Source organism: Agathobacter ruminis, from assembly GCF_002735305.1.
GTDB lineage: Bacteria > Bacillota > Clostridia > Lachnospirales > Lachnospiraceae > Roseburia > Roseburia ruminis.
The window spans coordinates 1-57,671 of sequence record NZ_PDYG01000064.1 but is presented as its reverse complement, the minus strand read 5'-3'; the positions used below and the strand labels follow the sequence as shown (position 1 = coordinate 57,671).

Genomic DNA, 57,671 nt, shown 5'->3' with positions numbered 1-57,671 from the left:
GAATGTCCGCAAATCCGGATGCACAGTGAGCCTGCCACTTATCTGATGTGGCTGGATTGCTCCGCGTTTACGAAAGATACAAAATCTTTTTGCAAATTTTTGCGAAGTGAATACAAATTGCGTCTCGCGGCAGGTGAGGCATACGGACTCGGAGGAGCCGGATTTATTCGCTGGAACCTTGCAGCTCCGCGAGAGAGACTGGAAGAAGCGGCAGAGCGGTTTATCCGCGCTGTGCGCAATTATTCTGAATAAGCAGCAATATAAAATAAAAGCCACTGCATCAGCAGTGGCTTTTGATATTACACGCGACGATTATTCTGTGAAAAGTGGTGTGGACAGATAGCGGTCTCCGGAATCCGGGAGCAGAGCAACAATATTCTTGCCGGCGTTCTCCGGACGGGAAGCCAGAATGGTAGCTGCTTTTAATGCAGCACCGGAAGAGATGCCCACGAGCAGACCTTCTGCGGTTGCAAAACGCTTTCCTTCGGTAAATGCATCTTCGTTCTCGATGGCGATAATCTCGTCATAAATCTCGGTATTTAAAACAGATGGCACGAAGCCTGCGCCGATTCCCTGAATCTTGTGTGCGCCTGCCTGACCGGTTGAAAGTACGGCTGAGCTGGCCGGCTCAACTGCGACAATCTTGACATCCGGATTCTTGGACTTGAGATATTCACCGACACCTGTGACGGTACCGCCTGTGCCGACACCGGCTACAAAGATATCAATCTTGCCGTCGAGCTGTTCCCAAAGCTCCGGACCTGTGGTTTCGCGATGTGCGATTGGATTGGATGGGTTGTCGAACTGTCCGAGGATGATTGCGCCGTCAATTTCAGCTGCAAGTTCCTCTGCCTTGGCAATTGCACCTTTCATACCTTTGGTGCCGTCGGTCAATACGAGCTCTGCACCATATGCTTTGAGCAGGTTGCGTCTCTCGACAGACATGGTCTCAGGAAGGGTCAGAATTGCACGATATCCTTTTACGATTGCGACTGCGGCAAGACCGATTCCTGTATTTCCGGAAGTCGGCTCGATGATGGTGCCACCCGGCTGCAAGCGTCCGTCCTTTTCTGCGTCTTCAATCATGCGAAGTGCAATACGGTCCTTTACAGAACCGGCTGGGTTGAACAGCTCGAGCTTTGCAAAGAGATTTGCATTTGTCACATTGCTCTTTGCCGCATAGCGGTTCAATTTTAACAGTGGAGTACCACCAATTAAGTCGTAAGAATTTTCTACATAACTTGCCATAAGTTTGATCCTCTCTTTCTACGAAATCACTTTGATTCGTTGTGTTTTGAATTAGGTTGGAGAAAGAATATCATAGTATTCCTACCAAGTCAATAGGAAAAGAATTATTTTTGAAAAAAATGGCGATTTTGATATAATACTTTCATGAAAATTTATCTTGCCCCTATGGAGGGAATTACCAATCATATATATCGCAGTGCACTGGATGCACATTTTCCGGGTGTGGACAGGTATTTCACCCCGTTTATTTCCGCTACCGCAAATCTGAATAAAAAGCAGGATCGTGATGTGAATCCGCAAAATAATATCGGGATGGATTTGATTCCGCAATTGATGGCGCATACAGTGGATGCGGTATTGCATCTGCAGGCGCTGCTGCAGGAACGCTATGGTTATTCGGAAATTAATCTGAATCAGGGCTGTCCGTCGGCAACGGTTATATCCAAAGATCATGGATCCGGATTCTTGCGGGATGTAGAGAGGATGGACCGTTATTTTGAGGAATTGTTCGACCGCGCGGATTTTCCGGTTTCCGTCAAGACACGGATCGGTGTGGAGTCGGAGGAGGAATGGGATGCGATTCTGGAAGTGTATCGCCGCTATCCGTTTTCTGAGATTATCATTCATCCGCGGACTACCCGCGACCAGTATCAGGGAAAACCGCGACTGGAGCAGTTTGCACGGGCGCTCGAAGTCCTGGATGCCTCGCGTATCTGCTATAACGGAGATGTCTATACCATCGAGGATTATCAGGCAATCAAAGCGCAATTCCCGCAAGTTGATAAGGTGATGATCGGGCGCGGAATCCTCAAAAATCCTATGCTTGTATCAGAAATCAAAGCATTTGAGGCAGGGGAAAAATATGCCTTAAATCATGAGGATTGGATGGCGCTTGCGGCGATGATGCAGCAGATTCGTGATGTGATGCAGCATACTTTTTCGGGGGATGCACATGTTCTGGCACATCTGAAAGAATTGTGGGGATATCTCGCGGGACTGTTTCCGGATGCCAAAAAAGAGATCAAATCTTTGAAAAAAAGCCGTAAACTTGCGGAATATGATGCAGTTGTAAGGTTGCTTTTTAGCGACAAATAAGGTAAAATATTAGATTATATTTTAGAGGAAAGGAGGAGTCTGTATGGCTGATATAACACCGGAAGAATTAGAACAGATTGAGCGCGAATTCCATTCGGGTCCGGGCACAATGAACGAGACAAAAGAATTTGCAGATCCGGACGAATTATATCAGGATCTGGTGGATGCCATTCATCGTTACCACCCTTCAGCAGACTTGTCCTTAATTGATAAAGCCTATCGGGTGGCTTACAAAGCACACGAAGGACAGATGCGCAAATCGGGTGAGGCATATATCATCCATCCGCTTTGCGTGGCAACCATTCTCGCAGGGCTGGAATTGGACAAAGAAACCATCGCAGCCGGATTGCTTCATGATGTACTTGAAGATACCGTCATGAACGATCAGGAGATGATTGACGAATTCGGAGAGGAAGTATTCCTGCTGGTAGATGGTGTGACAAAGTTGCAGCATCTGCATCTGACCGATCATAACCTTGACCAGAGCCAGAAGAATGCAGAGCGTCTCGAGATGCAGGCCGAGAATCTGCGCAAGATGTTTTTGGCAATGGCAAAGGATATCCGTGTCATCATGATTAAGCTGGCCGACAGACTGCATAATATGCGTACGCTGAAATACCAGTCAGCGGAGGCACAGCTTCGTATCGCCAGAGAGACGCAGGAGATTTATTGTCCGATTGCACAGCGACTCGGTATCAGCAAGATCAAGATAGAGCTCGAAGATCTCTCGCTGAAATATATCAATCCGGAAGCATATTACGATCTGGTAGAAAAGATTGCATTGCGCAAGAGCATTCGCGAGACCTATGTACAGGGTCTGGTGGATTCGGTGCGCGAGCAGGTGGATGGTGCCGGCATCAAGGCCGAGATTTCCGGACGCGCAAAACATTTCTTCTCTATCTATAAGAAGATGGTCAACCAGAACAAGACCATCGATCAGATTTATGATTTGTTTGCAATCCGTGTGATTGTGGAGAATATCAGGGACTGTTATGCAGTTTTGGGTTTGATGCATGAAAAATACAAACCGATTCCGGGGCGTTTCAAAGATTATATTGCAATGCCGAAACCGAATATGTATCAGTCTTTGCATACGACTTTGATTGGACCGAGCGGACAGCCGTTCGAGATTCAAATTCGTACCTTTGAAATGCACCGTACCGCGGAATACGGTATCGCGGCGCATTGGAAATACAAAGAACAAAATAATAATAATGTTACCAATACTACAGTATCTGAGGAGGAGAAGCTCAGCTGGCTGCGCCAGATTCTTGAATGGCAGCAGGACATGTCGGACAACAAAGAGTTCATGAATGTCTTAAAGAGCGATCTGGATTTGTTCTCCGATACGGTATTCTGTTTTACCCCTTCGGGCGATGTCATGAATTTGCCGCACGGTTCCACACCGATTGATTTTGCTTACAGCATTCATTCGGCAGTCGGCAATAAAATGATTGGTGCAAAGGTCAACAACAAGCTTGTCCCGATTGATTATGTGATTCAAAACGGAGACCAGCTTGAGATTATCACTTCACAGAATTCGCGCGGACCGAGCCGTGACTGGCTCAAGATTGTCAAGAGTACGCAGGCCAAGAACAAGATCAACCAATGGTTCAAGAGCGAACTCAAAGAAGAGAACATTCAGCGCGGAAAAGAATTGATTCTGTCCTATGCCAAGTCTAAGGGCATCAATTTCGGCGAGATCAACAAGCCGGATTATCAGGAAAAAATCATTCGCAAATATGGATTCCACGATTGGAATTCATGTCTTGCGACGGTTGGACATGGCGGATTAAAAGAAAGCCAGATTGTCAACCGCATGTACGAAGAATATCAAAAAGACCATGTGGTTCCGACTACGGATGCAGACATACTCGCATCGGTCGGAGAGGATGGTCAGAAGCCGTTGAGCGCGCATCACCATTCCAAGAGTGGAATCGTAGTCAAAGGACTTTATGATGTGGCAGTGCATTTTTCAAAATGCTGCAATCCGGTTCCGGGTGATGAAATCGTAGGATTTGTCACCAGAGGCCGCGGTGTTTCGATTCATCGTACCGACTGTATCAATATTATGAACCTCAGCGTGGTCGAAAAGGCCAGACTGATTGAAGCAGAATGGCAGGCCGGCGCTGCACAGTCATTGGGCAGCTATCTTGCGGAAATCAAGATTTATTGCAATGACAGACCGGGATTGCTGGTTGATATCAGTAAGATTTTTACCGAAAAGGATGTCAATATTAATTCTATTCATTCCCGCACGAGCAAGCAGGGCATCGCAACCATCGAGGTCATGTTTGAAACGAAGGGACGCGAAGAATTGAATGCACTCATCGAAAAATTACGACAAATCGACAATGTTCTCGAGATTGAGAGAACAACCGGCTAGATGATACAGATGCGTAGCATGAAATTGTTTTTGTGCTACGCTTCTTTTGTAAAAACGGACGGAGTCGACTGAGAACAGAGTCGAGTGAGGATAGAGAAATGAGATTGGAATTGTATGTGGTTGGTCCGGTTCAGACCAACTGTTATTTTGTAATCAATGAGAAGACAAAGGAGATGATTGTGGTGGATCCGGGTGCAAGCGGAGAAGCGCTTGCAAAAAAAGCACAGGAATCCGGATACATCCCAAAGGCGATTCTGCTGACGCATGGACATTTCGACCATTGCGGCGGGATTGACGCATTTCGCAAAATCTATGAAGTCCCGGTATACACTTACGAGGGAGAGCGCCCGACCATTGAACAGGGACGCTATAATCTGAGTGGCGATATGGGACCGGAAACGGCTTATCATGTGGATGAATATCTGCAGGACGAAAAAGAGCTGGATCTGGCGGGATTTCATTTGCGCCTTCTGGCGACACCGGGGCATACGCTCGGTGGATGCTGTTTTTATTTCCCATATGAAAAAGTATTATTTGCGGGTGATACATTGTTTGCAGGCTCTGTCGGAAGAACGGATTTTCCGGGAGGCAGCATGTCGACGCTGGTGCGCTCCATCAAGGACAAACTGATGGGACTTCCGCCGGAAACCGTTGTCTATCCGGGACATGGAGAGGCAACCACAATAGATGATGAGAGGATGAACAATCCATACCTATGATATTGATTTTATTTTCAAAACCGGAATTTGAATATGACATTCATTCGCTGGTCAAGGCCTTTTATGCAGATGAGGAGATTCGGATGTTTTATACCTGCGATCCGTCTGAGGTGCAGGAACAAAATGTCGCCTGTACGCATCATGAGGCAGGCCCTGAATTGGATGGATTAAAGAAAGAGGCACAGGCAATCCTGTCCGTTGATTACGGACAGAAGACCACCCTGAGCTGGAATGAACACACAGTCACCTGCGAGGCGCCAAGCGACCGCAGCGCACACAAGAATCATGTGAAGCAGGCACTGTATGAGTTGCTTTCAAAGGCCACGGGTCGCACACTTCCGTGGGGAACACTGACGGGAATCCGACCGACCAAGATTCCGATGAAATTACTCGAAGAAGGACATAATGAGGAGGAGATTCGCACATATATGAGAGAAACCTATTGTGCGACCCCGGAGAAAATCGACTTATCCATTGAGATTGCAAAGCGTGAGCGCAACCTGCTTGCCACCATCGATTATGACAGGGGATACAGCCTTTATATCGGGATCCCGTTTTGCCCGAGCACCTGTCTGTATTGCTCCTTTACCTCATATCCGTTAAAAGCATGGCGCAATGAGGTGGATCACTATCTCGATGCACTTGAAAAAGAAATTGATTTTACAGCGGAGCACTTTGCCAATCGTCCGCTGAATTCGATTTACATCGGAGGCGGGACACCGACGACACTCGAACCGCATCAGCTGCATCGACTGATTGCCAAAATCAAGCAATCGTTTGATCTGTCACACTGTGTGGAATTCACTGTAGAGGCAGGACGACCGGATTCGATTACCTTCGAAAAGCTGCAGACACTGCACGAACTTGGAATCGATCGCATTTCGGTAAACCCGCAGACCATGAAGCAGGCAACGCTGGATTTGATTGGACGACATCATACGGTTGAGCAGACCATCGAAAGCTTTCATCTGGCCAGAAAGGCCGGGATTGGCAATATCAATATGGATTTGATCATCGGTCTGCCGTCTGAGACACTCGACGATGTGCGCCATACGATGGAAGTGGTGACGGATTTACATCCGGACAATATCACCGTGCATTCGCTTGCGGTTAAGCGTGCTGCGCGATTGACCATTTATAAGGATTACTATAAGGATATGGAGATGGTCAATACGGAGGAACATATGGATTTGTGCGAATCATATTGTCGCAAAATCGGCTTGGATCCGTATTATCTGTATCGTCAAAAAGGCATGGCCGGCAATATGGAAAATGTCGGATATGCTTCACATGGCAAAGCAGGCGTCTATAATATCTTGATAATGGAAGAAAAACAGACTATAATTGCCCTTGGCGCCGGAGCAACGACCAAATTTGTGCTTCCGGAGAAAAACCCAAACGGCACACAACGCATCGAGCGTGTGGAAAATGTCAAAGATGTCAGAAACTACCTTGATCGCATCGATGAGATGATTGCCCGCAAGGCAAACAGAATGCGAGACCTGGGAATAGAAATGTAAATAGAATACAAAGATGTAATGAAGAAAGGAATTATTATGGCACTGAGTAAGAAACCGGTTAACGGCATGAAAGATATTTTACCGGCTGAGATGGAAATCCGCGATTACGTGACACGCGTCATCAAGGATACCTATCGCAGCTTTGGCTTTACCCCGATTGAAACTCCTTGTATGGAAAATATTGCAAATCTTTCCAACAAGCAAGGCGGCGAAAATGAAAAATTGATTTTTAAGGTATTAAAGCGCGGTGAGAAATTAAACCTCGAAACTGCCAAAGAAGAAGCGGATGTGGTTGACTTTGGAATGCGTTACGATCTGACAGTTCCGCTTGCGCGATTCTATTCCAACAATGCGAATAATCTGCCAAGCCCGTTTAAAGCGCTTCAAATGGGAAGCGTATGGCGCGCAGACAGACCGCAGCGTGGCAGATATCGCCAGTTTACCCAGTGCGATATCGACATCCTTGGAGAGCCGAGCAATCTGGCTGAAATTGAATTGATTACAGCAACGACCACGACAATCGGCCGTCTTGGATTCAAAAATTTCGAAATCCGCATCAATGAGCGCCGCATATTAAAGGCAATGGCTGCTTATTCCGGATTCTCGGAAGCTGAATACGACAGTGTCTTTATCACTTTGGATAAGATGGACAAAATCGGTGTGGAAGGCGTTGCGGCCGAACTCGCGGAAAACGGATATGCGCAGGAATCAATCGATAAATATCTGAATCTTTTTGAATTGCTGAATGACAAAAAGGATGTACGCGCCGGCGTGGAATTCCTCAAAGACACTTTGGGCGAGTATCTGGATGAAGAAGTGGTTACCAATATGACGGAGATTGCGGATGCCGTGAATGCGACAAAGGGTGCAGAATTTACGCTGGTATTCGATCCGACACTTGTACGCGGTATGAGTTATTACACAGGTACAATTTTTGAAATCGCAATGCCGGAACTCGGCGCAGCCTGCGGCGGTGGCGGCAGATATGACAAGATGATCGGCAAGTTTACCGGACAGGATGTGCCGGCTTGTGGTTTCTCCATTGGCTTTGAGCGCATTATTTTGCTTTTGATGGAGAGTGGATTCCAAATTCCGGAATCGCCGAAGAAGGTGGCATATCTGGTCGAAAAGAAATATCCGGCAGAAAAGCTGGTTGATGTCATGAAGCAGGCAAGCGATGCCCGCGCAAACGGTCAGCAGGTATTGGTTGTCCGTATGAACAAGAATAAGAAATTCCAAAAAGAACAATTGAATGAGCAGGGTTATGAGGAGTTTGTAGAATTCTTCAACCGATAATATGCGATTTTGGGACAAATTATGGATAAGAGAAAAAAAGATATTATCAAAAAAATATTGATTTTCGGATTCTTCGTGCTGGTAATGGGATTGACGGTGTATGCTGTCTTTTCCGGTACCGATCCGAGGGAAGTCTTTGCAGAAATTGCCAGAATTTCGCCGGTTTATATCGCCTTGATGGTGGCTTCCGTGCTGGGGTATATCGGTACGGAAGGGTTTAAAATTTGGCTTTTAATGGACCGCAGAAAAGGGATTCGCAGATATTTGAAATGTTGTGGATATGCCTTGATTGAATTCTTTTACGGTGGGATTACTCCTTCAGCGTCCGGAGGTCAGCCGATTCAGTTGCTGTATATGAAAAAAGACGGATACAGTTTCACAAAGGGATGTGCGGCAATGAGTTTTAATGCTGTCACCAACAAATTTGTGCTGGCATTTTCGGGACTTGTCATTTTTGGACTTTGGCATGACGGACTGCTACGACTCTTTGGCAGTTATATCATCTGGTATTATATCGGCTGGGGTCTTTTGATTGGATGGACAATCATTCTGACTGCATTTGTTTTTAATCCGGATATTTGCCAAAAGGTTGCCTTAAAACTGGTTGGGATTCCGGTAAAATTACATTTGCTTAAAAACAGGGCGAAGGCTGATCGGGTTGTGATTCATTTTTTCGATGCATATCGCGGCATAGTTACAATGATCAAAGAAAACAAACCTGCGGTGATTGCAGTATTTATGCTTAGCTTTTTGCAGCGGTTCTTCCTGCTTTTGGTCACCTATTGGGTATATATCGGATTGGGTCTGCAGGGCAGAAGTTTTGCATATATTATGGTTGTGCAGTTGGTGGTCGTAATATCTTCCGATATGATTCCGCTTCCGGGAGCGCAGGGAATTTCGGAATATATTTATCACAAAGTATTTTTAGGCGTGTTTGGGGAAGCGTATCTAACGACATCCATGTGCGCATCCCGCGGTGTGAATTTTTATTTTGTTTTATTCATGGGGCTTGTAGTGGTAATAGCCAGAAACTTCCAGTTTAAAAAGCATCATACAACACTCCGGGAAGAAGATTGTGCGATTGACTAGAAAATGACCGGAATTGTTTTTTGACGAAATTAAGATTATGTGATAAAATGCTTTAGTTGCGAAGGTTTCGTGACTAGATCATTTTTTGAACAATAAATATAATGATGATATAAGGAGAATGACATGACACAGTACAGAACACATAACTGTGGCGAGCTTCGCTTAAGTGATGCAGGCAAAAATGTCACTATCTGCGGATGGTTTGAGAATATCCGTAAGGTGAGTAAAAATCTTGGGTTTGTAATTCTTCGTGATTTTTACGGAACGACACAGGTTGTGATTGAAACCGAAGAAATGATGGCAGTCGTTGATGAACTGAATAAGGAGACTACCATTCAGGTTGTAGGAAATGTGCGCGAGCGCTCAAGCAAGAATACTGAGCTTGCAACCGGTGAAATCGAAGTGGTTCCGGAGAAAATCAACGTTTTGGGCAAGTGCCGCTATAATGCACTTCCGTTTGAAATTAACCAGTCTAAGGATGCAGATGAGAACATGCGTCTGAAATACCGTTATTTAGACCTTAGAAATCCGGAAGTAAAGAGCAAAATCGTACTTCGTTCTCAGATTGTTGCAGAGCTTCGTCAGAGAATGACAGAGCATGGATTTATGGAGATTACCACTCCGATTTTGACTGCTTCTTCGCCGGAGGGCGCAAGAGACTATCTTGTACCGGCGCGTAATCATCCTGGAAAGTTCTATGCACTTCCTCAGGCTCCGCAGCAGTTTAAGCAGATTTTGATGGCATCCGGATTTGATAAATATTTCCAGATTGCACCTTGTTTCAGAGACGAGGATGCAAGAGCAGACCGCTCTCCGGGAGAATTTTATCAGCTTGATATGGAGATGGCTTTTGCTTCTCAGGAAGATGTCTTTGCTGTGATTGAGGATGTGATTCCTCCTGTATTTGCAAAATATGGTGTATATAATACAGCATCAAAAGCTCCGTTTGTACGTATTCCTTATCTTGAGGCAATGGATAAGTACGGTTCCGATAAGCCTGATCTTCGAATTGATCTGGTACTTCAGGATGCGACAGAATTGCTTGCAGATTGTGGATTCGGACCATTTGAAGGCAATGTGGTAAAGGCGATTGTCTGTGATGGATTTACAGGTACCCGTAAGCAGATTGATGCTATGTGCGCGGAAGTGGAAATGACCACTGCACAGAAAGCATATTGGTTCAGATTAGATGACAACGGCGACATCGTAGGCGGTATCGCAAAGTTTGTTCAGGATAAAAAAGAAGAAGTCATTGCAAAACTTGGCTTAAAGCCGGGTGATTTTGTAGGCTTAACCGCCGGAAAACTTTTGACCGCACAGAAGACCGCAGGCGTACTTCGCAAGCTGCTTGGCGCTTCCTGCGAGAAACACATGAAGAAAGAATGTTATGAATTCTGCTGGATCGTAGATTTCCCAATGTACGAAATCGGTGAAGAATCCGGAGAATTGGAATTCTGTCATAATCCTTTCTCTATGCCGCAGGGCGGAATGGAAGCACTTCAGACCAAGGATCCGCTGGAGCTGTTGGCTTACCAGTATGACCTGGTTGTAAACGGTGTGGAATTATCTTCCGGAGCAGTCAGAAATCATGATCCGGAAATCATGGTAGAGGCCTTTAAGAAGGTTGGACTCGGGGAAGAGGATGTAAAAGCAAAATTCCCTGCCATGTACAATGCATTCTGCTATGGTGCTCCGCCACATGCCGGAATTGCACCGGGTGTTGACCGTATGATTATGTTAATCTGCGGAGAGGATTCCATTCGTGAAATCATCCCATTCCCGATGAACAAGAATGCGATGGATGTCATGATGAATGCACCTGCAGTTGTAGATCAGAAGCAATTGGATGATGTTCATATTGCAATTGTTCCGGTTGAGGAGTAAAATAACTACACAATTACATAGGACAGTTCGTTTGTACCATCCTGTCCCTAAACAAAACCAGGACTAGACATTCATTTGATTTTTGAGTGAATTTTTAGGCTGTAGGTTTCTCTGCAGCCTTTTCTTTTTTTGTCTGAGTATGTCTGTCCTGATTCAGGAGGAAATTCATGTATTATTTAACCGCAGAAGCTGCTTTTGATGCAGCACATTTTCTTTCGGGGTATGAGGGAAAATGTTCCAATATTCATGGACATCGTTGGAGAGTAATCTTAAAAATAAAATCGCAGAATCTGCAGGAACAAGGCCAGGAACGCGGCATGGTTGTGGATTTCGGAGAGGTAAAAGCCGCTCTCAAAAAGGAGGCGGATTATTTTGATCATACTTTTATCTATGAGAAGGATTCGCTGAAGCCGGCGACGGTAGCTGCACTCGCTGATGAAGCATTTGTTGTGCGCCCTGTGGATTATCGCCCGACGGCGGAGAATTTTGCAAAACACTTTTTTGACCGGTTTGCAGAGCATGGGTTTGAGGTAGATGAAGTGACAGTCTATGAAACCCCGAACAACTGCGCGACTTATCGGGCGTAAGGTGGTGTCATATGGCAAAATTTCAAGTGGTAGAAAAATTCGTCAGCATCAACGGGGAAGGACAAAGCGCAGGTGCGCTTGCCGTATTTATCCGTTTGCGTGGGTGCAATCTCGCATGCAGTTACTGCGATACGAGATGGGCCTGCACGGATGATGCAGAGGCCGTGGAGATGACGGAGGGCGAAATCATTGATTATGTGAAATCGACCGGTGTGACGCGTGTGACTTTGACCGGAGGTGAGCCTCTGCTGGCAAAGTCTATCGATGTGCTGCTGCAGGCATTTGCGCAATGCAGTGACTTGGCGTTGGAGATTGAGACCAATGGAAGTATCTCCATTGCAAAATATGCATCCATGGAGCATGCGCCTTCGTTCACACTGGATTATAAGTTGGCAGGATCGGGCATGGAGCAGTATATGGATGTGAGCAATTTTGCGCTTCTGCAACCGAAGGATACGGTGAAGTTTGTCTGCTCGTCGGTGGATGAGCTGGACCGGGTATGTGAAATTGTGGATCAATACCGGATTTCTGAAAAGTGCCGCGTGTTGATCAGTCCGGTATTTGGTTCGATAGAGCCTGCGGACATGGTAGATTATTTAATATTACATCAGAGAAATGACATTCGACTGCAATTGCAGTTGCACAAGTTTATTTGGGATCCGAATAAACGAGGAGTATAATGCCGGAAAGGAACAGGAAATGGCAATCAACAAAGATTTAATCAAAGAGAGCATTCGAAATATTATTATTGCGCTTGGGGATGATCCGAATCGTGAAGGTGTCAAAGACACGCCGGATCGCGTTGCACGGATGTATGAAGAAGTCTTTGAGGGTATGAATTATACAAATGAAGAAATTGCGGAGATGTTCAACAAGACCTTCGATGAAGATTATTATGATGCCAATAATCAGGACTTGGTATATGTCAAAGACATCGAAGTATTCTCTTATTGCGAGCATCATCTGGCTTTGATGTATGACATGAAAGTGAGTGTGGCATATATTCCGAACCAAAAAGTAATCGGACTCAGCAAAATTGCACGCATCGCCGACATGGCAGCAAAACGTCTGCAATTGCAGGAACGCATTGGCAATGACATCGCAGAAATCATTGAACGGGTGACTGGTTCGCAGGATGTTGCAGTCTTCATCGAGGCAAGCCACAGCTGCATGACTGCACGCGGCATCAAAAATGCCAGCGCAAAAACATATACACAGACTTTGCGTGGCAGATTCCGCACAGAGCCGGATTTGCTGGCAAGATTAAAATAATCAATAATCAGATCATTGTAATTCAGGAGACAAAAGATGAAAGCATTGGTATTAATCAGTGGTGGAATTGACAGCACCACCTGCCTGGCCCTGGCAGTCAAAGAATATGGGCACGAAAATGTAATTGGTTTGTCCATTTTTTACGGACAGAGACATGACAAAGAAATTGAAGCTGCAAATGCGGTTTGTGAATATTATCAGGTAGAGCATATCACACTTGATTTGTCGACGATGTTCCAGTTTAGTGACTGTACATTGTTGTCACATTCCGATGGAGAGATTCCGGAGGAATCTTATGCCGAACAGCTTGAAAAAACCGATGGCAAACCGGTCAGCACCTATGTGCCGTTCCGCAACGGACTTTTCCTTTCCAGCGCAAGTGCAATTGCACTTTCCAAAGGATGCTCAAAGATTTATTACGGAGCACATGCAGATGATGCGGCAGGAAATGCCTATCCTGACTGCTCCGAAGCATTCAATCAGGCAATGAATACCGCAATCTACGAAGGCAGTGGCAAGCAGCTTCAGATTGAAGCACCGTTCATCAACAAAAACAAAGCAGGCGTGGTTGCACTTGGTCTTTCTCTCAATGTGCCATACCATCTGACATGGAGCTGCTATGAAGGACATGACAAAGCCTGCGGCAAATGCGGTACATGCATTGACAGAAAGCAGGCATTTATTGAGAACGGAACTACAGATCCGATTGAATATGAATCATAAGACAGAAAGTGAGAATGAATATGGCAGATCGTAAAGATGAAGGAACATTAACCCTTTTAGGAAACAAGAATAATACCTATCCGGATAATTATGCGCCGGAGATGTTACAGACCTTTATAAACAAACATCCGGACAACGATTATTTCGTGAAATTCAATTGCCCGGAATTTACCTCTCTTTGTCCGATTACCGGACAACCGGACTTTGCAAATATTATTATTTCCTATGTGCCGGGTGAGAAGATGGTGGAGAGCAAGTCTTTGAAGCTGTACCTGTTCAGCTTCCGCAATCATGGCGATTTTCATGAGGACTGTGTCAATATCATCATGAAGGATCTCATTCGTCTGATGGACCCGAAATACATCGAAGTATGGGGCAAATTCACTCCGAGAGGAGGCATCTCGATTGATCCGTACTGCAATTATGGCAAGCCGGGAACGAAGTGGGAAGACATCGCATTCAATCGCCTTGCAAACCACGACCTCTATCCGGAAAAAGTGGATAATCGTTAGAAAGCTACCATTCACAGCCAGCAATCTTGCAATAGCATCCTCGCCCATGGCCCCGGTACGCCCTTCACATTTTGCGAATATTTTAGGCTTTCAATATGCAAAAGGCGAGCATCACTCATGTGTCTTTTGAGAATGAACGATTTTGAAAAAAGGTTTATGAAGTGGCGGACACTTAATTTATTGATATTATGTACTCCTCAGTCTAAGGGATACCCGGGTTCAGACTCCGTTTGCCAAGTGAAATGACAAAATGAGTTTTGTGTTTATAGGCACCATGCATTACGCAACGTCGTGTTGCAATCGCATTTGCGCCGCCTTCCGTGGCGGCGCATGCCTATAAACATCAAAACTCATTTTTATTTCACTAGGTTCACTCCGATTCACCCGGGTATCCTTTAGATTGAGAAGTACATATACGACAGTTTTTGGTGTCCGCCAACTATAAACTTTTTTTCAAAATTGTGCAGGCGTTCAAAAGACACATGAAAATCAGGATGAGAGCTTTTGCATATTAGAAAACCAAAATATTCTTGCAAAGTGAAGGGCGTACCGGGGCCATGGGCGAGGATGCTACTGTAATGAATGCTGTGAATGGTAACGTTAGAAACGAGCGGTACACGCTGACGGTGTGCCGCTTTTTTTTGCTTGATTTTTGAAGACACTCATATTATGATGTTTTCATATGACAGAGTAATAACGAGTCTTTGGGAATCGAGAGAATTGAGGAAATTGTGGAATTCAAATTTGAACATTTAGATGACTACGCGCGCAACCAGTATCGTGAATGGTCAATGGGAAATGGGATTGGAGGTTACGCCGGAGGCAACATCCTCGGCGGCAACAATCGCACGCACCAGGGGTATCTGATTGCAAGCCTGCATCCGCCTGTGGAGCGTTATCTGGTTTTGTCCAAGGTGACGGAGCGTGTGGAGCGTGAGGATATGCCGACAACTGACTTCACCTGTGCAAGACACAGAATGGAAGACGGAACAGTTCGGGCACACAACGGAAATGAATATTTGAAGGAGTTTGTGTATTCAGGATGCGCGAACTTTTTTTATCAGACATTTCGGGAACGGTACCGAAAAACGATAGCCCTACAATACGGACAAAATACCTGCGCGATTCGATATGAAGTGCAGAATGATTCGGATGAACCGATGCGCTTTGTGATGACGCCATTGATCAATTATCGCGAGCATTCTTCTGCCCAGACGGTGGAAGGCTTACAGGAGCTGTTTGACCATACAGGGTCGGGCGATTGTGAGAAAGGGTATTATGTATGGACAGTGCAGGGGCAGCAAATCTGTCTGGCGAGCAGCGAAGGCGTTTTGCATGCGCGCAAAGCCTGCTATGATGTGAATACCATGCTTCAGACAGAGATTGACAATGAGGTGGATGGCCTGGATTGCCATTATCGTCCGTTGGATCTGGTGGTTGAAGTGGCAGCACATGAAAAGAAGACCGTTGCACTTCTTTGCGGTCTGAATCCGGACTGGTCGGAGAAACTGGATGATCGTGCAGCAGTGCTGAATACTGTGAATGAAATAGTGACAGCCGCAGATGCACGCGTGCAGGAGCTGATTGCTTTGGCGGGCGACCGCAAGGTGGATGAAGGATGGAATAATTTTTATGAGAGTCTGGTACAGGCGAGCGATGCGCTGATTGTGCGTCGCGATTCGACCGGATACAAGACCATTCTGGCCGGCCTTCCGTGGTTTACGGATTGGGGACGCGATACGATGATTGCGTTTACGGGTCTGACATTGTGTACGAATCGTCTGGCAGATGCGCGGGAAATCCTTTTGACATTTGCCAAATATGTGCATCATGGAATGGTGCCGAATATGTTTCCGGATGACGGGCAGGATCCGCTTTATAATACGGCGGATGCGTCGCTGTGGTATTTCTATGCGGTACATAAATATCTGGAATATGACCAATCAAAGGAGGGGCGCGCCTTTATCATGCGCGAAATCTATCCTGCGCTGACACAGATTATCGAAGGATATCGCAATGGGACGGATTTTTCGATTTATATGGATGAAGATGGATTGATTCATGCCGGCAGCGGAGTGGACCAGGTGACCTGGATGGATGTCCGCGTCGGTGACTGGGTGCCGACCCCACGCCATGGCAAACCGGTTGAAATCAATGCACTTTGGTATAATGCCTTAAAAATTATGGAGGCGCTGAGCTCTGAGGAGGCCGAAGAATACGGCGCGCTTGCGGAAAAAGTAAAGGCGTCTTATGTGCGCCGCTTCTGGTATGAAGAGGGCGGATATCTCTATGATGTGGTCGATGAGGATGATCCGCAGTTGCGGCCGAATCAGATTTATGCAGTTTCACTCCCGTATTCGTTGCTGGATGAGCAAAAGGAACGCATGGTAGTTGAGAAAGTATATGAGAAGCTGTATGTCGGAGTCGGCTTGCGTTCGCTCTCTCCGGATGATCCTGAATATCATCCGATTTATCAGGGAGCTTTGTCAAAACGCGATGCGGCATATCATCAGGGCACAGCATGGGGCTTCCTGTTGGGCGCATTTGTGACGGCATATGTGAAGGTTATGCGTCGCAGTCTGTCGAAGGCAGAAGTGCATGAAAAAGCATTGCAGTTGCTTGTGCCGGTCAAAGAACATTTGCGTGAAAATGGGATTGGAACGATATCGGAGATTTTTGATGGCGATGCGCCGCATTACGGCAGAGGCTGTTATTCACAGGCTTGGTCTGTCGGTGAAGTGTTGCGTTGCCTGTGTGAGGATATTATGACAGAACAGAAACTGGGAATGACATATCATAAAGACAGGACGACATTGCGCCTGTGGTCGCCGATGGCACAATCCGTCGAGGCGGTTTTGTATCAAACGGGTGATGAAGGAGAACCGATTCGCACAGTGCAGATGACGCGCGATGCAAGTGCTGTGTGGACTGCTGTATTGGAAGGCGATTGTGCAGGGCTGTATTATACGTATCGATGCACTTTTGAGAACGAAGACAGAACAATCAGGCATACAGAGTCTCAGGACCCATATGCGGTTGCGACCGGAGTCAATGGAAAACGCAGTATGATTCTGGATTTGGCGCAGACCGATCCGGATGGTTTTGCAGAGGATGCAGGACCGAAACCGCAGGCGTATACCGATCTGGTGATTACGGAAATGTCGGTGCGCGATACGACGGCGGATGCTTCTATTGATGTCAAAGCGGATACACGCGGCCGATATCTCGGACTGGCGCAGCCGGCTGTGCTCGATTACCTGAAGCAGCTGGGCGTGACGCATGTGCAGCTGATGCCAATCTATGACTTCGGCAGTGTGGATGAGAGCATCCCTGTCGATGAACCGGGCAGAGAACAGTACAACTGGGGCTATGATCCTGTGAATTATAATGTCCCGGAGGGCTCGTATGCAAGTGATCCGTTCGATGGAGCCATGCGTGTCCGCGAAGTGAAAGAAATGATAATGGCATTGCACAAAGCTGGCTTCGGTGTCATTATGGATGTGGTATACAATCACACCTATGATATTGAAAACAGCTGTTTCCAGAAGACAACACCGGATTATTATTATCGCAAGGATGGCGACCGCTATTCGGATGCGTCGGCCTGCGGCAATGAGATTGCCTCAGACCGCGAGATGGTGCGCAACTATATCATCGCATCGGTACAATATTGGATGCGGGAATATCATATCGACGGATTCCGTTTCGATCTGATGGGTGTCCTGGATTGCGAGACCATGCGCGAAATAGAAAAAGCATGTCGTGCCATCAACCCGAATGTGATTTTGTATGGAGAGGGATGGACCGGAGGAGATTCCGTACTTGCGGCAGAGAAACGCGCATTGAAAGTCAATGTACATACGGTCCCGAATCTGGGCGCATTTTCGGATGATTTCCGAGACTGTGTGAAAGGACATGTCTTCTACGAAGAAAAATGCGGATTTGTCAATGGCGCAGCCAAAATGGAAAATGATATGCGCTATGTGATTGTGGCTGCAACGGAGCACCCACAGGTGGATTATAAAAAATATCAATATACAAAGGGCGCATGGGCAAAGAACCCGTGCACAACCATACAATATCTGTCATGCCATGACAATCTGACGCTCTGGGATAAGCTGGCAAAATCCAGACCGGATGCGACAGAAGAAGAACGCTATCGCATGAATCAGCTTGCGGCAGCCATTCTGTTTACTTCACAGGGTGTGCCATTCTTCCTGCTTGGGGAGGAGATGCTTCGCACGAAGCCGTTGCCGGAGACGGGAGAACTGTGCGAAAACAGCTTTAATCGTCCGATTGCGACAAATGCTTTGCGCTATCTGCAGACTGAACCGGTCAAAGAAATGCGCGCTTATTATCAAAAGCTGATTGCATTGCGCAAAATGCATGCGCTGTTTCGTCTGCGCACGGCAGAGGAAATCCGTGAAAAACTGCATTTCTTTGAGCATACCAAAAAGAATGTGGTGGCCTATCATCTTGCGGATGAGACGGAAGAACTGATTGTAATATTCAATGCAAATCCTTCGCAGACGGAAGTATCTTTGAAAAAAGAGCATCTCGAATGCGAAGCTTGGGAGGTTTTGCTGGGACCGGATGATTTCCAGATTGGTGAAAAGAACTGGATTGTTCCGGGAATCAGCGCAGTGGTTGCAGGAAAAAGGAGGAATCATGAAATTTAAGAAATTTGCACACAAGGCACTGGCACTGGTACTTGCAACTGTAGTCGCGACATCTGCCGCTGCCTGTGGAAAACAGGCAGACACACAAAGCGAAGCAGGTAAAACGGTGGATGCCGCAGCAACTGCATGGAAAGAGAATGCCTTGCAGATGCCGCAGGAGGGAGATCATTTCCGCACCTATTATGAGGTATTTGTATATTCTTATTGTGACAGCGACGGGGATGGAATCGGCGATATCAACGGACTACGCTCCAAACTGGATTATATTCAGGATATGGGATATACCGGAATCTGGCTGATGCCGGTGATGCCGTCGCCAAGTTATCACAAATATGACACGACCGATTATCTCAACATCGACAGTGCATATGGCACGCTGGATGATTTCAAGGCTTTTCTGGCAGATTGTCATGAGCGCAACATCGAAGTGATCATCGACTTTGTGATGAACCACAGTAGCTCAGAGCATCCATGGTTCAAGGAAGCATACAAGTATATGCAGAGCCTGGGCAAGGACGAGGAGCCGGATGCGTCGAAGTGTCCGTATGTGGATTATTATAATTTTACGAAGTCTCAGGAAGGCGGATACAGCGAGGTGTCCGGTACGGACTGGTATTATGAAGCACAATTCTGGTATGGCATGCCGGATCTGAACTGGGATAGCGAAGCGGTCAAGAATGAGTTCAAAGACATTGCCAAATTCTGGCTGGATCTCGGTGTGGACGGATTCCGACTGGATGCGGTCATCTATTTCTATTTTGGCAATCATGAAAAGAGCATTGAAGTGCTCAAATGGTTCAATGATTATGTGAAATCGGTCAAACCGAGCGCGTACATCGTGTGCGAAGGCTGGACGGATCAGAATACCTATGCCAAATATTATGACTCCGGCGTAGACAGTATGTTTGATTTCGCATTTGCCGATCAGGGCGGTGTGATTGCAAAGGTGTTAAAAGGAACTGCGCCTGCAGGCAGCTACGGCGCTATGAGCGAAAAAGCACAGGAATTGTACGCGTCACACAACGAAAATGCGATTGATGCGCCGTTCTATACGAATCATGATATGGCGCGTTCCGCAGGTTTCTATCCGGGAGATCTCGGAGAAGCGCGCGTGAAGATGGCGCAGGCACTGAACCTGCTGATGACCGGAAATGCCTTCGTCTATTACGGCGAAGAACTTGGAATGAAGGGATCCGGCAAGGATGAGAACAAGCGTGCACCGATGTACTGGTCAAAAGATGCCAATGCCCAGGGAATGTGCAAAGGACCGCAGGGCATGGATTCGTTTGAAATGAAATTTGATTCGTACGAAGAACAGGCCAAAGCGGATGATTCGATTTACAATTATGTGAAAAGCGCAATTCTGTTGCGCAACCAGAACGAAATCATCCGAAAGGGCAAGGTGCAAAACCTGTCAGATTTAAGTACAGATTATGTGGATGTAATCAAAAAAACATACAACGATGAAGAGATAGTCATCCTGCTCAATGTAGCGGAAGAAGCGCAGACAGTGGATGCTACTTCCTTGAGCATAAATGGAAAAACGGTTGAAAATGCTGAGGTTGCAGGTGAACTGTTAACCGGAGATGAGACGGTTACAATCGAGAAAAATACAATTACGCTTCCTGCTTTTTCGATTCTGGTATTAAAATAGCAGAATCTGTGAGCATCAAATTTAGTAAAATAATATAAAAAAAACATGAAATTAAAGAGTGACCACCAAAGTTTTAAATAGCTTTGGTGGTTATTTTTAACAAAAAACGCGCAACCGGTTGCAAAATAAGAACAGCTATGCTAATTTTGATGTATACAAAAAGCAAAAATTATGATTTCGAATGCTAACGAGGATTCGAATCCAGGAGAAGAAACGAGTATGAACTACACGATTGATGCGATTGCGAAGGAATTGGGGCTGAGCAAAACAACTGTATCCCGCGCAATCTCAGGAAAAGGACGAATCAGTGAGTCTACAAGACAGCGGGTGGCGGATTTTATCAAAGAAATCAACTATATGCCGAGTGCGGTTGCGCGCAGCCTTGCAGCAAGCAAGACTTTTAACATCGGATTGATTTTTCCGCAGGACTCGACTCTGGATGAAATGCCGTATTTCCAGGATGTCATGGTAGGAGTGTGCGAAGCTGCGATGGACCATGACTATGATGTGCTCAATATTCTGGCGGACAATAACGACATTCACTCACTGGATCGTGCAATCACAAACAAAAAAATCGACGGACTGATTGTCAGCCGTTGTATCAAGGACTCACGCGTAATTGAGTATCTCAAGGACAAAGAATTGCCGTATGTTGTCCTGGGAAATCCGCTGGAAGAAGGGATTCTTTATGTGGACAATGACAACAAAACAGCAGCACGCCGCATGATGGAGGCTTTGATAGACCAGCACATGAAAAAGTTTGCGCTGATCGGAGGCAATGAGAGCTTTTTTGTTACGCAAAGCCGACTGGAAGGTTATTTGGAAGGGCTGAATAAGCGTGGCATTGATGTAAATGAAAATCTGATTTTCCTGAATGCACACAGGGGAGAACGGCTGAAATCCATTGTATCCACCATCCTGGAGAACGAAGTGGACTGCATAGTATGCATGGATGATGTGCTTTGCAACAACACGCTGCTGTTTTTGCAGACTTCCGGTGTGAGTGTTCCGAAGGATGTCAAGCTGGTGAGCTACTATGATTCCAAGCTGTTGCTCAATCACACTCCGTCCATCACCAGTTTATATTTTGATTCCAAGTATCTCGGTGCACAGGGAGTGGACGTTTTGATGCGCAAAATCGATGGCAAAGTTGCGCAAAGTCGCATATTGACCGATTTTAATTTACAAATGAGAGAGAGCACCCGTTAAAAAGTACTAGACAAGGTGCACAAATTTACCCTGAAACTATTGTCTATTTTGATTTATTGACTAAAAATGGTTCTCGGGGTATTATTATGTCATAGAACAACCGGTTGCGCAATTTTACTCGATGACCAAGGACAACACAGCGCAACCGTTGCATTGTTCATCTTATGTCACAACATATTATTTAGTGGAGGGAAAAGGACATGAAAAAGAAACTTGTTTCTGCGCTTCTTGTTGCTGCAATGGCTACATCACTTGTTGCCTGCGGTGGAAAAGAAGACACAAACTCACAAGCCGGAAAGAACGAAGGAAAGGACACTCAGAGTGAGGTTTCCAAGGACGACGCTTTAAAGGCTTTGATTGAGGCAACAAAAGATCCTGTTGATCTGACTGTATGGTGCTCTGAGCAGGAGAACTGGCAGACTGAAATGAAGAAGATCACCGAAGACTTCAAGGCTTTGTATCCGGATGTAACATTCAACTTTAACATCGGTGCTGAGTCAGAAGCAAACGCAAAGGATGACTTGTTAAAGGATCCTGAAGCAGGCGGAGATGTTTTCGTATTTGCAGATGACCAGATTACAGAGCTTGCAAAGGCTAAGATTTTGCAGGAAGTAACCACAACCTATACTTATGATATGGCTGAAAACTATGAAGAGGATGCTATGAATGCAGCTTCTGTAGATGGAAAGCAGTATGCTTATCCATTAACCACAAACGGATACTTCTTATTCTATAACAAGGATTTCGTTTCTGAAGAGCAGGCTGGTTCATGGGAAGGACTTCTCGAAGCTGCTAAGGCTTGCGACGGCGTAATCGGTATGGATATGGGTAACGCTTGGTATGTATACGGATGGTTCGCAGGTGCAGGACTTACCTGTACATTCGCAGATGACGGTGTAAACAATGTCTGCGACTGGAACTCAACCACCAACACCCCTACCGGTGCTGCAGTTGGTAAGTACATCATGGACTTATCTGCAAATCCTGAATTCCAGAGCATTGGCGATGGAGACAGCCGTACATTAAAGATCACTGTTGATGGAAAAGAAAAGAACATCATCGGATATGTAGACGGACTCTGGGCAGCAAACGATTACACAAAGGCAATCGGCGACAAGCTCGGCGCTGCTAAGCTTCCTACATTCAACATCGATGGTAAAGACTACCAGATGGGTGGCTTCAAGGGCTACAAGATGGTTGGTGTAAATGCTTACTCTAAGAATCCTGGATGGGCTATGATCTTCGCTGAATACTTAACATCTGCTAAGACTCAGGCTGAAATCTATGAGACACTTGGTGAAGGACCTGCAAACAAGAATACCGCTTCTGTTGCAAATTCTCCTGCAATTGCCGGATCCATGGCACAGCTTCCATACTCTGATTTCCAGAGAGTTGGCGGAAACTTCTGGACTCCGGGCGCATCTCTTGGAACTACTCTTTATGAAGGAACCAAGGATATTCAGAAAGCGCTTGATGATGCTGTAACCGGTATTACAACTCCGGCACAGTAAAAGTCATCAACAATTAAGAAGGCTAGTTTATGCAAATGTAACCCATGTGCTGTTGGGGCGCGTGGGTTACATTTTTACAAGTGAAAAAACTTACAAGAAATACATTGATACTAATAACAACTCTGAGAGGAGTTCTCTATGAAGAAATTTTTCAAAGGAATCGGTCAATACTTTGCAAATTTCGGCACAGCCGTTGCAAAGGGCGACTTATGGACAAGATTATCCCTGGTCATTATGGGTATGGGATATTTTGGCAGAAAACAGATTGTCAAGGGAATCCTGATGACCTTGATTGAGATTGGCTTCTTTATGTTTACATTCCAATTCTCGCTTACCTATCTTGCAAAGCTTGGAACACTGGGAACCGTACAAAGAGAAGAAGTATTTGATCCATTAACTCTGACAAAAACAGTGAATGATTACGATAATTCCCTTTTGATTTTGCTTTGCAGCATCATCGGAATTTTATTTATTGTAGCATTTATTCTTTTATATATATCTAACATGAAGACTGTTTATCGTCTTCAGCAAATGAAGGAGGAAGGCAAACATATCAATACCTTCCGTGAAGATTGTCGCCAGATGATCAACAACAAATTCTATATCACTTTGCTCACCCTTCCTAGTCTGGGTGTCATAATCATCAATGTGATTCCGATTTTGTTCATGGTCTGCGTGGCTTTCACCAACTATGATGCAGCACATATGCCTCCATCAAACCTGTTTACCTGGGTTGGATTAAAGAACTGGGGCACCTTGTTCTCGTTCAACCGTAATTCCGGATTCGGATATGCATTTATCCGCATTCTTGGATGGACACTGGTATGGGCAGCATTTGCCACATTTACCACATACATCGGCGGTATTTTACTTGCCAAATTCATCAACAATAACAATACCAAATGCAAAAAGCTTTGGCGTTCACTCTTTGTAGTGACTATTGCGATTCCACAGTTTGTAACTTTGCTTTTGGTCAGCAAGATGTTTGGAACTTACGGTATTGTAAACGGATTCTGTAGCCGCATTGGTCTGACTTCTTTCTTAAAAGATATTGGACTGCTCAGCGGAAGTTTAAATTATATTCCGTTCCTTTCCAAGCCGGGTTGGGCGCATGTGATGGTAATCCTGATCAACATTTGGATTGGTGTACCATATCAGATGCTGATTGCAACCGGTATTTTGATGAATATTCCAAACGATCAGCTTGAGAGTGCGCGTATCGACGGTGCAACCAATTTCCAGATTTTCTGGAAAATCACCATGCCGTATATGCTTTTCGTAACCGGACCGAGTCTGATTACTTCCTTTATTGGTAATATCAACAACTTCAATGTAATCTTCCTGTTGACGGGCGATTATGTCACGACCAACCCGATGTATGCAATGGCCAATGCGTCGGAGACAGACCTTTTGATTACATGGCTGTTTAAGATTACAACCAACTCGACAACGAAGCAGTATTACATGGCTTCAGTAATCGGTATTGTCGTATTTGTGATTTGTGCAGGTTTGACATTAGTTACCTTCTCAAGAATGACAAAGGGCGATAGAGAGGAGGTTTACCAGTAATGAAAGTGAAAAAAACAATCAAACAAATTATTCGTCATCTGGTGCTGGCCGCACTTGCATTATTCTGGTTGATTCCGATTATCTGGCTGTTTGTGACCGCACTTGGAGCAGAAAAAGGAATCAATACCAACCATTTCTTCCCAGAGAAATGGTCACTGGACAACTTTGCACAGTTGTTCTTCCGCCCGGATACCGTAGCAAACTTCCCGGCGTGGTTTAAGAATTCATTTATTATCGGATGCGCATGCTGTGTCATCTCGTCCGTATTTGTATTGATGGTTGCATATGCATTCAGCTGCATGCGTTTCAAAGGCAGAAAAGCGTTGATGAACTTTTCGATTATCATCGGAATGTTCCCAGGCGTTTTGTCTATGCTTGCAATCTACTTTGTAATGAAATTGCTGGGATTAAACGACAGTCTGATCGGACTGATTGTAGTTTATTCCGCAGGTTCGGGACTTGGATATCTGATTTGTAAAGGATTCTTTGATACGATTCCGGTTTCACTTCGTGAAGCGGCAAAAATCGAGGGAGCTTCCGAACTGACTACTTTTGTAAGAATTGTCATTCCGCTTTCAAAGCCGATGATTGTTTATACCGTTATCAACTCCTTCATGGCTCCATGGATGGATTTCGTAATGGCACGTATCATGATCAACAGCAAGGAACCGGCCAACTGGACCGTGTCCATCGGATTGTACAATATTTTGCAAAGAACCCTGATTGGAGATTACTTCGCAGTATTCTGCGCCGGCGGTCTGATTGTAGCAGTTCCGCTTTCTATCCTGTTCGTGATTATGCAGAAGTTCTATGTCGAAGGAATTACCGGTGGTGCTGTTAAAGGCTAGTCTTTTGAGGAGAGGACTGCTTTTAATATAGATGTAACCCAAAAACAACATGAAAAAACTAACGAGGAAACAAAAATGGACAAGTTTGTAGTGAACATCATCCATCGCCCGGAGATGGTGCCGGAATATTCCGCCACCGTCACGGGTCATGGAAAAGAAGAGGACATCGGGGATAAGGCTCTTTTGACCGAATCACTCGATATCTTCAAGACGCAGCAGGAATGCGCGCACAAGAATGGTCTGAAGACCACCATTCAAATGACTTATGCTTCATTGTTCAATGAGGAAGCGGTACAGCTTGCAAAGGAACATCACGAGAAATACGGTGATGAAATTGCATTGACTTTGTTGGGACTGCCTTGTGAACAATTCCGTGAAAAGTATAAGACAAAGGACTTCTGTATCTGGATGTTCTCCATGGAGGACAAGATGGCAATCGTCGATGATGTATTTGCCAAATTCCATGATATTTTCGGATTCTATCCGGAATCGACCGGTTCGTATTATATGGATGCGGAACTGATCAATTATATCAAGGACAAGTATCCTTCCGTAAAATGTGCGGTTGCAACCTGTTGGGAAGAAGGCCCGAAGGCGTACCACACCTGTAACAACAGCTGGTACACGTTCATGGATGGCGGCCCATGGGCACCATGGATTCCATCCAAGCAGAATACCCATGCGCCGGCGGCCAATGCGGCGGAAGACAGTGGAATTGTCGCAATTCCACATCTGTCCCGCGACCTGATTGCCTGCTATGACGGCAATGGTTCCAACTTTGGCACGCATCCGCAAAACGTATTGCGCGGTATGATTTATGACAGCAAGACCTGGGAATTTCCTTATCTTTACAATCTGATCGACCAATACCGCTATCTTGCGAAATTCAACAATGGTTATGCCTACAATATGATGTTTGTGGGACCTGGCTGGATGAACAAGATGGGAAGATGGGAAGCTCCGTACGAACTGCTGTTAAAGTCATACGAAGAAGGATGCGCTTATTACGGACAGCTGAAAAAAGAAGGAAAGCTGGCCGATATGACTATGGCTGAGTTCGCGGACTATTACCGCAGCAAGAAGGGCGTTGACGATGGCAATTACAACGAGCCGGAATGTGCACTGTGGCGTGATATTCTCTACGGTTCCCAGAAGCAGTTGTTCTGGTATGCCGATCCGTATATGCGCGTATGCGTGAATATGGATCAGGGTGGCGCAATCGTGGACTTGCGCCCATATGTGGCAAAGCTGAACTGGCCTGTCGGAATCGGAACCAAACATATTCAGGATGCTTCCTATCCATTTTTGATACAGGAGAAATATCGTGCCGGATATTTCACCCATTATGCCGGCGAAGGAACCGTTCGTTCTGCCAAGATTTGTCATAACGGGGAAGAAGTGGATCTTTGTCTGTGCAGAACAAAGGCACATTTCTCTCAGGAAGGAAAGAACCGTATCCTGACCCTGGATCCTGTGGAGATCGAATTCAGAGACTGCAATGTTACCATTCAAAGTGTGATTACATTTGAAGAGGGCAGCAGTAAGATTCGCATTGACCGCAATATCCTTTCGGTGTCGGATCCGGATGCAGAGATTACCATCAACGAATATATGGTAGGCTGCTATGGTACGACAGAATATACCGAAGACATGAGTTCCCTGTCGCTTTCGCTGACAGGAAGCAATCCGACTACGATTCCATATGAATACAAGTGTCGTGAGGCATGCCTTGCAGACGCAGACAGCGCAAGCTGTACGCTTCCACCGATTGAAACAAAAGTATCCATGGAATGCGACGGTCGCGACAAATGCGGTTATATCAAAGAAGGCTATGCTTTTAGCCCGATGTTTACAATTGGATATACAGGATCTTTAAAGGACAAGGAGGTATTTACGACATGGCTCAATCTGGAAAAGGCAAATTAAACTACCGTTGTCCTGCCTGTTTTAAACGTGATTTGGACATCGATATGTTTTATGACAAAGAAAAGAAACAATATTATTGCATCCGCTGTCAGTTCTTTGGGACAGAAGAGGAAGTGCTCGCAGAGAATGAGACAGTGCGCAGCAAATATAAGGATTATTTAAAGCGTTATACCAGTTTTGAAGATTTTGATTAAGCGCATAAAATAACGATAATGGCAGGCAAAGAGCCTGCCATTATGACTATATGGAGGACTAATATGGATTTTATCAAAGGAATGGACCTGTCTACTTTGGCCGAGGTAGAACAGTGTGGCGGCGTCTTTCGTGATCACGGAAATGCTGCGGATGCTATGACGATTTTGCAATCATATGGGATGAATTATCTGCGGCTTCGCCTGTGGAATCATCCGTATGATGATCAGGGAAAGAGCTTTGGAGCCGGAACCTGTGATATCGATGTGGTAACCGGTCTGGCAAAACGGGCAAAAGCACTCGGAATCAAGTGGTGTCTGGATCTTCACTATTCGGACTTCTGGACCGATCCGGGGAAACAGCGCGTGCCACGCGCATGGAAGGGGATGACAGCTGCACAGCTTGCCGATGCAGTCTATGATTTCACGAAGGATTCCCTGCAACATTTAAAAGATGCTGACGCGCTTCCTTCAATGGTGGCGGTCGGCAATGAAATTACCAATGGCTTGCTCTGGCCGCTGGGACAAAAGCCGAACTGGGACAATATCGTCCTGTTTCTGAACGCGGGAATTCGTGCGGTGCGCGAGTTTGATCCGTCCATTTCCGTGATGCTGCATCTGGATGCCGGCGGAAACAATGAGATGTATCGCGACTGGTTTGATCATTATTTTGCACATCATGGTGCAGACTTTGATTATATGGGACTGAGCTATTATCCGTTCTGGCATGGAACGATGGAAGATTTGCGTGCCAATATGAATGACATGGCGCACAGATATCATAAGGATATGATTGTCGCGGAAGTGTCGACCGGTTTTACACTCGAAGATTATAAAGATTACGAAAAACTGCCGGATGAGAAGAGAAAAGGAATGGCGACGAAACCGGAGCTGGCTGCCAAAGTGCCTTACGAGATGAGTCCGGAGGGACAGAGCAAATTCATGCAGGATTTGATGGAACTGCTCAAAGGAATCGACGAAGGCCGTGGAAAAGGCTTCATGTATTGGGAACCGGCGTGGATTCCGGTGCCGGGAAGCGAATGGGCGAGTCCGGAAGCGATTGCTTATATGCAGGAAAAAGGCCCGGGCGGAAACGAATGGGCCAACCAGGCGTTGTTTGATTATGATGGAAATGCATTACCGGCACTTGCGGTGATTCGTGATTTTTAAGATAAGGGTGTTTTTACAATGAGAAAAAGGAAATTAATCATAATGATGATATCGACACTTGCGTTGTCTGCAACAGGATGCGCAAAGACAAAGGAGGCGAAGGCGCCTTATCGTCCGACGATGCCAACTGAAATGGAAGCATCTGAGATTTATGTTGAAAAGATAGACGGTTTGTCCGAAGATTTTATCCGCGGAATGGATGTGTCGAGCATTTTGAGTGAGGAAGCAGCCGGCGTAAAATATTATGACGCGGATGGCAAAGAGCAGGATGTCTTTCGAATTCTCGCAGATTCCGGTGTGAATTATGCGCGTATCCGCGTCTGGAATGATCCGTTTGACAAGGATGGAAACGGATACGGCGGTGGCAATTGCGATGCAAAAAGTGCAGCAAAACTGGGCGCACGCGCAGCGGAGTACGGCATGAAGACCTGTGTGGATTTTCATTATTCCGATTTCTGGGCAGATCCGGCCAAACAGATGGTGCCAAAGGCATGGGCGGATATGAACCTGGAGAAGAAAAAGGAAGCGTTAACCGCATATACCGGTGAGAGTCTGAAGACCATCTACGAGTCCGGAACCGACATCGGCATGGTCCAGATCGGCAATGAAATCAACTACGGACTGGCCGGAGAGAGTGATTTTGACAACGAGTTGGAATTGCTCGATGCTGCTTCAAAGGCGGTGCGCGCATTTGCAAAAGAGCATTCGCTTGACATCCAAATCGTGGTTCATTTCACCGAAGTGGACAATGCCTCTGCGACAAAGGAGCGCGCAGCGCGTTTGAAAGATGCGGGAATCGATTATGATATTTTTGGCATTTCATATTATACCTACTGGCATGGGACCTATGAGAATATGATTCAGACACTGCGTGATATTGAGGATACTTACCGGGTGAAGACCTGTATCATGGAGACCTCTTATCTTTATACGGGAGCGGATGCGGATGGAAGTGCAAACAGTATTTCAGAGGCGGATGCACTGCCGAATTATCCGGCAACCGTGCAGGGACAGGCCAACAATCTGCGCGATGTCATGGCTGCTGCACAGTCTGCACATGCGCTTGGCGTTTTCTATTGGGAAGGTTGCTGGATCGGTGCCTTTTCCGATTATCAAAGCAACAAGGACAGCTATGAGAAATATGGCTGTGGATGGGCATCGTCCTATGCGGGCGCATATGATCCGAAAGATGCAGGTGCTTATTATGGCGGATGCTCATGGGACAATCAGGCACTTTTTGATGCCGAAGGCAAAAAGCTTCCTTCGCTGGATGTATTTCGTTTTGTTTATCACGGCGCAAAGGGCGGAGCACTCGAAGTCCTTGCAGTGCCGGATCTGGAAATCGAAATAGCAAAGGGATCCTCCTGGGAGGCTCCGCAAAAAGTGGATGCAGTTTATAATGATACGTCTATCAGCGAGCAGGCAGAGGTGACATGGAATCAGGAGGAACTCAATGCGGTTGATAGAAATCGTGCGGGTGTTTATACGGTATCCGGCAAAGCGGCCGGCTATGAAATGAAGATGACCGTCAGAGTCCTGAGTGAGAATCTGCTGGTCAACGGCAACTTTGATGATGCGGATGCTTCGATGTGGCAGGTGACTTCGCAAAACGGGGAGAATCCGACGGATATTCAGACGAAAGAATCCGATGCACACAGCGGAGAAAATGCATTCCACTGGTGGAGTGCATCGGCAATGAATTATGAAATGTATCAGGACGTAACAATAGACGCGGATGGTGTTTACAGTGCAAATGCCTTTATTCAGGGCGGAGATGTCGGCGATGATGCGGTCATCTATCTGTTTGTACAGGTAACTTCACCGGACAAAACGGTGACGGAATATAAGTCGGACGCTGTCCGGCTGAACGGCTGGGTGAACTGGCAGAATCCGGTCATCGGTGAGATTCAGGCGACAGCCGGATCAAAGATTCGCGTCGGTATGCATGTGGAATGTGCCGCCAACGGATGGGGCACAATGGATGATTTTGAATTGGTGCAATAATATGAAAGAATTATTATATGGAGCGGCATATTATGATGAATATATGCCATATGATCGCGTAGAACAGGACATGGCCATGATGGAGAAGGCCGGCATGAATGTGATTCGTATTGCGGAATCCACATGGAGCACATGGGAAAAGCGCGAGGGAGAATTTGATTTTACGTCTCTGCATCGGATGCTCGATGCGGCCAAGCGTCATCATATTTCTGTCATTGTCGGCACGCCGACCTATGCGATTCCAAGCTGGCTGGCGGACAAAGCGGATGACATACTTGCGCTTACGCACAGCGGACCGGGGATTTACGGCCACCGCCAGAATATGGATATCACGAATCCGATTTATCTGCAGTATGCAGAGCGTATGATTCGCAAATTGATGGAAGAAGTGTGCGACGAGCCACATGTTATCGGATTTCAGCTGGACAATGAAACAAAGGCTTATGATACCTGCGGACCGCGAGCGCAGGAGATGTTTGTCGAATCACTCAAACAAAAATATCCGGATCTGGATGCGTTTAATCATGCATTCGGTCTGGATTACTGGAGCAATCGTGTGGATGACTGGGCACATTTTCCGGATATCAGAGGAACCATCAATGGTTCACTTGCCGCGGAATATGCTGCATTTTCGCGTGGACTGGTAACTGATTTTCTGAAGTGGCAGGCTGCAATTGTTGCGGAATATAAGCGACCGGATCAGTTTATCACACAGAACTTTGATTATGACTGGGATGCACGTCGCGGGGGACTGGGACTGCAACCGGAGGTGGATCAGTTTGCGGCAGCGGAAGCTGTGACAATCGCGGGCTGTGATATTTATCATCCGAATGCGCAGGATCTGACCGGTGCGGAGATTACCGTGCTGGGCAATATCTCGCGAGGACTCAAATCAGACAACTATTTGGTACTCGAGACAGAAGCACAGGGCAATCTGGGATGGCTCCCGTATCCGGGACAGCTGCGACTCTGTGCATATTCGCATGTCGCAAATGGAGCCAATATGGTCGAATACTGGCATTGGCATTCGATTCATAATGCAATCGAAAGCTATTGGAAGGGTGTGTTGTCGCATGATCTGCAGGAGAATGAAACCTACAGAGAATGCGCAATCGTCGGAAATGAATGGAAGCGCATCGGGCAGCATTTGGTGAATCTGAAAAAGGACAATCGCGTGGCAATCGTGGCAGACAGCCGCTCCAATACCGGTCTGATTCAATTCCCGATGGATACGGAGGATACACATGGATATAATCGTGTGCTGCGCTGGCTTGCAGATGCACTTTATCGCCTGAATATTGAATTTGATGTCATACCGGCGCAGGCTGAATATTTGAGCCGCTATGAGATCGTCCTTCTTCCGGCGCTCTACAGTGCAAAGGAAGAATATCTTCAGGCTCTGTCCGATTATGTGAAAGACGGTGGCCATTTGATTGCAACCTTCAAAAGCGCATTTGCAAATGAGCAGATTAAAATCTATGCGGATCGTCAGCCGCATATCCTGCATGAGGCACTGGGCATCCACTACGATCAGTTTACTTTCCCGAAGAATGTGGAAGTGGCTTTTCATGAAAAGTCCGGCGCTGCACGGGAGTGGATGGAAATGGTATTTGCCGACACGGCAGAAGTGTGGAGCCGTTATACCCATCCGGTTTGGAACCGTTATGCAGCAGTAACATACAATGAGTTTGGCAAAGGCAGTGCCATGTATCTGGCAGCCATGTTTGAGGATGAAGTGCTCGAGGAAGTGCTGTCTGCATTCCTGCATGAAATCAATTTTGCAGAGCCGCACAAAATCAGTTTTTCGAATGTGCGCTATCCATTGGTTGTCAAACAGGGCGTGAATGCGGCCAGTGAACAGATTGTCTATGTCATGAATTTCTCGGATGAGGAACAGACACTTGCGATCCCGGTGGAGGCCAAAGAACTGTTGCAGAATCAAACTATTGCATCCGGAGAACAGATTTCGATTCAGCCGTGGGATTTAAAAATCTTGCGGATTTGTTAGTGATAATTGCGATTTTGTGGAATATGCGATACAATATTTGCGTATATACGGGTGGATTCTTGGAATGTTTCTAATTCCCCCTTGAAGCATTCTTTAGAATAGAAAAAACGAGTTTCCTGCATCGTGCAGAAACTCGTTTTTTGTGTGCTTTGTTGATTGTAAAATTGTTACCATTCATAGTCTGTTTTATGATAAATATCCTCAGCCCATAGACCCGGTATCCCCTTCACTTTGCAAGAATATTTTGGTTTTCATATATGCAAAAGCTCGCATCCTGATTACCATATGTCTTTTGAATGCCTGTACAATTTTGAAAAAAGTTTTATGGTTGGCGGACACCCAAAACTTTCGTATATGTACTTCTCATCTAAAGGATACCCGGGTGAATTGGAGTGCGCCCTAGTGAAATAAAAATGAGTTTTGATGTTTATAGGCATGCGCCGCCACGGATGGCGGTGCAAATGCGATTGCAACACGACGTTGCGTAATGCATGATGCTTATAAACACAAAACTCATTTTGTCATTTCACTTGGCAAACGGAGTCTGAACCCGGGTATCCCTTAGACTGAGGAGTACATAATATCAATAAATTAAGTGTCCGCCACTTCATAAACCTTTTTTCAAAATAGTTCATTCATCAAAAGACACATGAGTGATGCTCACCTTTTACATATTGAAAACCTAAAATATTCGCAAAATCGTGAAGGGCTTACCGGGTTTATGGGCTGAGGATATTAGGCAATACAGACGGTGAATGGTAACATAAAATTAATGAATGGCAACCGTCTTGCGATAGGTGCCCCCATTGGAATCATAAAAGATAAACAGCAGCCGTGTGATTTCATCTTTTGTGACCGCATAGGTTGGAGGATCTTCCGGCTTTTCTGCATTGACGGCAGCAGTGATGGTGCTGTTGCTGATATCATAGGTCATGATATATCCGTCTGTCGTCTTGAGGCGTACCATGGTAGAAACGCGGTCAAGGTCCTCGAGCGGTTTCTCGAGCTTATATTCAAGTGCAAACTGTTGCTCCATGGTGTCTACAGGCTCGGTCTCAAATTCGGCATCTTCGGTCTGTGTTTCTGTTTCCGGTTCAGGGCCGGCTTCCGGTTCATCCGTATCGGCTTCGGCAGCCTGTTTCTTTTCATATTCCTCGAGCAGATTATAGGTATATACTTCCGTGCCGTTCACGGATACCACATACGAAATCTCTTCAAATGAAAACAGCTGTGCACCGTCAACCTTGATGTTTAAGTTGGATTTTTCGGAGAGCAGTCCCTCTTTGCTGATACTTTGTTCTGTCTCGCCGGTACAGGTGATATAATCATGTCCTTTGATGTCGATGCCATGATAATATTTGATGATTTCGGTAGTGCGCTTGGTTCCGTCCGTGAAAAGAACCGTGACATTTCCCTCATAACTTTCGTTGATCGGAAGTGTCGCTGTCGTGTGGTAGGTAAATCCGTCTTTGTCCATGCGATATTCCTTGGTACCGAAATAGACGCTGGTCTCAGTGGATTCCGTGAATTCCTTTGGCACGATTGTCACATCTACCGTATAGGTTTTGGTCTCAAAATTAATGGACTTCAGCTTAATTTGATAATCTTCCACAAGTGAAGTCTCTTCTTCCAATTGGGCAGTGATATTGGTTCCTAAATTATCCAGATTGGAATTGATGACACTGACCGTATCCTGCATATAAGTCATCTGTGCAGACAGCTTTCGCAGCTCTACATCCGTTAAGACCAGTGCGGCTCCCAATATTCCCACGATTACCGAAAGAACCACCACAGCAATAATCAGATTGCGCGTGACGCGGCTCATTTTTTTTCGTTCGCCCTTTCGGCGCAGGCGAATTTTTTTCTCTTTTATCTCGCTCATGTTGTCATTTTATCACATTTTGTTGTATTAAAAAAGCGCAACCATCAAAGGCTGCGCTGTGCAATATCCAGTGTGAAAATAAATTCTGTGCCGACCCCTTCGGTGCTGATGACGTCGATGTTTTGTTTGTGGACGGCGAGAATCTCCTTTACGATGGAGAGTCCGAGTCCGACACCGCGCTTGTCGCGTCCGCGGGATGCATCTGTTTTGTAAAAGCGCTCCCAAATCTTTTTGAGGGAGTCGGTCGGAATTCCGATTCCGTGATCCTTGACGGAAACGAAGAGCTTGTCTTTTTTGACGCTGGTCTCGATTTTGATGGCGGAATCGTTGTGCGAGAATTTGATGGCATTGTCGACCAGGTTGTAGAGTACCTGCTGGATTTTGGACATATCAGCAACGACAAACATTTCCGTGCCGGTGAGCACCAGATCAAATGTGATATGACGCTTGAAGCAGATGCCTTCAAAGGTCATGAGGACATTTTTGATCATCCGGTTGATGTCGAACTCCGCAATGTCGAGGGATCGCTCATGTTTGCCGAATCGGTTCAGTTCCAGCAGACTCTGCGTCAGCTTGTTGAGCCGGTCTGTTTCGGTGAGAATGATATTCAGATAGCGATCCTGCATTTCCGGAGGAATGGTTCCGTCAAGCATGGCTTCGCAGTAGCCCTTGATGGAAGTGAGCGGCGAGCGGAAGTCATGAGAGACATTGGAAATGAATTTGCGCTGTTCCTCCTCCTGGGAACGCAATTCCTCAGCCATATAATTTAATGTGTGGGCGAGAATACCCATCTCGTCGTGCGATTTGACATCAATTTTGTTTGAAAAATCACCCTGGGCAAATTCGTCGGCGGCAAGTGTGATTTTGCGCAGCGGACGGTAGACCAGAAATGTGAAGAAAATCAAAATGATAAACGAAGCCGCAATGACCAGAAGCATGGACAGAAAAACGGCGCCCATGTAGGTATTTGCGGATAAAGCGACGGAGTTGGCATCACGCATGATGATGACATAACCCATCAACTGATAGTTTGTGGTAACGGTTGCATATACGATCAGCTGATCCTTGTCCTGCAGATCGTAGAAGCGGCCAATGCGAAAAAGACGATTGCCAAAATCGGTGATATTAAAGCCGTCCAAATGCTCATATTCGCTGTCGAGCGCCTTCTCAAGACACTTGCGATCCGCGGAATTGAGGATGATATCCCCGTTCGGTTTGATCAAAAGAATCTGGGAATCATTGTATTTGGCGAGTGTTTCCATCTCGTTTTGGATGTATTCCGCGTATTCCATTTTGGGTTTAAAAACCTGGCGTGCATAATTTTCGGCAATCTGATTGGCCTCACGATAGAGCGCCATCGCTTCGGCTTTTTGCTCATTCTTGGTGATTTGAAACTGGGTAAAGAAACCGACAATGACAAATGCGATGAGTGCAAAAATCAGATAACTGCCGAGCAACTTTAGGTAGAGTGTCTTTTTCATGGCAAATTCCTATGGTCTATTTGGTTTCAAATTTGTATCCGATGCCCCAGACGGTCGCAATTTCCCAGGCGTCATGGCTGTTCAGCTTTTCGCGCAGGCGTTTGACATGGACATCGACGGTACGGGTGTCTCCGGCATAATCATATCCCCAGATATTGTTCAGCAACTGTTCGCGGGTAAATACCTGGTTTGGTGAGGATGCGAGGAAATATAACAGTTCCATCTCCTTTGGCGGCATCTCAAGATTGCGCCCGCGGAAGAGAACCGTATAGTTGGTCAGATTGATTGACAGGTCTGCGAATTCCACCAGTCGTACATCAGTGGTAACGGCAGGTTCGGCTTTTGGCGCCTGATAGCGGCGAAGAACCGCTTTGACACGGGCAACCATTTCCTTTGAGTCAAACGGCTTCATAATATAATCGTCAGCCCCGAGTTCGAGTCCGAGCACTTTGTCAAAGACTTCACCTTTGGCGGAGAGCATGATAATCGGAACATTGGATTTGCTGCGAATCTCGCGGCAAACCTGATAGCCGTCGATGCCAGGAAGCATCAGGTCCAGAAGAATCAGATTCGGATGGTAGTTGTCAAATGCTTTTAGGGCTTCTTCGCCGTCGTTGACGATTTGTGTATCATAGCATTCTTTGGTCAGGTACAGAGAGATTAATTCCGCGATGTTATTATCATCGTCCACAATCAGTATTTTTTGTTTTGCGACCATGATGGTCCTCCTTTTCATACAAACTGTTATTCAAAATGTGCGATGGTGACTCCCGCATCGCCTTCTCCGAATTCTCCGAGGTTGAAGCTCTTGACATATTTGAGCTTCTTTAAGTGGCCGTGTACGGCATTGCGCAATGCGCCGGTTCCTTTTCCGTGAACAATACGTACGCTTGGCAGATGCGCAATGTAGGCATCGTCCAGATATTTGTCGAGATGTGCAATCGCCTCGTCGACCGTCATTCCAATCAGATTGATTTCTGTAGAAACATAGGCCGATTTGGTGGCTTTAATTTTGCTTCCACCACCGCCGTATTTCTTTTTGAGCGGTGCAGCAGTATCCTCATTGACCAGTTCGATGTCATTGATATTGACAAGGGACCGGAGAATACCCATCTGCACATACAGATCGCCCTTGGCATTCGGCAGAGAATGCACCGTGCCTTTGATATTCATCGAGAGCACTTTGACACTGTCACCGATACGCAGATTCTTCGGCGCTTTTTTGCCGGATTTGGCAGGTTTGGCTTTCAAAGCGAGCCGCTTTTCTTTTTCGGACATTTTGTCGCGAATTGCGGAACGTTCTTTTTCCATTTCACTGATCGGTGCGATAGCCTGTCCGTATTTGTTCATATTGCGGATGGTTTTGTCTGCCACATCCTTTGCTTCTTTGAGGATGCGATAAGCCTCTTCATTTGCATCACGCAGAATCTTTTCACGGCGCTCCTCAAGATTGTCGCGCTTGGCTTCTGTCTGTTTCTTGAGATCTTCAATCTGCGCTTTGTAGCGACTGATTTCTTCACGCTCACGTTCGATGGTCACGCGGCTGGTCTCAAGGTCGGTCAGCAAATCTTCGAATGCGACATCGCTGTCACTGAGACGCTGTCTGGCATCGTCAATCAGATCGTCAGGCAGTCCGAGTTTGAGGGAAATTGCAAATGCGTTACTCTTACCCGGGATGCCGACCAGCAGGCGATAGGTCGGGCTTAATGTTTCGACATTGAATTCACAGCAGGCATTCTCGACGCCGTCTGTGGTTAAGGCATAGACCTTTAATTCACTGTAATGTGTGGTTGCCATCACAACAGAACCGAACTGATGCAGGCGGTGCAGGATGGAAATCGCAAGTGCGGCACCTTCTGTCGGATCTGTTCCGGCACACAATTCGTCAAAGAGAACGAGACTGCGGTCGTCGGCTTTCTGCAGGATTCGGACAATATTCGTCATATGAGAAGAGAAGGTACTGAGCGATTGCTCAATGCTTTGCTCATCACCGATATCGGCAAAGACCTCCTCAAAAATGGACAGCTCCGAACGATCTGCTGCCGGAATCAAAAGTCCGGACTGGCCCATCAGGGTAAGCAGACCGACTGTCTTTAAGGAGACGGTTTTGCCACCGGTATTTGGACCGGTGACAATCAGCTGTTTGTAACTGTCGCCGAGTGTGACATCAATCGGGACCACTTTTTTTGCATCCAAAAGGGGATGGCGTCCCTGACGGATATGGATATATCCACGCTCATTGAAGGTCGGAGCCATGCCGGAATAGGTCTTGGCAAATCCGGCCTTGGCAAATATAAAATCAAGCTCTGCCAGCAATTCGTAATCGGCTGCAAGCACTTCGGCATATTCAAATACTTTTTGCGAAAGTGTCTGCAGAATGACTTCGATTTCGGCTTTTTCTTTTAAAAACAATTCACGCAATTCATTGTTGAGATTGACCACGGCCATCGGCTCGATAAAGAGTGTGGAACCGCTGGAAGACTGGTCATGAACCATGCCGGGAACCTGCGATTTGGAGTCTGCCTTGACCGGTAGACAATAGCGTCCGTCGCGCATGGTCACAACGGCATCCTGCAGTGCAAGACGCGTGGATGAATTGTTCATCAGCTTGGTCAGTTGGGCATGGATTCTGTCATTCATGCCACCGATGGATTTACGGATTTTGTGCAGGGTCGGACTGGCATCGTCCGCAATTTCATCCTCTCCGAGAATACAGCGCTTTAATTCTTCCTTTAACGGAGTCAGCGGTTCAAGCTGAGAGAATAATGAGGTCAGGCTGTCCTGCTGTTCTTCTTCTCGTTCGGTGCGGTTGTAAGCTTTTGCGCGGCCTGCCACCTCAAGCAGGGAGATGATTTGCAAAAATTCACTCGTGTTGAGCGATGCCCCGATTTCGAGTCGTTTCAGAGATGCCTTGATATTGTGAACTCCCGAAAAGCTGATATTGGATTTGCGATACAGGCGGCTGAGTGCGTCATCTGTCAGCTGAATCAGATTCCCGATGACGGCACGATCGGTCTGCGGCTGCAAATGAAGACAGCGCTTTTTGGCCTCCTCGCAGGATGCATATTCGGAGAGTGTCCGTATAATTTTGTCGTATTCCAATGTGTGTAAAACTTTCTCATTCATGGCTACTATTATACTCGATAAAGGTATGATAAAAAAGGGGAAAGTTATTGCATCACATGCATTTTCTGCTTATAATAAAAAAGGTGTTTTTAGAGAGGTACCGAATGGACGAAAACAAAAACGAATTTGTCCGTGAGACAATTAAGGACAAGCCGATTAACCGGAAAAAAATATATCGGAAATTTCTTGTTGCCGCAGGATCTGCAATTTGTTTTGCGGTTATTTTTTGTGCAATAACGGCGCTGCTTTTGCCGCACCTGTTGAAGAGACGCGGTCTGATGCTTGCAGAGGCGGACACACAGACGGCAACTGAGACGCAGCCGCAGCCGACCCAGACACAGGTTCAGGAGACACAGACACAAAAGCCGGATCCGGTTGTCGTGGATCCGACATTATCCCTGGAGGATTATCAAAAGCTTCAGACACAGTTATACAAAATCGGACAGACTGCAAACAAGTCCATTGTCGTAATTACCAGTGTGACCAATGACACGGACTGGTTTAATGATTCCTATGAATCGGAAGGAGAAGGAAGTGGTGTGATCATCTCCGAAAATTCCAAGGTGTTTTATATCCTGACGGAACAGAAACTGATTCATGGCAGTGACGGTGTGCGTGTAACATTTATTGATAATACGACGGTAGATGCACAGGTGATTGGCGCCGACAAGAATATCGGACTGGCTGTGATTGCAGTAAAAAAGGATGATATGCAGGATACGACACTCGGTCGTGTGGCAATTGCACAGACCGGTTCTGCCGCTTCCGTGACACCGGGTACGATTGTCATTGCGCTTGGCAGCCCGCTCGGCAGTTCCTTTTCCGTATTGACGGGAACCGTGACTGCGACAAATCTGGAAGCTTCTATCGTGGATCACAATTTTAAGGTATTCAGTACCGATATTGTTTCTAATTCATCCGGAAGCGGTATTCTGATCAATACTGACGGAGAAATGATCGGTGTGGTCATGCAGGGCATCAGCGATGAGGGAAATACCATCACTGCGGTAACTATGACCAATCTTGAAACCATGATTGATTTGCTGACCGGCGGCAAGACCATTCCTTCTCTTGGATTGTCTGTCTCAACGGTTACAAGCAAAATCGCAAATGAATACAATCTTCCGACCGGTGTCTATATCAAGAGTGTACAGATGGAATCACTCGGTGCCAAAGCAGGTTTGCAGGTGGGAGATATCATTACCCAAATGAACGGGGAAGAGATTACCACAGCAGATCAATACGGCGAGGTATTGCTCGCCATCGAACAGGGTTCTACCCTGAACATGGTGGTACAGCGTAAGGGCGCTGACGGCTATGCCGATATCACCTACAAAATAACGATTGGAGAAAAATAAAAATGAAATATATCAACACTTTTCGCGAGGGCGAACGCATTGCAGATGTCTATCTTGTAAAGAGCAAAAAGCGTGCCGAGACAAAAGCGGGGAAACCATATGACAATGTAGTCCTTCAGGATAAGACTGGAACCATTGAAGCAAAAATCTGGGATGTGGGATCAGCCGGAATAGAAGAATTTGATGCATTGGATTATGTCTATGTCGGTGGAGATGTCAGCATCTTTATGGAAAAACCGCAATTGACCATTCGCCGTGCGAAAGTATGCCAGCCGGGAGAATACGACCCGACTGACTATTTGCCGGTATCGGAGCACGACATCGAGCAGATGTACACAGAATTGCTTGGATTCGTTGATTCGGTTCATGATATCCATTATCATGCGGTACTGGAAGGGTTCTTTAAGAATCCGGAAATCAAAAAAGCATTTTGTTTCCATTCGGCAGCGAAGTCTGTGCATCACGGATTCGTCGGCGGACTGTTGGAGCATTCACTTTCTGTGACACGCAATTGTGATTTTTTTGCAAAGAATTATCCGATTTTGAATCGTGATCTTCTGGTGACCGCTGCGATGCTTCATGATATCGGAAAAATCAAAGAGCTTTCCAAATTCCCGGAAAATGATTATACAGATGCGGGACAATTGCTCGGCCATATTGTCATCGGCGCTGAGTGGGTCGGAGAAGTGATTCGAACCATCGCTGATTTCCCGGTCAGCAAGGCAAATCAGTTAAAGCACTGCATTCTTGCACACCATGGAGAAATGGAATTCGGTTCACCGAAGAAACCGGCTCTGGTAGAGGCTCTTGCCTTAAGCTTTGCCGATAACGTGGATGCAAAAATGGAAACATGGAAAGAAACAATGTCAACTGTGGCGGAAAATGATTACGGATGGCAGGGATTCAACCGATTCCTGGATACCAATATTCGCCGCACAGAGTCATAACTGTCAATCAAAAAGAGTCGCTTGCGGCTCTTTTTTCGATAGATGAGAGATGAATGAAACGATTCGAATGAAGGATGTTCGTATGAAGAAAAATGATTTTTTTGAACTGGAAATAACAGATATTGGAGCAGACGGTGAGGGCATCGGCCATTACGATGGAATGACTTTTTTTGTAAAAGATGCCGTGATCGGTGACCGGATTCGGGCGCGTGCATTGAAACTCAAGAAAAATTACGGGTATGCGCGCGTGGAAGAAATTCTTGTGCCATCACCTGACCGTGTGACTCCACAGTGTCCGATTCACAGACAGTGCGGTGGATGCCAGATTCAGGCGCTTTCCTACGAAAAACAATTGGAATATAAGAACCGCAAGGTGCTCAATCATCTGGTGCGCATCGGAGGATTCGACGAGGCTTTGATCCGGTCGCTGATGCTTCCGATTGTAGGAATGAAGGATTCGTTCCGGTATCGCAACAAGGCTCAGTTCCCGGTTGGATATGGTCGTGACGGAGAAATTGCAACCGGTTTTTATGCTGCACGTTCACATGCAATTATCCCGGTAGAGGACTGTCTGCTTGGAGTGAAGGACAATGAAGAAATCCTTTTTCGCATCAGAAACTGGATGAGAATGTGCAAAATCGAACCGTATGATGAGACAACGGGTCAAGGAATTGTCCGTCATATCCTGCTGCGCTATGGATTTACCACAAAAGAAATCATGGTTTGTCTGGTGATTAATGCGGGCAAACTGCCATATCAGGATGAGCTGATTGAAGTGCTCTCCGATATCACAGGTATGACTTCGATTTCATTTAATATCAACAGAGATAATACCAACAGGATTCTCGGCGATACCACCATCTGTATCTGGGGACAACCGTATATCACCGACTATATCCATTTAAAACAGATTCCAACCGACGAGCAGTATGCCGGACAGACCTTCTACTGTGAGGATTATCAGGATGCCGACAATGCAATTGCCTATCGGATCTCACCGCAGTCGTTCTATCAGGTGAACCCTGTTCAAACAGAGAAATTGTACAGTACGGCACTTGCATTTGCAGAACTGACCGGTCAGGAAAGTGTCTGGGATTTGTACTGCGGAATCGGTACGATTTCCCTGTTTTTGTCGCAAAAAGCCAAACTGGTTTACGGTGTCGAAATCGTACCGCAGGCCATTGAAGATGCAAAAATGAATGCGCATATCAACGGCATCACAAATACACAGTTTTTTGTCGGAAAAGCAGAGGAAGTCCTTCCGGATTTTTATGCTGCAAAGGGAAAAGGCAAAGCCGGAAAAGATTCTGAAATGCTTCGCCCGGATGTTATCGTGGTCGATCCGCCTCGCAAGGGCTGCGACGAGAAATGTCTTCAGACCATGGTGGCGATGGCACCGCCCCGCATTGTGTATGTCAGCTGTGATTCAGCTACGCTTGCACGCGATTTGAAATATCTGTGTGCAAACGGATATGAATTAAAAAAAGTGCAGGCATTTGATCAATTCGCACATACCGGGCATGTGGAGACTGTGTGCCTCTTGAGCAACACCCAAAGACCTAAGAAAGAATCCTATATTACGCTTGATGTGGAGATGGAAGACTACTACCGCATCAAGAATGAAGGGAAGAATTCTACCACCTAAAGTTCAGCCTCACAATCGAATAGGAATTTGAATAGATAAGCTGCAGATGCGGAAGTGATCCGAAATCTGCAGCTTGTTTTGTTTCAAGCCAAACGATTGAAAAAGGAGGACAAACACATGGCAAAGAAGAACGAACGGGAACTGAAGGTTTGCGCAATGAGCGGATACAACTACAAATCCGTTCCGTCGATCCGGTTGATGGGACAGTGGCTGGAGACTGCCGGTTTCCATATCGGAGATCCGGTATTGGTCAAGTGCGAGAATGGTAAGCTCATCATCAGCCTGGACACTGCAAGAGCGGAGCTGATGGAAGCTGAGAAAGTGTTTATGGAGAAAGAAACCAGAAGGCTGCATGAACGTTTTCTGAAGGAAAAGAAAAAGCTCCACGCACAGTTTGTGGCAGAGCAGCAGGCAGAATATGCTAAGGATCAGGAGAGGGGGAAGGCCTATGTTTGATGCGAATGAACTATCCGTTCTGGATCCGAAGTATTTCTCCATCATCTTTACAGATGCTTTTGATGTGACGATTATGAGCCGGAATACAGGGCACTTCTGGTTTATTCATAATCCGGAGTATCCGACACCGGGGACATGTATCATTTTCCATAAGCATAAGGCATCACATCCATATCACCAGCACGGTCGTGCGAATAGTTTGAAGCAGGCTATCCGGAGCATACAGAGTCACGATAGATGGCAGATGCAGGGTAGACCGTCTAAGAAATAAAATCGAATACAAAGGCACACAGCAAAGCAGCGGTACCGGAGATAGTTCCAGTATCGCTGCTTCTTTCATCTGTGCCGGTCTGTGTTAGTCGGCGTAGTAGAGATCCTTCGCAAGCTTCTGAGCTGCTTTGATCTCAGAATATCCCTGCGTCTTTTTGATACCATATTCCTTAAGAATGACATCAAGGATTTCGCCTTTGGTGTATTCCTGCTTCAGAAGATCGAGGATACGACCATAGCGCGGATTCATCTCTCTGACCTGACGGATCAGATCGTCAATGATAAGGCCGAGCAGAGTCGTGTTCTCCAAAGATTCTGTCTGGGCGGGATCATAGCCGTTACCGTCTTCCGACATCATATCTTCCAGCATCTTGTCATAGGAGAGGATGTTCGGGTCCTTCTTCAGGTCTGCAATGTAAGTGCGAACATCGCTCCAGAAGAGCTTCATGGTGCCGGGAAACTGTTCAGCAGTGACCGGTGTGAAGGCGACTAAAACGGCGATGCCGCTGAAGTGCCAGGTTTCAAGGTTCTCACGATGATAGTTCATCGCTTTTACTTCGCCCCAGTTGTGAACTAGGAACGGAGCGAGGTAGAATCCTTCCGGTACGGGAAGGTTGTTGTACGAGCGCTTATCGCTGTACTTGGTGATTTCGTTATCAACCATAACGCTTTTCCTCCGTAGATTTGCGCGGAGGAATCCGCATTATGGCGATATGAAATTGTCCCTATCAGGTGGCCAGTCATTTCGGATTCCTCCTAGTTTGCTTGGCCAGCCTGTTCTACATGGGCTGACGTGATTTACATGGCGGCTTCGGTGAGACGGTAGAACCATCTTCAGCGCTAAAGAAGCAATCTCACTGAAGCTAAGCCCATCATAATCGCTTTCTTTTTATTTGGAAAAACTCACCGAGTCGGATTAAACCCAACAAAAAAGCCCGCATTTCTGCGGGTTTCAACCAGTTCACATATTCATTTATGATAGTATGACAGGGATTTATGATGATATTCCCGACTCATCGAGTCGGAAAAATTTTCAGAAATAAAAAAAGCCGTGCTTCCGAAGGGGAAACACGGCAAATTGAAGTTAATATCGCTCTTTTGTACCCAGGGTCTCATATCCATAAGACTGTAAGAAATCGTTTCGATCTTCCAGCATGTCGCCAGGGTAATTGTTGATACAGAACTTTAAGGCTCTATGTTCGTTGCTTTCCTTGAAGGCGTGACCGGCAAGGTGAAGCATTTTTTCAGTGGTTTCTATATCAAGGCTGAGACCACATGCTATAGCGACAATTGTTCTCAGGGAAGGGTCGGTTCCTAAGTTCTTTTCAGCCTTGCGATATACTTCTTCACCAAGACCTGTAAGGTTACAGAAGTGGGGCTTACTTATGCCTTTAAGCTGGATGATTTCGTAAATATACTGCCAGCATGTTTTACCAATAGTTGATATTTGATGGATCTGTTCGCCTTGTTCAAAGCTCTTCCTCTTTTTTCTTAAATCCTCAGAGAGTGCGACAACAGAAGCACTCTGATCATCATCGTAATGAGAAATCTCTTGTTCGTCGTTGTCACGGTGGAAGATGATCTGCGGCAGTATTTCTTTGGCTTTGGAGCGGCGTATGCGCTGCCAACTGAAAGACAGGGTGCATTCATCAAGATGATCCCAGGCATATTCGGAAAGTGTTGCTTTTCCATCATCGTTTGTGGAGATATATTTGTCATCGTTGATGACCACATATCCTTCAACGTATCTGAACTTACCGGTGTCAATGAGTTTGCGGAAGTCTTCATTGGTGCTGTACTCATAGAAGACATCTTCGCGGCTGACATAGGAGTGCCAGTCTTTCTCATTGATAGCTTGCAGAACCGATTTTGCTTCCGGGTACCCGGTCTCTGTCATACGTATTAAGGCAGACTGCCTTGATACGCCGTAGAATGAAGCAAGATCATCGGCAATGCAGGTAAGCACGGCGAGCTTCAACGGAGTATTCTCATAATCATATTGCTTATAGAGTTCATCTACTTTGATCTTAAAGGTCTGTATCGGCATCAGGATCCTTGGGGCCAGATTATTTGCCTGCCACTCCATGCGCTGCTCATCAGTCCATTCTTCTTTTTCATCCGGATAACTCATCTCAGCCGGACAACGGCAAGCGATGAACTTCTCATCACGCAGGATATGTTTGATGGCAGCATAGAGACGGTGCCGGTGCCAGTGATAAACCTCATGAGCGATAGTGTTGTTCACACAGCCGCTGTTCCGCTGCCAGTAGGTATAAGCATCAATCAGAATAGTTCCTCTGGGAACTTCCTGTTCTTTCTCAGAGGTCTTGAAAAGATCGTAGATCTTGACTGTTCCGGGAGAGAAGCAGATCTGACCGAAGATGGTGAAGTCATCAGTGATGCGATATCCCTGGATGACTTTGAGACCGAGTTTCTCTTTGGCGATATCTTCAATCGGGACGCGGAGCGGTTCTTCAAGTGCTTCTGGATAATACTTCTCCAGAAAGGCTGTGGCTTCTCTGTCGAGATCCTTACGGTAGATGATAGGTACAATACTCTTTGATGCTGCAACACCGGCAGAAGACGGCTTTGTGTCTTTGCTCCAAGGCTTTACAGACGAAACTGTTAAGGATTCAAGTTTATCGGTGATAACGGCTTCGCATGACGCAATCAGCCATTGTGATGTTTCTCCAGACATGTCACCACGGTATTCATCAAATTGCTGTAATTCGATAGTACAGCTAAGAATCGCATCGAAGAAGAGAGAGTCTTCATCAATACGGATATGTGTGGCATATTCGAGCAGCATGTCCAAAAGCATGGCGGTATCAGGATACTTAATGCGGGACATGCTGAGGTTCAGCGTAGTCGGGTGTGCTGCAATATAATTATTCACTGATTCCCAGATAGGGCGGTAACAAATCTTGTATATAAATTCTTCAATCTCATTCTGAGCTTTGCTCATTCTAAGACACCTCTTTTCGTAGAAGTGCCCGCTGGTTGCGGGCGAAATGATACAGATAGAATTATAGCACTTATTTGGAGAATTTTCAATTAAAAGCGGTGTCAATTCGTGCGTATGTGGAGATTTTTGCTTGTAGATTTTCGAGACGAGTGGTATAATGGAGACTGTATTGGTATGCGTAGTTACCTGATGACATATATGTTTTGGGAATGAACCGAGAGGACTGCACTATGGAAGTTAGTTACAAGAAGCTTTGGAAGCTACTTATCGACAAAGATATGAAGAAGAAAGACCTTCAGGCAAAGGCCGGAATCAGCTGGACTTCTGTCACAAAACTGTCCAAGGGCGAAAATGTGAGTATGGAAGTTCTGATGAAAGTGTGTAAAGTGCTTGAATGCAATATCGGCGACATTATGGATCTGATTCCGGAAGAAGGTGATACGAATGGCGAGCTCAAAGAAGAATGATGTTATTAGCGTTGCTCCGCCGCACAGTATCAAGAAGTTTGAGTTGATTTCAGAGTATGTAAAGGCCTGGATCAACATTCTTATGCTGAACAAAAAGTGCAGGGGCATTGTCTACATAGATTGCATGTCAAATAGTGGCGTGTACTATGATGATCAAGGTAATGAAATAAAGGGGACGCCGCTTCTTGTTTCTGAGATCATTGCTGAAGCTATGACCAGATATACAGACAAGCAGGCATATGTATATTTCAATGACCTTGATTCCAGAAAAATAGACCTGCTTAAGACAAGAATTCCAAGGCAGACAAGCAATTTTACAATTTATACGGAGTCTATGGATGCAAATGTGCTGCTAAGAAAAATAGGTAGCCAATTCTCATCCATGTTCAGTGACATGCATTTTTTGCTTGTTTACGATCCGTATGATGCTCATATCGAATGGGATGCCATGATGCCGTTCCTGAAAAACTGGGGCGAGATCATCATCAACCACATGGTGTCCGATACAATCAGGGCAGCTAAGATGGCAAAGAAGCCGGAAGTTATCGAGAAGTATGAGGAAACCTATCAGACTACGATCGATGAACTGATTTCATTCGGCAGCGATAGAAATGCTTTCGAGAAAAAGATTGAGCAGATTATTCTTGATTTTAGCGGAAGAAAAGAAGGCCGCTATTATGTTGCTGCCTTCCCGTTCTTCAACAGTAATAACTCCGTGGTTTATAACCTGATTCACTGTACCGGTCATCCAACAGGATTTGATCTTTTCAAGTCTACGGCATGGAAGACCTTTGATGATCAGTCATCCGGAAAGAAAACCAATGATGGAAATGATGATGGTTATGAACAACTGGTTATGAACTTTGAGACCGGCGAAGTCGGATACGAGCATAAAGAAGATGATGCTCATTATACACTTCGAGATATTGCAGCTTATTTGCAACAGCATTTTCGAGGTAGGCAGGATGTACCGAAGGATGAGATATCGGATTACTTGTTTGAGCATCCGGTGTTCCCAGTCAGAGACTACAGCAGAAAAACTTATAACGCATTAAAGAAATATTATGGTGCTGTAGTTCACAGAAATACCGTAACATTTTCAGATAGGAGTTGCTAAAGATGCCGAAAGTGGAAGGCTACATAAAAAGAAAATCCATGCTGTACAAGACAGGCGTAGAGTATGGAGATTATACATTGAATTTTGTGCAGGGATGTGCGCATGGATGCCGGTATCCTTGCTATGCCTTCCTGTTAAAGAAACGATTTGGGCAGATTAAAAAGTATGAGGATTGGCTGAAGCCTTATCTGGTGTCAAATACGCTGGAAATCCTGGATAAAGAGATTCCAAGACTCAAAGACAAGATCAAATCTGTACAACTCTGTTTTACGACGGATCCCTTCATGGTGGGATATCCTGAGATTGAGACAATGAGTCTTGATGTCATAAAGAAACTCAATGACGCGGGGATAAAGTGTACGGTGCTTACCAAGGGAATCCTGCCGATCAGTCTGGAAAAGTGTTCCAAGGATAATGAGTACGGCATCACACTAATCTCTCTGGATGAGGAATACAGAGAGAGGATGGAGCCTGGATCGGCACCATATGCCGACAGACTGAAAGCATTAAAGAAATTGCATGAGAAGGGCTGTAAGACGTGGGTGAGCATTGAACCATATCCTACGCCGAATCTGATAGAGCAGGATCTAAAGAAGATTCTGAAAGCAGTCAGCTTCGTGGATAAGATTATCTTTGGAAGAACCAATTACTGCAAGGATGTCACGTCTGGATATCCTGAACATAAGAAGTTCTACAATGAAAGGGCAAGGGAAGTGATTGACTTCTGTACCAAGAAGGGAATTGCTTACCACATAAAAGATAAGACGATTACAGAATAGAGACCGTTTTATGGGACAGGTAAAGAGATAGAATTAAGATGCCGGAGTATATAATGCCGGTAAATATGGATAAACAGGAGGAAAGACATGGCTGCGATTCATGATTTGCTTGCTCAGGTTCAGGATGAGGCGTTGAGAGCCAGATTGGAGCAAGAGATAAACAGACTGTCAAAGACAAAGAAATTCGGGCTGGTGTTTGAAGAGCACCTTCCGGAGTGTACGCCGCTTTATGATATTCCGATTAAGCGTGGCTCAACCGTTGCAAAAAAGACTGGTGCCGTCAGTGATATGTATGAAGTAAGCGCCATCAAAGATGGTGTTGCTACGTGCTATCACAAGGTTACGGAAGAAAAAGAAGAGATTCCGGTGCAAGAACTTGTGTCGGTGGCTCAGTTTGGAGAGCCTATATATCCTTATCTGAAACCGATAGACAGCATATGCAATGCTCCTGATAGTGATCTGTGGCATACGTTGATTGAAGCCGATAATTATCATGCTCTGCAATTGTTGGAATACCTCTATGCTGGAAAGGTGGACTGCATTTATATAGATCCACCATATAATACAGGGGCTAAAGATTGGAAATACAATAATGATTATGTGGATAGTGTGGATGCATATAGACACAGCAAATGGCTTTCCTTTATTAAACGAAGGCTATTGCTAGCTAAAAAATTGCTTAATCCAACAGATTCTGTCTTGATTATTACAATTGATGAAAAAGAATACCTGCATCTGGGGTGCTTGTTAGAGGAATTATTCCCGGAAGCAAGAATTCAGATGATTAGCACAGTAATAAATCCAACAGGAACAAAAAGGGCTGATGAGTTTTCTCGTACAAATGAATTTATTTTCTTTGTAAGAATTGGACAGTGTACCATTGAACAGGTTGCTGAAGTGAAAACGGTTGCTTCAAAATCTGAAGTTCACTGGGAACCGTTACGTAGACATACAGCTTCCAATATTCGTGATGTACAGCACCCTAACCAGTTTTTTCCGTTATTTATCGATGTCAATACTAATGATATTGTTGAGATTGGTGAAAATCTTCCATTTGGAACGGATATATCAACAGTTGAACCTCGTGAGAATTGTGAAACAGTTTGGCCAATACGAGATAACGGCGTTGAAATGATGTGGGGGTTAAAGCGAGAAACTTTCATTAAAAGACTAGAAAGTGGATATGTGAAAATTGGTAGACATACACCTAATAAGCCACAAAAGTACTCTATATCATACCTTGCGTCGGGAACAATAGAAGATATTGAGGCTGGAAAAGCGACAATTAAAGGTTACGATGAGCACGGTGCGGTTAAAGCATATTACGAAGAAGGCAAAAAAGCTATTCCTACAACACAATGGGCAAATTCATCCCATGATGCCAAAGTGTTCGGCACCCTGTTATTGCAGCAGATACTTCTTGATAGGAAATTTCCGTTTCCAAAGTCTTTGTATGCAGTAAAGGATTGTATAAATTTGTTTGTTGCAAATAAAAAGAACGCATTAATTGTGGATTTTTTTGCGGGTTCAGGAACCACGATGCACGCCGTCAATCTACTTAATAAAGAAGATGGAGGACATCGTCGATGCATTATGGTGACAAATAACGAGATGAACGGAGATGAAGAAAGCGAATTAATAAAAAGAGGGTATAAACCTGGTGATGCTGAGTGGGAGAATCACGGCATAGCACGATATATTACATGGCCGAGAACAACTTGTGTCATTAAGGGTGAAGATGTGAAAGGAAAAAGAATAGAGGGTTCATATGATGGATCTGACATTCCAATTGCAGAAGGATTTAAATCAAATGTGGCATTTTTAAAGCTTGGCTTTTTAGATAAGACTTCTGTAGCATTAGGTCGTCAGCTGGCCGAATTATATCCTGTTCTATGGTTAAAAGCAGGAGCTCATGGACCGTGTCCTGCTTTGGAAAATGATAAAGCTTATATGCAGATTTTTCCGGAAAATGAATTTGCTATTCTTATCGATGAAAAGCATTTTCAGGAGTTCAACGAAGAGGTAAGTAAGCATCCAGAGATTCAGACTATTTATGTTGTTACGGATTCCGAAGCCGGATATCGCGAGATGATTGCTGGATATGGCGATAAAGATACATACCAGCTTTATAGAGATTATCTGGATAACTTCCGGATTAGTATAGGGAGGTAAGCCATGAAAGCAGAATTATTTCCATTTCAGAAGCGAGCATTAAGCGAACTTAGGATGAAATCGACGGAAGCCGTATACCGCTATGAGCGTACTCATTCAAAACAGGTAGTATCTTTTACAGCACCGACCGGAGCAGGTAAGACAATTATCATGGCTGCTTTGATAGAGAGTATTTTCTTTGGTGATGAAGCATATCCGGAGCAGCCGGAAGCAATCGTGGTGTGGCTATCGGATTCTCCACAGCTGAATGAACAATCTAAAGATAAGATTGATCTGAAGGCAGATAAGATCCGTTTGGGGCAGTGTGTGACAGTTCAGGACGATTCCTTTGATCAGGAAATGTTCAATGACGGCCATATCTATTTCCTGAACACGCAGAAGCTTGGCAAGAGCTCCAATCTTACGAAGCATACAGATAATCGTCAGTATACGATCTGGGAGACTTTGGCAAATACAGCCCGTGAAAAGAGCGACCGTCTGTACTTCATCATTGACGAAGCGCACCGTGGAATGCAGGGACGTGAAGCCGGACGTGCCACAACGATCATGCAGAAGTTCCTTAAGGGAAGTCCAGAAGATGGTATCGAGGCTATGCCGGTAGTTATCGGAATGTCTGCTACATCTGCGAGATTCAATGCATTGGTACAGGGTATCGCATCTGATACGCAGTATGTGGTTGTTACAACTGATGAAGTCAGAGCTTCCGGTCTGCTGAAGGATCGTATTGTTATTTCTTATCCGGAAGATAACACTGGTAATAAGGATATGGCTGTCCTTCAGGCAGCCGCTGATGAATGGAAAGATAAATGGGATCACTGGTATCAGTATTGTTATGAACAGCACTATGCATATGTGAATCCGGTACTTGTTATCCAGGTACAGAATGCTACGGCATCTTCAATTTCTGCTACGGATCTCGATGATTGCGTTCAGAAGATCGAAGAAAGAACAGGCATCCGATTTCAGGAAGGGGAAGTGGTTCATACCTTTGGAGATGCCAATAATGTGATCAGGATCAATGGGCTGAATGTGCCATATGTCGCTCCATCGGCCATCGCAGAGGATAAGCGCATCCGAGTTGTATTCTTTAAGGAAAGCTTATCAACCGGATGGGATTGTCCAAGAGCAGAGACGATGATGTCCTTCCGTCATGCGACGGACGCAACCTATATCGCACAGCTTCTTGGAAGAATGATCCGTACACCGATGCAGATGCATATTCAGGTTGATGAGACTTTGAATGATGTACATCTGTATCTGCCTTACTTCAATTCCGATACGGTAAAGGAAGTTGTAGAAGAACTGCAGAATGCAGAGGGCGGCGATATTCCTGCTGATATCTATGGCGAATCTCTTGATACAAGAGTTATGGATACATTGTCTGTCAGACCGAGAAATACTTCTGGCGGCGGAATACGTCATACACCGACATATCCGGGACAGATATCATTATTTGATCAACCGGGTGGAACCCAGTCTTCCGAGGTACATGATGGCGCAGGTCAGTATGGTAGTAGTGGGCAGACTGGAAGTACTTCCGGCGTTCACGAAATACCTTCTGGAATTAATGCTGGCACAAACAATGCGGCTGGCGGCACAACGCATCAAGCAGCCTCTCAGCAGCCGGAAGAGACACAGAATACACAAGCAGCCGGAGCTGCTCCGGCTGCAGGCGTTACACAGACCAGACCTGCCGGAAACGCAACACAGACAGAACCGGAACACGTTCAGGAAACATTTATAGATCCTTTAGACAGAGAGGGTGTGGTAAAAGCTATCAATGATTCCGGACTTCTGTCCTACGATGTAAGAAATGTTAGAATCAGCAACTATCTAAATTCCTTGTACAGCCTGGCAAGACTGCTCAGACAGTCTGGAAAATATCAGGATGCTACAGATGACGTGCTGGAAGAGATCGTAAAGATGATCCGTGAATATGTAGGCGATCTGAAACGTAACGGTAAATATGACGATATGGCAAAGAGAATCATGGAGTTTCAGATGAAATCTCAGGTTTTCGATGCTTTTGGTGAAACTGTAGATGACAACATCGTGCATATGTTCATGTCCTCCACAGATATTGATATCGACCGGCAGTTCCGCAGGGCTGAGACAAAGCTTGGAAATGAGGGCGTTGGAAACAAATATGGTCATTACTATTACGATGAGGATGATCCGAACGCCTATAAGATCGATGTCATCCTGTATGCGTCGAATGACGATTGCTATGCACGACTTCTGGCTTATGCAGAGAAGATGTTCCATAAGATGAATGATGATTATCGTCGGAAGATCGTGGGATTGGGAGACCGTTTCATCAAACAGTATGATGCCATTGTCTCTAACGGAGATGTTGTCAGTAAGCATAACTTCCGCCTCCCGGAGACCATCAGTTTGCCTCATGAAGTAAACGGAAAGGATTATGATGATCATCTTTTTGTAGACGATCATGGAAAGGCTCGTATCAATCTGAATAACTGGGAAGAAGGTGTACTGGTAGAGGAACAAGGTCAGGCAGATTATGTATGCTGGCTCAGGAATCCTCCGAGAAAGCCTTGGTCTCTCTGCATTCCTTATGAAATGGGAGGAGAGCAGAAACCTGCATACCCGGATTTTGTGATCATACGTAAGGACAGCGATGACGAATATGTTGTTGATATTTTGGAGCCGCATGATCCTACCAGAATAGATAACCTTGGTAAGGCAAGAGGCTTTGCTGAATATGCAAGACAGAATCCGGGTGTAGGACGTATACAGCTGATCCGAATGGCCAAGGATGCAGTCGGACATAACAGATTCAAGAGGCTGGATATGGCTATGAGTGCCGTGCGTGACAAAGTTGCACGAGCCATGACAAACGACGAATTGGATCACATCTTTGATACAGATGGATTCTTCATGGAGTAAAGAGTATAGATTGGAGGCTTCAATATGGACAACGACCAGATTGTAAGCAGGATGAATTCATATTTGCATACTTCCGCTAATGTGTTAGCTGACTGGCTTGGGAGTCTTCTTCCGAGAGCATCAGACGATTGGTGGGAAGAGTGTGTTCTGGATAAGTTGAGCTATAACCAGCGTGAGATGGCGATAGAAAGAGGCTTTACGGAGCTTGGCCAGTTTGATCTGGCTGCATTGCTCCGTATTGCCGATAAATCGTGGTATGCAATGCGTAACGTGGCATTCCTTCCGACAATGCTCATGTACGGTAAGGAAGCAAGCAACCGAAAACAAGAGATAGACCGCCAGCACTACACTATTCCGAACCAAAGACCAAAAGATAAGCATTGTGGGAAAATCTAAACTTTTGGATTTTCCTACAATGCCAACTACGGCGGAATCCCTCCCACTCCTTATATCTTTCTGTATACATTGAATTTGTATTTAGTAAAATGCAGACAACACCACGGATCGGCTTTTGGTTGGACAATTCCAACCAAACACCACAGCAGACAGCAGAAAACATTCTGAACGCTAGGAAGCCGGTATGATTGTTACATATAAGGGGAAGAAAAATTTCTTTTAGGTACTTGCTTTCCTAAAACTGATGTGATACAATGATTTAATCCAGAAAAGGAGTAAAAAATATGCGGCAAGGTATTCTTAAATAAAACTATAATCAAATAGTGGGAACAAAGGATTATGATAGCTCCTTTTGTAGGGGCTTAGTTTTTTGTACCCAATTTAAGAATACTTTTGCCTTATCAATTTTGACATATCCCCAAAAACAGCAATCACAAACAGGTGTATGCTGTATATGTGTATGTCCGCAACTTATAATCCCCAGTGGTAAAAGTATTTTACTGCTGGGGATTTTTATGCCCTTTGGGGCTGTAAAGGGAGGACAATCACATGAAAATAATCAATATTGGAATTCTTGCCCATGTAGACGCTGGAAAGACGACCTTGACGGAGAGCCTGCTATATGCCAGCGGAGCCATTTCAGAACCGGGGAGCGTCGAAAAAGGGACAACGAGGACGGACACCATGTTTTTGGAGCGGCAGCGTGGGATTACCATTCAAGCGGCAGTCACTTCCTTCCAGTGGCACAGATGTAAAGTTAACATTGTGGATACGCCCGGCCACATGGATTTTTTGGCGGAGGTGTACCGCTCTTTGGCTGTTTTAGATGGGGCCATCTTGGTGATCTCCGCTAAAGATGGCGTGCAGGCCCAGACCCGTATTCTGTTCCATGCCCTGCGGAAAATGAACATTCCCACCGTTATCTTTATCAACAAGATCGACCAGGCTGGCGTTGATTTGCAGAGCGTGGTTCAGTCTGTTCGGGATAAGCTCTCCGCCGATATTATCATCAAGCAGACGGTGTCGCTGTCCCCGGAAATAGTCCTGGAGGAAAATACCGACATAGAAGCATGGGATGCGGTCATCGAAAATAACGATGAATTATTGGAAAAGTATATCGCAGGAGAACCAATCAGCCGGGAAAAACTTGCGCGGGAGGAACAGCAGCGGGTTCAAGACGCCTCCCTGTTCCCAGTCTATCATGGCAGCGCCAAAAATGGCCTTGGCATTCAACCGTTGATGGATGCGGTGACAGGGCTGTTCCAACCGATTGGGGAACAGGGGGGCGCCGCCCTATGCGGCAGCGTTTTCAAGGTTGAGTACACCGATTGCGGCCAGCGGCGTGTCTATCTACGGTTATACAGCGGAACGCTGCGCCTGCGGGATACGGTGGCCCTGGCCGGGAGAGAAAAGCTGAAAATCACAGAGATGCGTATTCCATCCAAAGGGGAAATTGTTCGGACAGACACCGCTTATCAGGGTGAAATTGTTATCCTTCCCAGCGACAGCGTGAGGTTAAACGATGTATTAGGGGACCAAACCCGGCTCCCTCGTAAAAGGTGGCGCGAGGACCCCCTCCCCATGCTGCGGACGACGATTGCGCCGAAAACGGCAGCGCAAAGAGAACGGCTGCTGGACGCTCTTACGCAACTTGCGGATACTGACCCGCTTTTGCGTTGCGAAGTGGATTCCATCACCCATGAGATCATTCTTTCTTTTTTGGGCCGGGTGCAGTTGGAGGTTGTTTCCGCTTTGCTGTCGGAAAAATACAAGCTTGAAACAGTGGTAAAGGAACCCTCCGTCATTTATATGGAGCGGCCGCTCAAAGCAGCCAGCCACACCATCCATATCGAGGTGCCGCCCAACCCGTTTTGGGCATCCATAGGACTGTCTGTTACACCACTCTCGCTTGGCTCCGGTGTACAATACGAGAGCCGGGTTTCGCTGGGATACTTGAACCAGAGTTTTCAAAACGCTGTCAGGGATGGTATCCGTTACGGGCTGGAGCAGGGCTTGTTCGGCTGGAACGTAACGGACTGTAAGATTTGCTTTGAATACGGGCTTTATTACAGTCCGGTCAGCACGCCGGCGGACTTCCGCTCATTGGCCCCGATTGTATTGGAACAGGCATTGAAGGAATCGGGGACGCAGCTGCTGGAACCTTATCTCTCCTTCATCCTCTATGCGCCCCAGGAATACCTTTCCAGGGCTTATCATGATGCACCGAAATACTGTGCCACCATCGAAACGGCCCAGGTAAAAAAGGATGAAGTTGTCTTTACTGGCGAGATTCCCGCCCGCTGTATACAGGCATACCGTACTGATCTGGCCTTTTACACCAACGGGCGGAGCGTATGCCTTACAGAGCTGAAAGGATATCAGGCCGCTGTCGGTCAGCCGGTCATCCAGCCCCGCCGTCCAAACAGCCGCCTGGACAAGGTGCGCCATATGTTTCAGAAGGTAATGTAAAGATACATAATCGTCAAGACGGCAACAATCAGAAGTTATGGAGGGTAACAATGGAATATAGTAAGGAAGATTTAATCCTGAATTATTCACCGATATACGGTGAAGACGGCTAAAAGCCGCATGTTTACTGTGAA

General features: G+C 45.8%; 43 protein-coding genes (1 of these 43 running past the window's edge). 36 read left to right on the top strand and 7 right to left on the bottom strand.

Annotated features, from left to right (window positions below; genetic code table 11):
- Positions 1 to 252: the end of a MalY/PatB family protein gene (locus CSX02_RS08545; RefSeq protein WP_099386356.1), read on the top strand. Its footprint begins 915 nt before the window's first position; the window shows 252 of its 1,167 coding nt (coding positions 916-1,167); its start codon lies off the left edge, out of view; its stop codon occupies positions 250 to 252.
- A 60-nt stretch (positions 253 to 312) separates the two neighbouring features.
- On the opposite strand, the gene cysK is transcribed toward CSX02_RS08545, so the two are convergent.
- Positions 313 to 1,248, bottom strand: a complete 936-nt coding sequence (gene cysK, locus CSX02_RS08540; RefSeq protein WP_099386355.1) for a cysteine synthase A — start codon at positions 1,246 to 1,248, stop codon at positions 313 to 315.
- 144 nt (positions 1,249 to 1,392) lie between these two features.
- Here cysK and CSX02_RS08535 point away from each other — a divergent pair, with 144 nt between their 5' ends.
- The 23 genes from CSX02_RS08535 to CSX02_RS08425 all read left to right on the top strand — a co-directional run bounded on the left by CSX02_RS08535 (position 1,393) and on the right by CSX02_RS08425 (position 33,100).
- On the top strand, positions 1,393 to 2,343 hold the full coding sequence (locus tag CSX02_RS08535; protein WP_099386354.1) for a tRNA dihydrouridine synthase: 951 nt from the start codon (positions 1,393 to 1,395) through the stop codon (positions 2,341 to 2,343).
- 43 nt (positions 2,344 to 2,386) lie between these two features.
- Complete coding sequence (locus CSX02_RS08530) at positions 2,387 to 4,729, top strand: RelA/SpoT family protein (protein ID WP_099386353.1); 2,343 nt, start codon at positions 2,387 to 2,389, stop codon at positions 4,727 to 4,729.
- Positions 4,730 to 4,827: 98 nt separating this feature from the next.
- Positions 4,828 to 5,448, top strand: a complete 621-nt coding sequence (locus tag CSX02_RS08525; RefSeq protein ID WP_099386352.1) for an MBL fold metallo-hydrolase — start codon at positions 4,828 to 4,830, stop codon at positions 5,446 to 5,448.
- Positions 5,445 to 6,968 carry a coproporphyrinogen dehydrogenase HemZ gene (hemZ, locus tag CSX02_RS08520; protein ID WP_099386351.1) on the top strand — a complete coding sequence of 508 codons (1,524 nt, stop codon included), beginning with the start codon at positions 5,445 to 5,447 and terminating at the stop codon, positions 6,966 to 6,968. The genes CSX02_RS08525 and hemZ overlap by 4 nt, the downstream gene beginning before the upstream one ends.
- 36 nt (positions 6,969 to 7,004) lie before the next feature.
- On the top strand, positions 7,005 to 8,264 hold the full coding sequence (gene hisS / locus CSX02_RS08515) for a histidine--tRNA ligase (RefSeq protein ID WP_099386365.1): 1,260 nt from the start codon (positions 7,005 to 7,007) through the stop codon (positions 8,262 to 8,264).
- 21 nt (positions 8,265 to 8,285) lie between these two features.
- Entirely contained in the window at positions 8,286 to 9,353 is a 1,068-nt protein-coding gene (locus CSX02_RS08510; RefSeq protein WP_143248164.1) for a lysylphosphatidylglycerol synthase transmembrane domain-containing protein, read from the top strand.
- 123 nt (positions 9,354 to 9,476) lie between these two features.
- A complete protein-coding gene (gene aspS, locus CSX02_RS08505) occupies positions 9,477 to 11,237 on the top strand; it encodes an aspartate--tRNA ligase (protein ID WP_099386349.1) in 1,761 nt (586 codons plus the stop codon).
- 167 nt (positions 11,238 to 11,404) lie between these two features.
- Positions 11,405 to 11,824, top strand: coding sequence for a 6-carboxytetrahydropterin synthase QueD (gene queD, locus CSX02_RS08500; RefSeq protein WP_099386348.1), 420 nt, complete (start codon positions 11,405 to 11,407; stop codon positions 11,822 to 11,824).
- Between the two features lie 11 nt (positions 11,825 to 11,835).
- Positions 11,836 to 12,504 carry a putative 7-carboxy-7-deazaguanine synthase QueE gene (queE, locus tag CSX02_RS08495; protein ID WP_099386347.1) on the top strand — a complete coding sequence of 223 codons (669 nt, stop codon included), beginning with the start codon at positions 11,836 to 11,838 and terminating at the stop codon, positions 12,502 to 12,504.
- A 19-nt stretch (positions 12,505 to 12,523) separates the two neighbouring features.
- Entirely contained in the window at positions 12,524 to 13,096 is a 573-nt protein-coding gene (gene folE, locus CSX02_RS08490; RefSeq protein ID WP_031544694.1) for a GTP cyclohydrolase I FolE, read from the top strand.
- Positions 13,097 to 13,132: 36 nt separating this feature from the next.
- The gene (gene queC, locus CSX02_RS08485) at positions 13,133 to 13,819 is read left to right on the top strand and encodes a 7-cyano-7-deazaguanine synthase QueC (RefSeq protein WP_099386346.1); all 687 of its coding nucleotides are present in this window, start codon (positions 13,133 to 13,135) and stop codon (positions 13,817 to 13,819) included.
- A gap of 20 nt (positions 13,820 to 13,839) precedes the next feature.
- Positions 13,840 to 14,331 (top strand): preQ(1) synthase, encoded by a 492-nt coding sequence (gene queF / locus CSX02_RS08480; RefSeq protein ID WP_099386345.1) that lies wholly within the window; start codon positions 13,840 to 13,842, stop codon positions 14,329 to 14,331.
- 704 nt (positions 14,332 to 15,035) lie between these two features.
- Complete coding sequence (gene pulA / locus CSX02_RS08475) at positions 15,036 to 19,010, top strand: type I pullulanase (RefSeq protein ID WP_242970449.1); 3,975 nt, start codon at positions 15,036 to 15,038, stop codon at positions 19,008 to 19,010.
- Positions 19,000 to 20,664: an alpha-amylase family glycosyl hydrolase gene (locus tag CSX02_RS08470; protein WP_099386344.1), complete on the top strand. Its 1,665-nt coding sequence runs from the start codon at positions 19,000 to 19,002 to the stop codon at positions 20,662 to 20,664. The genes pulA and CSX02_RS08470 overlap by 11 nt, the downstream gene beginning before the upstream one ends.
- Positions 20,665 to 20,883: 219 nt before the next feature.
- Entirely contained in the window at positions 20,884 to 21,873 is a 990-nt protein-coding gene (locus CSX02_RS08465) for a LacI family DNA-binding transcriptional regulator (protein ID WP_031544704.1), read from the top strand.
- A 200-nt stretch (positions 21,874 to 22,073) separates the two neighbouring features.
- Positions 22,074 to 23,384 (top strand): extracellular solute-binding protein, encoded by a 1,311-nt coding sequence (locus CSX02_RS08460; RefSeq protein WP_099386343.1) that lies wholly within the window; start codon positions 22,074 to 22,076, stop codon positions 23,382 to 23,384.
- Between the two features lie 138 nt (positions 23,385 to 23,522).
- Positions 23,523 to 24,953: a carbohydrate ABC transporter permease gene (locus tag CSX02_RS08455; RefSeq protein ID WP_099386342.1), complete on the top strand. Its 1,431-nt coding sequence runs from the start codon at positions 23,523 to 23,525 to the stop codon at positions 24,951 to 24,953.
- The gene (locus tag CSX02_RS08450; RefSeq protein ID WP_099386341.1) at positions 24,953 to 25,801 is read left to right on the top strand and encodes a sugar ABC transporter permease; all 849 of its coding nucleotides are present in this window, start codon (positions 24,953 to 24,955) and stop codon (positions 25,799 to 25,801) included. Before CSX02_RS08455 ends, CSX02_RS08450 begins: the two co-directional genes overlap by 1 nt.
- 75 nt (positions 25,802 to 25,876) lie before the next feature.
- Positions 25,877 to 27,727 carry a hypothetical protein gene (locus CSX02_RS08445; RefSeq protein ID WP_099386340.1) on the top strand — a complete coding sequence of 617 codons (1,851 nt, stop codon included), beginning with the start codon at positions 25,877 to 25,879 and terminating at the stop codon, positions 27,725 to 27,727.
- Positions 27,700 to 27,921, top strand: coding sequence for a hypothetical protein (locus CSX02_RS08440; protein WP_031544712.1), 222 nt, complete (start codon positions 27,700 to 27,702; stop codon positions 27,919 to 27,921). The genes CSX02_RS08445 and CSX02_RS08440 overlap by 28 nt, the downstream gene beginning before the upstream one ends.
- 63 nt (positions 27,922 to 27,984) lie before the next feature.
- Positions 27,985 to 29,088, top strand: coding sequence for a glycoside hydrolase family 53 protein (locus CSX02_RS08435; protein ID WP_031544714.1), 1,104 nt, complete (start codon positions 27,985 to 27,987; stop codon positions 29,086 to 29,088).
- A 42-nt stretch (positions 29,089 to 29,130) separates the two neighbouring features.
- Positions 29,131 to 31,092, top strand: a complete 1,962-nt coding sequence (locus CSX02_RS08430; protein ID WP_189281452.1) for a glycosyl hydrolase 53 family protein — start codon at positions 29,131 to 29,133, stop codon at positions 31,090 to 31,092.
- 1 nt (position 31,093) lies between these two features.
- Positions 31,094 to 33,100 (top strand): beta-galactosidase, encoded by a 2,007-nt coding sequence (locus CSX02_RS08425; RefSeq protein ID WP_099386363.1) that lies wholly within the window; start codon positions 31,094 to 31,096, stop codon positions 33,098 to 33,100.
- Between the two features lie 769 nt (positions 33,101 to 33,869).
- On the opposite strand, the gene CSX02_RS08420 is transcribed toward CSX02_RS08425, so the two are convergent.
- The 4 genes from CSX02_RS08420 to CSX02_RS08405 are packed head-to-tail and all read right to left on the bottom strand — an operon-like array spanning position 33,870 to position 39,589.
- Positions 33,870 to 34,982: a hypothetical protein gene (locus CSX02_RS08420; protein WP_099386338.1), complete on the bottom strand. Its 1,113-nt coding sequence runs from the start codon at positions 34,980 to 34,982 to the stop codon at positions 33,870 to 33,872.
- Positions 34,983 to 35,026: 44 nt separating this feature from the next.
- Positions 35,027 to 36,463, bottom strand: coding sequence for a sensor histidine kinase (locus tag CSX02_RS08415; RefSeq protein ID WP_031544722.1), 1,437 nt, complete (start codon positions 36,461 to 36,463; stop codon positions 35,027 to 35,029).
- Between the two features lie 16 nt (positions 36,464 to 36,479).
- A complete protein-coding gene (locus tag CSX02_RS08410; RefSeq protein ID WP_031544723.1) occupies positions 36,480 to 37,181 on the bottom strand; it encodes a response regulator transcription factor in 702 nt (233 codons plus the stop codon).
- Between the two features lie 26 nt (positions 37,182 to 37,207).
- Positions 37,208 to 39,589 (bottom strand): endonuclease MutS2, encoded by a 2,382-nt coding sequence (locus CSX02_RS08405; protein WP_099386337.1) that lies wholly within the window; start codon positions 39,587 to 39,589, stop codon positions 37,208 to 37,210.
- A 104-nt stretch (positions 39,590 to 39,693) separates the two neighbouring features.
- Between CSX02_RS08405 and CSX02_RS08400 the strand changes: the two genes are divergently transcribed.
- The 5 genes from CSX02_RS08400 to CSX02_RS08380 all read left to right on the top strand — a co-directional run bounded on the left by CSX02_RS08400 (position 39,694) and on the right by CSX02_RS08380 (position 44,266).
- Positions 39,694 to 40,947 (top strand): S1C family serine protease, encoded by a 1,254-nt coding sequence (locus tag CSX02_RS08400; protein ID WP_189281450.1) that lies wholly within the window; start codon positions 39,694 to 39,696, stop codon positions 40,945 to 40,947.
- 2 nt (positions 40,948 to 40,949) lie between these two features.
- Positions 40,950 to 41,894, top strand: coding sequence for a 3'-5' exoribonuclease YhaM family protein (locus CSX02_RS08395; RefSeq protein ID WP_031544728.1), 945 nt, complete (start codon positions 40,950 to 40,952; stop codon positions 41,892 to 41,894).
- An 82-nt stretch (positions 41,895 to 41,976) separates the two neighbouring features.
- Complete coding sequence (rlmD, locus tag CSX02_RS08390; RefSeq protein ID WP_099386362.1) at positions 41,977 to 43,539, top strand: 23S rRNA (uracil(1939)-C(5))-methyltransferase RlmD; 1,563 nt, start codon at positions 41,977 to 41,979, stop codon at positions 43,537 to 43,539.
- Between the two features lie 117 nt (positions 43,540 to 43,656).
- Positions 43,657 to 43,995 carry a SymE family type I addiction module toxin gene (locus CSX02_RS08385; protein ID WP_099386335.1) on the top strand — a complete coding sequence of 113 codons (339 nt, stop codon included), beginning with the start codon at positions 43,657 to 43,659 and terminating at the stop codon, positions 43,993 to 43,995.
- Positions 43,988 to 44,266, top strand: coding sequence for a hypothetical protein (locus CSX02_RS08380; protein ID WP_099386334.1), 279 nt, complete (start codon positions 43,988 to 43,990; stop codon positions 44,264 to 44,266). The genes CSX02_RS08385 and CSX02_RS08380 overlap by 8 nt, the downstream gene beginning before the upstream one ends.
- An 84-nt stretch (positions 44,267 to 44,350) precedes the next feature.
- Here CSX02_RS08380 and CSX02_RS08375 read toward each other — a convergent pair whose 3' ends face one another.
- Positions 44,351 to 44,929, bottom strand: coding sequence for a hypothetical protein (locus CSX02_RS08375; RefSeq protein WP_099386333.1), 579 nt, complete (start codon positions 44,927 to 44,929; stop codon positions 44,351 to 44,353).
- 420 nt (positions 44,930 to 45,349) lie between these two features.
- Positions 45,350 to 47,230 (bottom strand): ImmA/IrrE family metallo-endopeptidase, encoded by a 1,881-nt coding sequence (locus CSX02_RS08370; RefSeq protein WP_099386332.1) that lies wholly within the window; start codon positions 47,228 to 47,230, stop codon positions 45,350 to 45,352.
- A 230-nt stretch (positions 47,231 to 47,460) separates the two neighbouring features.
- Between CSX02_RS08370 and CSX02_RS08365 the strand changes: the two genes are divergently transcribed.
- From CSX02_RS08365 to tet(W), 7 genes are all read left to right on the top strand, one after another.
- Positions 47,461 to 47,697, top strand: a complete 237-nt coding sequence (locus tag CSX02_RS08365; RefSeq protein WP_099386331.1) for a helix-turn-helix domain-containing protein — start codon at positions 47,461 to 47,463, stop codon at positions 47,695 to 47,697.
- A complete protein-coding gene (gene tcmP, locus CSX02_RS08360; RefSeq protein ID WP_099386330.1) occupies positions 47,675 to 48,814 on the top strand; it encodes a three-Cys-motif partner protein TcmP in 1,140 nt (379 codons plus the stop codon). The genes CSX02_RS08365 and tcmP overlap by 23 nt, the downstream gene beginning before the upstream one ends.
- 2 nt (positions 48,815 to 48,816) lie before the next feature.
- The gene (locus tag CSX02_RS08355) at positions 48,817 to 49,593 is read left to right on the top strand and encodes a radical SAM protein (protein WP_099386329.1); all 777 of its coding nucleotides are present in this window, start codon (positions 48,817 to 48,819) and stop codon (positions 49,591 to 49,593) included.
- An 87-nt stretch (positions 49,594 to 49,680) separates the two neighbouring features.
- Positions 49,681 to 51,765, top strand: coding sequence for a site-specific DNA-methyltransferase (locus tag CSX02_RS08350; protein ID WP_099386328.1), 2,085 nt, complete (start codon positions 49,681 to 49,683; stop codon positions 51,763 to 51,765).
- Positions 51,766 to 51,768: 3 nt separating this feature from the next.
- Entirely contained in the window at positions 51,769 to 54,672 is a 2,904-nt protein-coding gene (locus CSX02_RS08345) for a DEAD/DEAH box helicase (protein ID WP_099386327.1), read from the top strand.
- 24 nt (positions 54,673 to 54,696) lie between these two features.
- Positions 54,697 to 55,068, top strand: coding sequence for a hypothetical protein (locus CSX02_RS08340; protein ID WP_099386326.1), 372 nt, complete (start codon positions 54,697 to 54,699; stop codon positions 55,066 to 55,068).
- A 549-nt stretch (positions 55,069 to 55,617) separates the two neighbouring features.
- Complete coding sequence (gene tet(W) / locus CSX02_RS08330) at positions 55,618 to 57,537, top strand: tetracycline resistance ribosomal protection protein Tet(W) (protein WP_002586627.1); 1,920 nt, start codon at positions 55,618 to 55,620, stop codon at positions 57,535 to 57,537.
- The last annotated feature ends 134 nt before the right edge of the window (positions 57,538 to 57,671 follow it).

What these genes read in the sequence shown, in the direction of transcription:
- CSX02_RS08445 (WP_099386340.1), top strand. Translation starts at nt 25,877, where the DNA reads ATGGACAAGTTTGTAGTGAACATCATCCATCGCCCGGAGATGGTGCCG.
- CSX02_RS08375 (WP_099386333.1), bottom strand. Translation starts at nt 44,929, where the DNA reads ATGGTTGATAACGAAATCACCAAGTACAGCGATAAGCGCTCGTACAAC.
- CSX02_RS08410 (WP_031544723.1), bottom strand. Translation starts at nt 37,181, where the DNA reads ATGGTCGCAAAACAAAAAATACTGATTGTGGACGATGATAATAACATC.
- CSX02_RS08395 (WP_031544728.1), top strand. Translation starts at nt 40,950, where the DNA reads ATGAAATATATCAACACTTTTCGCGAGGGCGAACGCATTGCAGATGTC.
- CSX02_RS08340 (WP_099386326.1), top strand. Translation starts at nt 54,697, where the DNA reads ATGGACAACGACCAGATTGTAAGCAGGATGAATTCATATTTGCATACT.
- CSX02_RS08435 (WP_031544714.1), top strand. Translation starts at nt 27,985, where the DNA reads ATGGATTTTATCAAAGGAATGGACCTGTCTACTTTGGCCGAGGTAGAA.
- CSX02_RS08350 (WP_099386328.1), top strand. Translation starts at nt 49,681, where the DNA reads ATGGCTGCGATTCATGATTTGCTTGCTCAGGTTCAGGATGAGGCGTTG.
- tcmP (WP_099386330.1), top strand. Translation starts at nt 47,675, where the DNA reads ATGGCGAGCTCAAAGAAGAATGATGTTATTAGCGTTGCTCCGCCGCAC.
- aspS (WP_099386349.1), top strand. Translation starts at nt 9,477, where the DNA reads ATGACACAGTACAGAACACATAACTGTGGCGAGCTTCGCTTAAGTGAT.
- CSX02_RS08470 (WP_099386344.1), top strand. Translation starts at nt 19,000, where the DNA reads ATGAAATTTAAGAAATTTGCACACAAGGCACTGGCACTGGTACTTGCA.
- folE (WP_031544694.1), top strand. Translation starts at nt 12,524, where the DNA reads ATGGCAATCAACAAAGATTTAATCAAAGAGAGCATTCGAAATATTATT.
- queF (WP_099386345.1), top strand. Translation starts at nt 13,840, where the DNA reads ATGGCAGATCGTAAAGATGAAGGAACATTAACCCTTTTAGGAAACAAG.
- rlmD (WP_099386362.1), top strand. Translation starts at nt 41,977, where the DNA reads ATGAAGAAAAATGATTTTTTTGAACTGGAAATAACAGATATTGGAGCA.
- queE (WP_099386347.1), top strand. Translation starts at nt 11,836, where the DNA reads ATGGCAAAATTTCAAGTGGTAGAAAAATTCGTCAGCATCAACGGGGAA.
- CSX02_RS08465 (WP_031544704.1), top strand. Translation starts at nt 20,884, where the DNA reads ATGAACTACACGATTGATGCGATTGCGAAGGAATTGGGGCTGAGCAAA.
- CSX02_RS08450 (WP_099386341.1), top strand. Translation starts at nt 24,953, where the DNA reads ATGAAAGTGAAAAAAACAATCAAACAAATTATTCGTCATCTGGTGCTG.
- CSX02_RS08440 (WP_031544712.1), top strand. Translation starts at nt 27,700, where the DNA reads ATGGCTCAATCTGGAAAAGGCAAATTAAACTACCGTTGTCCTGCCTGT.
- CSX02_RS08370 (WP_099386332.1), bottom strand. Translation starts at nt 47,230, where the DNA reads ATGAGCAAAGCTCAGAATGAGATTGAAGAATTTATATACAAGATTTGT.
- CSX02_RS08415 (WP_031544722.1), bottom strand. Translation starts at nt 36,463, where the DNA reads ATGAAAAAGACACTCTACCTAAAGTTGCTCGGCAGTTATCTGATTTTT.
- CSX02_RS08525 (WP_099386352.1), top strand. Translation starts at nt 4,828, where the DNA reads ATGAGATTGGAATTGTATGTGGTTGGTCCGGTTCAGACCAACTGTTAT.
- CSX02_RS08430 (WP_189281452.1), top strand. Translation starts at nt 29,131, where the DNA reads ATGATGATATCGACACTTGCGTTGTCTGCAACAGGATGCGCAAAGACA.
- CSX02_RS08510 (WP_143248164.1), top strand. Translation starts at nt 8,286, where the DNA reads ATGGATAAGAGAAAAAAAGATATTATCAAAAAAATATTGATTTTCGGA.
- CSX02_RS08385 (WP_099386335.1), top strand. Translation starts at nt 43,657, where the DNA reads ATGGCAAAGAAGAACGAACGGGAACTGAAGGTTTGCGCAATGAGCGGA.
- hisS (WP_099386365.1), top strand. Translation starts at nt 7,005, where the DNA reads ATGGCACTGAGTAAGAAACCGGTTAACGGCATGAAAGATATTTTACCG.
- CSX02_RS08460 (WP_099386343.1), top strand. Translation starts at nt 22,074, where the DNA reads ATGAAAAAGAAACTTGTTTCTGCGCTTCTTGTTGCTGCAATGGCTACA.
- CSX02_RS08380 (WP_099386334.1), top strand. Translation starts at nt 43,988, where the DNA reads ATGTTTGATGCGAATGAACTATCCGTTCTGGATCCGAAGTATTTCTCC.
- CSX02_RS08425 (WP_099386363.1), top strand. Translation starts at nt 31,094, where the DNA reads ATGAAAGAATTATTATATGGAGCGGCATATTATGATGAATATATGCCA.
- CSX02_RS08345 (WP_099386327.1), top strand. Translation starts at nt 51,769, where the DNA reads ATGAAAGCAGAATTATTTCCATTTCAGAAGCGAGCATTAAGCGAACTT.
- hemZ (WP_099386351.1), top strand. Translation starts at nt 5,445, where the DNA reads ATGATATTGATTTTATTTTCAAAACCGGAATTTGAATATGACATTCAT.
- queD (WP_099386348.1), top strand. Translation starts at nt 11,405, where the DNA reads ATGTATTATTTAACCGCAGAAGCTGCTTTTGATGCAGCACATTTTCTT.
- CSX02_RS08420 (WP_099386338.1), bottom strand. Translation starts at nt 34,982, where the DNA reads ATGAGCGAGATAAAAGAGAAAAAAATTCGCCTGCGCCGAAAGGGCGAA.
- CSX02_RS08530 (WP_099386353.1), top strand. Translation starts at nt 2,387, where the DNA reads ATGGCTGATATAACACCGGAAGAATTAGAACAGATTGAGCGCGAATTC.
- CSX02_RS08365 (WP_099386331.1), top strand. Translation starts at nt 47,461, where the DNA reads ATGGAAGTTAGTTACAAGAAGCTTTGGAAGCTACTTATCGACAAAGAT.
- CSX02_RS08400 (WP_189281450.1), top strand. Translation starts at nt 39,694, where the DNA reads ATGGACGAAAACAAAAACGAATTTGTCCGTGAGACAATTAAGGACAAG.
- cysK (WP_099386355.1), bottom strand. Translation starts at nt 1,248, where the DNA reads ATGGCAAGTTATGTAGAAAATTCTTACGACTTAATTGGTGGTACTCCA.
- CSX02_RS08535 (WP_099386354.1), top strand. Translation starts at nt 1,393, where the DNA reads ATGAAAATTTATCTTGCCCCTATGGAGGGAATTACCAATCATATATAT.
- CSX02_RS08455 (WP_099386342.1), top strand. Translation starts at nt 23,523, where the DNA reads ATGAAGAAATTTTTCAAAGGAATCGGTCAATACTTTGCAAATTTCGGC.
- CSX02_RS08405 (WP_099386337.1), bottom strand. Translation starts at nt 39,589, where the DNA reads ATGAATGAGAAAGTTTTACACACATTGGAATACGACAAAATTATACGG.
- queC (WP_099386346.1), top strand. Translation starts at nt 13,133, where the DNA reads ATGAAAGCATTGGTATTAATCAGTGGTGGAATTGACAGCACCACCTGC.
- CSX02_RS08355 (WP_099386329.1), top strand. Translation starts at nt 48,817, where the DNA reads ATGCCGAAAGTGGAAGGCTACATAAAAAGAAAATCCATGCTGTACAAG.